This is a genomic window from Arsenophonus sp. PmNCSU2021_1 (assembly GCF_036919435.1).
Lineage (GTDB): Bacteria > Pseudomonadota > Gammaproteobacteria > Enterobacterales > Enterobacteriaceae > Arsenophonus > Arsenophonus nilaparvatae.
Map to the genome: position 1 here is coordinate 113,553 of NZ_JAZHPL010000006.1, position 57,671 is coordinate 171,223.

Annotated in this window: 53 protein-coding genes and 8 pseudogenes (1 of these 61 only partly in view); 37 read left to right on the plus strand and 24 right to left on the minus strand. The window is 38.3% G+C overall.

Features of this window, described 5'->3' with window-relative positions; all coding sequences use genetic code 11:
- Positions 1-260, minus strand: a pseudogene (locus tag V3224_RS13440) (transposase); its annotated part reaches 283 nt to the left of the window's first position; the annotation flags it as partial.
- 70 nt (positions 261-330) lie between these two features.
- Here V3224_RS13440 and V3224_RS29990 point away from each other — a divergent pair.
- Positions 331-704, plus strand: a pseudogene (locus V3224_RS29990) (IS701 family transposase); the annotation flags it as partial.
- 29 nt (positions 705-733) lie between these two features.
- Here V3224_RS29990 and V3224_RS13455 read toward each other — a convergent pair.
- On the minus strand, positions 734-1,606 hold the full coding sequence (locus tag V3224_RS13455) for an IS982 family transposase (RefSeq protein WP_334467716.1): 873 nt from the start codon (positions 1,604-1,606) through the stop codon (positions 734-736).
- Positions 1,607-1,775: 169 nt separating this feature from the next.
- Here V3224_RS13455 and V3224_RS13460 point away from each other — a divergent pair, with 169 nt between their 5' ends.
- Both V3224_RS13460 and V3224_RS13465 read left to right on the plus strand, forming a co-directional pair.
- The gene (locus tag V3224_RS13460; RefSeq protein ID WP_442890371.1) at positions 1,776-1,907 is read left to right on the plus strand and encodes a hypothetical protein; all 132 of its coding nucleotides are present in this window, start codon (positions 1,776-1,778) and stop codon (positions 1,905-1,907) included.
- 161 nt (positions 1,908-2,068) lie between these two features.
- A pseudogene (locus tag V3224_RS13465) lies at positions 2,069-2,523 on the plus strand (transposase); the annotation flags it as partial.
- Positions 2,524-2,536: 13 nt separating this feature from the next.
- Here the strand turns inward: V3224_RS13465 and V3224_RS29995 are convergent.
- A pseudogene (locus V3224_RS29995) lies at positions 2,537-2,976 on the minus strand (IS701 family transposase); the annotation flags it as partial.
- A gap of 167 nt (positions 2,977-3,143) precedes the next feature.
- On the opposite strand from V3224_RS29995, the gene V3224_RS13480 reads away from it, so the two are divergent.
- Together V3224_RS13480 and V3224_RS13485 are read left to right on the plus strand one after the other, a co-directional pair.
- Entirely contained in the window at positions 3,144-3,314 is a 171-nt protein-coding gene (locus V3224_RS13480; protein ID WP_334471083.1) for a hypothetical protein, read from the plus strand.
- Between the two features lie 146 nt (positions 3,315-3,460).
- Positions 3,461-3,682: a hypothetical protein gene (locus V3224_RS13485; protein ID WP_334471085.1), complete on the plus strand. Its 222-nt coding sequence runs from the start codon at positions 3,461-3,463 to the stop codon at positions 3,680-3,682.
- Positions 3,683-3,973: 291 nt separating this feature from the next.
- Here V3224_RS13485 and V3224_RS13490 read toward each other — a convergent pair whose 3' ends face one another.
- Both V3224_RS13490 and V3224_RS13495 read right to left on the minus strand, forming a co-directional pair.
- Entirely contained in the window at positions 3,974-4,429 is a 456-nt protein-coding gene (locus V3224_RS13490) for a hypothetical protein (protein WP_334471086.1), read from the minus strand.
- A gap of 83 nt (positions 4,430-4,512) precedes the next feature.
- Positions 4,513-5,058 carry a hypothetical protein gene (locus tag V3224_RS13495; RefSeq protein ID WP_334471088.1) on the minus strand — a complete coding sequence of 182 codons (546 nt, stop codon included), beginning with the start codon at positions 5,056-5,058 and terminating at the stop codon, positions 4,513-4,515.
- A 261-nt stretch (positions 5,059-5,319) separates the two neighbouring features.
- On the opposite strand from V3224_RS13495, the gene V3224_RS13500 reads away from it, so the two are divergent.
- Entirely contained in the window at positions 5,320-5,577 is a 258-nt protein-coding gene (locus V3224_RS13500; RefSeq protein WP_334471089.1) for a hypothetical protein, read from the plus strand.
- A gap of 16 nt (positions 5,578-5,593) precedes the next feature.
- Here the strand turns inward: V3224_RS13500 and V3224_RS13505 are convergent, their stop codons facing one another.
- Positions 5,594-6,250: a hypothetical protein gene (locus V3224_RS13505; protein WP_334471090.1), complete on the minus strand. Its 657-nt coding sequence runs from the start codon at positions 6,248-6,250 to the stop codon at positions 5,594-5,596.
- Positions 6,251-6,351: 101 nt separating this feature from the next.
- Between V3224_RS13505 and V3224_RS13510 the strand changes: the two genes are divergently transcribed.
- Positions 6,352-6,891, plus strand: a complete 540-nt coding sequence (locus tag V3224_RS13510) for a KilA-N domain-containing protein (protein WP_334471092.1) — start codon at positions 6,352-6,354, stop codon at positions 6,889-6,891.
- Complete coding sequence (locus V3224_RS13515; RefSeq protein WP_334471094.1) at positions 6,872-7,153, plus strand: hypothetical protein; 282 nt, start codon at positions 6,872-6,874, stop codon at positions 7,151-7,153. Before V3224_RS13510 ends, V3224_RS13515 begins: the two co-directional genes overlap by 20 nt.
- Positions 7,154-7,187: 34 nt before the next feature.
- Here the strand turns inward: V3224_RS13515 and V3224_RS13520 are convergent.
- Positions 7,188-8,164: pseudogene (locus tag V3224_RS13520) on the minus strand (IS701 family transposase).
- A 55-nt stretch (positions 8,165-8,219) separates the two neighbouring features.
- Here V3224_RS13520 and V3224_RS13525 point away from each other — a divergent pair.
- From V3224_RS13525 to V3224_RS13560, 8 genes are all read left to right on the plus strand, one after another.
- Positions 8,220-8,345 carry a hypothetical protein gene (locus V3224_RS13525; RefSeq protein ID WP_334471096.1) on the plus strand — a complete coding sequence of 42 codons (126 nt, stop codon included), beginning with the start codon at positions 8,220-8,222 and terminating at the stop codon, positions 8,343-8,345.
- A 103-nt stretch (positions 8,346-8,448) separates the two neighbouring features.
- Positions 8,449-8,913: a Rha family transcriptional regulator gene (locus V3224_RS13530; RefSeq protein WP_334471098.1), complete on the plus strand. Its 465-nt coding sequence runs from the start codon at positions 8,449-8,451 to the stop codon at positions 8,911-8,913.
- A gap of 245 nt (positions 8,914-9,158) precedes the next feature.
- The gene (locus V3224_RS13535) at positions 9,159-9,749 is read left to right on the plus strand and encodes a lambda exonuclease family protein (protein ID WP_334471100.1); all 591 of its coding nucleotides are present in this window, start codon (positions 9,159-9,161) and stop codon (positions 9,747-9,749) included.
- An 18-nt stretch (positions 9,750-9,767) separates the two neighbouring features.
- Entirely contained in the window at positions 9,768-10,208 is a 441-nt protein-coding gene (locus V3224_RS13540; RefSeq protein ID WP_334471102.1) for a single-stranded DNA-binding protein, read from the plus strand.
- Positions 10,209-10,234: 26 nt separating this feature from the next.
- A complete protein-coding gene (locus V3224_RS13545; RefSeq protein ID WP_334471104.1) occupies positions 10,235-10,405 on the plus strand; it encodes a hypothetical protein in 171 nt (56 codons plus the stop codon).
- A gap of 65 nt (positions 10,406-10,470) precedes the next feature.
- A complete protein-coding gene (gene istA / locus V3224_RS13550; protein WP_334471107.1) occupies positions 10,471-11,511 on the plus strand; it encodes an IS21 family transposase in 1,041 nt (346 codons plus the stop codon).
- On the plus strand, positions 11,498-12,259 hold the full coding sequence (gene istB / locus V3224_RS13555; protein WP_334471108.1) for an IS21-like element helper ATPase IstB: 762 nt from the start codon (positions 11,498-11,500) through the stop codon (positions 12,257-12,259). The genes istA and istB overlap by 14 nt, the downstream gene beginning before the upstream one ends.
- A gap of 252 nt (positions 12,260-12,511) precedes the next feature.
- Entirely contained in the window at positions 12,512-12,934 is a 423-nt protein-coding gene (locus V3224_RS13560) for a KilA-N domain-containing protein (protein WP_334471109.1), read from the plus strand.
- 10 nt (positions 12,935-12,944) lie between these two features.
- Here the strand turns inward: V3224_RS13560 and V3224_RS13565 are convergent, their stop codons facing one another.
- On the minus strand, positions 12,945-13,817 hold the full coding sequence (locus tag V3224_RS13565) for an IS982 family transposase (protein ID WP_334467716.1): 873 nt from the start codon (positions 13,815-13,817) through the stop codon (positions 12,945-12,947).
- 137 nt (positions 13,818-13,954) lie between these two features.
- Here V3224_RS13565 and V3224_RS13570 point away from each other — a divergent pair, with 137 nt between their 5' ends.
- Together V3224_RS13570 and V3224_RS13575 are read left to right on the plus strand one after the other, a co-directional pair.
- Positions 13,955-14,263, plus strand: a complete 309-nt coding sequence (locus V3224_RS13570) for a hypothetical protein (RefSeq protein WP_334471111.1) — start codon at positions 13,955-13,957, stop codon at positions 14,261-14,263.
- Between the two features lie 609 nt (positions 14,264-14,872).
- Positions 14,873-15,745, plus strand: coding sequence for an IS982 family transposase (locus tag V3224_RS13575; RefSeq protein ID WP_334467716.1), 873 nt, complete (start codon positions 14,873-14,875; stop codon positions 15,743-15,745).
- A gap of 10 nt (positions 15,746-15,755) precedes the next feature.
- Here the strand turns inward: V3224_RS13575 and V3224_RS30000 are convergent, their stop codons facing one another.
- The 7 genes from V3224_RS30000 to V3224_RS13605 all read right to left on the minus strand — a co-directional run bounded on the left by V3224_RS30000 (position 15,756) and on the right by V3224_RS13605 (position 23,536).
- The gene (locus V3224_RS30000; protein ID WP_442890614.1) at positions 15,756-16,130 is read right to left on the minus strand and encodes an integrase arm-type DNA-binding domain-containing protein; all 375 of its coding nucleotides are present in this window, start codon (positions 16,128-16,130) and stop codon (positions 15,756-15,758) included.
- On the minus strand, positions 16,085-16,225 hold the full coding sequence (locus V3224_RS13580; RefSeq protein WP_334471113.1) for a hypothetical protein: 141 nt from the start codon (positions 16,223-16,225) through the stop codon (positions 16,085-16,087). The genes V3224_RS30000 and V3224_RS13580 overlap by 46 nt, the downstream gene beginning before the upstream one ends.
- A gap of 457 nt (positions 16,226-16,682) precedes the next feature.
- Positions 16,683-16,913 (minus strand): hypothetical protein, encoded by a 231-nt coding sequence (locus tag V3224_RS13585; RefSeq protein ID WP_334471114.1) that lies wholly within the window; start codon positions 16,911-16,913, stop codon positions 16,683-16,685.
- Between the two features lie 134 nt (positions 16,914-17,047).
- Positions 17,048-17,344: a hypothetical protein gene (locus V3224_RS13590; protein WP_334471116.1), complete on the minus strand. Its 297-nt coding sequence runs from the start codon at positions 17,342-17,344 to the stop codon at positions 17,048-17,050.
- A gap of 30 nt (positions 17,345-17,374) precedes the next feature.
- Complete coding sequence (locus tag V3224_RS13595; RefSeq protein ID WP_334471118.1) at positions 17,375-17,917, minus strand: hypothetical protein; 543 nt, start codon at positions 17,915-17,917, stop codon at positions 17,375-17,377.
- Positions 17,918-18,051: 134 nt separating this feature from the next.
- Positions 18,052-20,688: a phosphoenolpyruvate carboxylase gene (gene ppc, locus V3224_RS13600; protein ID WP_334471120.1), complete on the minus strand. Its 2,637-nt coding sequence runs from the start codon at positions 20,686-20,688 to the stop codon at positions 18,052-18,054.
- 406 nt (positions 20,689-21,094) lie between these two features.
- Positions 21,095-23,536: a bifunctional aspartate kinase/homoserine dehydrogenase II gene (locus tag V3224_RS13605; protein WP_334471122.1), complete on the minus strand. Its 2,442-nt coding sequence runs from the start codon at positions 23,534-23,536 to the stop codon at positions 21,095-21,097.
- A 416-nt stretch (positions 23,537-23,952) separates the two neighbouring features.
- On the opposite strand from V3224_RS13605, the gene metJ reads away from it, so the two are divergent.
- On the plus strand, positions 23,953-24,270 hold the full coding sequence (metJ, locus tag V3224_RS13610) for a met regulon transcriptional regulator MetJ (RefSeq protein ID WP_180816830.1): 318 nt from the start codon (positions 23,953-23,955) through the stop codon (positions 24,268-24,270).
- A 175-nt stretch (positions 24,271-24,445) separates the two neighbouring features.
- On the opposite strand, the gene rpmE is transcribed toward metJ, so the two are convergent.
- On the minus strand, positions 24,446-24,661 hold the full coding sequence (gene rpmE, locus V3224_RS13615; protein ID WP_032116035.1) for a 50S ribosomal protein L31: 216 nt from the start codon (positions 24,659-24,661) through the stop codon (positions 24,446-24,448).
- A 221-nt stretch (positions 24,662-24,882) separates the two neighbouring features.
- Between rpmE and priA the strand changes: the two genes are divergently transcribed.
- The 7 genes and pseudogenes from priA (at position 24,883) to rraA (ending at position 33,194) form a co-directional block, all read left to right on the plus strand.
- A complete protein-coding gene (priA, locus tag V3224_RS13620; protein WP_334471128.1) occupies positions 24,883-27,072 on the plus strand; it encodes a primosomal protein N' in 2,190 nt (729 codons plus the stop codon).
- A 646-nt stretch (positions 27,073-27,718) separates the two neighbouring features.
- Positions 27,719-28,739 (plus strand): annotated as a pseudogene (gene cytR, locus V3224_RS13625) (DNA-binding transcriptional regulator CytR).
- Positions 28,740-28,809: 70 nt separating this feature from the next.
- Positions 28,810-29,556, plus strand: a complete 747-nt coding sequence (locus V3224_RS13630; protein WP_334471130.1) for an SPOR domain-containing protein — start codon at positions 28,810-28,812, stop codon at positions 29,554-29,556.
- Between the two features lie 119 nt (positions 29,557-29,675).
- A complete protein-coding gene (gene hslV, locus V3224_RS13635) occupies positions 29,676-30,206 on the plus strand; it encodes an ATP-dependent protease subunit HslV (protein WP_334471132.1) in 531 nt (176 codons plus the stop codon).
- 10 nt (positions 30,207-30,216) lie between these two features.
- Positions 30,217-31,548 carry an HslU--HslV peptidase ATPase subunit gene (gene hslU / locus V3224_RS13640; RefSeq protein WP_334471134.1) on the plus strand — a complete coding sequence of 444 codons (1,332 nt, stop codon included), beginning with the start codon at positions 30,217-30,219 and terminating at the stop codon, positions 31,546-31,548.
- 90 nt (positions 31,549-31,638) lie between these two features.
- Entirely contained in the window at positions 31,639-32,565 is a 927-nt protein-coding gene (locus tag V3224_RS13645) for a 1,4-dihydroxy-2-naphthoate polyprenyltransferase (protein WP_334471136.1), read from the plus strand.
- A gap of 110 nt (positions 32,566-32,675) precedes the next feature.
- Entirely contained in the window at positions 32,676-33,194 is a 519-nt protein-coding gene (gene rraA, locus V3224_RS13650; protein WP_032116029.1) for a ribonuclease E activity regulator RraA, read from the plus strand.
- 122 nt (positions 33,195-33,316) lie between these two features.
- Here rraA and zapB read toward each other — a convergent pair whose 3' ends face one another.
- Complete coding sequence (gene zapB / locus V3224_RS13655; RefSeq protein ID WP_032116028.1) at positions 33,317-33,559, minus strand: cell division protein ZapB; 243 nt, start codon at positions 33,557-33,559, stop codon at positions 33,317-33,319.
- 324 nt (positions 33,560-33,883) lie between these two features.
- Here zapB and V3224_RS13660 point away from each other — a divergent pair, with 324 nt between their 5' ends.
- The 7 genes and pseudogenes from V3224_RS13660 (at position 33,884) to V3224_RS13690 (ending at position 42,659) form a co-directional block, all read left to right on the plus strand.
- A complete protein-coding gene (locus tag V3224_RS13660) occupies positions 33,884-34,696 on the plus strand; it encodes an MIP/aquaporin family protein (RefSeq protein WP_334471140.1) in 813 nt (270 codons plus the stop codon).
- Between the two features lie 49 nt (positions 34,697-34,745).
- A pseudogene (gene glpK, locus V3224_RS13665) lies at positions 34,746-36,228 on the plus strand (glycerol kinase GlpK).
- A gap of 100 nt (positions 36,229-36,328) precedes the next feature.
- A complete protein-coding gene (locus V3224_RS13670; protein ID WP_334467716.1) occupies positions 36,329-37,201 on the plus strand; it encodes an IS982 family transposase in 873 nt (290 codons plus the stop codon).
- Positions 37,202-38,080: 879 nt separating this feature from the next.
- Positions 38,081-40,816 carry a M66 family metalloprotease gene (locus V3224_RS13675; protein ID WP_334471142.1) on the plus strand — a complete coding sequence of 912 codons (2,736 nt, stop codon included), beginning with the start codon at positions 38,081-38,083 and terminating at the stop codon, positions 40,814-40,816.
- Positions 40,817-41,646: 830 nt separating this feature from the next.
- The gene (locus V3224_RS13680) at positions 41,647-41,952 is read left to right on the plus strand and encodes a PA14 domain-containing protein (RefSeq protein ID WP_334471144.1); all 306 of its coding nucleotides are present in this window, start codon (positions 41,647-41,649) and stop codon (positions 41,950-41,952) included.
- A gap of 261 nt (positions 41,953-42,213) precedes the next feature.
- Positions 42,214-42,432 carry a hypothetical protein gene (locus V3224_RS13685; protein WP_334471146.1) on the plus strand — a complete coding sequence of 73 codons (219 nt, stop codon included), beginning with the start codon at positions 42,214-42,216 and terminating at the stop codon, positions 42,430-42,432.
- Positions 42,432-42,659, plus strand: a complete 228-nt coding sequence (locus V3224_RS13690) for a hypothetical protein (RefSeq protein WP_334471147.1) — start codon at positions 42,432-42,434, stop codon at positions 42,657-42,659. The genes V3224_RS13685 and V3224_RS13690 overlap by 1 nt, the downstream gene beginning before the upstream one ends.
- Before the next feature lie 33 nt (positions 42,660-42,692).
- Here V3224_RS13690 and emrD read toward each other — a convergent pair.
- The 3 genes and pseudogenes from emrD to V3224_RS13705 form a co-directional block, all read right to left on the minus strand.
- Positions 42,693-43,127, minus strand: a pseudogene (emrD, locus tag V3224_RS13695) (multidrug efflux MFS transporter EmrD); the annotation flags it as partial.
- Positions 43,128-43,340: 213 nt separating this feature from the next.
- Entirely contained in the window at positions 43,341-43,616 is a 276-nt protein-coding gene (locus tag V3224_RS13700; protein ID WP_442890385.1) for a hypothetical protein, read from the minus strand.
- 179 nt (positions 43,617-43,795) lie between these two features.
- The gene (locus V3224_RS13705) at positions 43,796-44,227 is read right to left on the minus strand and encodes an MFS transporter (RefSeq protein ID WP_442890616.1); all 432 of its coding nucleotides are present in this window, start codon (positions 44,225-44,227) and stop codon (positions 43,796-43,798) included.
- A 346-nt stretch (positions 44,228-44,573) separates the two neighbouring features.
- Between V3224_RS13705 and fpr the strand changes: the two genes are divergently transcribed.
- A complete protein-coding gene (gene fpr / locus V3224_RS13710) occupies positions 44,574-45,320 on the plus strand; it encodes a ferredoxin--NADP(+) reductase (protein WP_334471148.1) in 747 nt (248 codons plus the stop codon).
- A 266-nt stretch (positions 45,321-45,586) separates the two neighbouring features.
- Here the strand turns inward: fpr and V3224_RS30005 are convergent, their stop codons facing one another.
- The gene (locus tag V3224_RS30005; RefSeq protein WP_442890618.1) at positions 45,587-45,814 is read right to left on the minus strand and encodes a hypothetical protein; all 228 of its coding nucleotides are present in this window, start codon (positions 45,812-45,814) and stop codon (positions 45,587-45,589) included.
- A 185-nt stretch (positions 45,815-45,999) separates the two neighbouring features.
- Here V3224_RS30005 and V3224_RS13720 point away from each other — a divergent pair, with 185 nt between their 5' ends.
- Both V3224_RS13720 and tpiA read left to right on the plus strand, forming a co-directional pair.
- The gene (locus V3224_RS13720; RefSeq protein ID WP_334471152.1) at positions 46,000-46,629 is read left to right on the plus strand and encodes a DUF1454 family protein; all 630 of its coding nucleotides are present in this window, start codon (positions 46,000-46,002) and stop codon (positions 46,627-46,629) included.
- 115 nt (positions 46,630-46,744) lie between these two features.
- Positions 46,745-47,515: a triose-phosphate isomerase gene (gene tpiA, locus V3224_RS13725; protein WP_334471154.1), complete on the plus strand. Its 771-nt coding sequence runs from the start codon at positions 46,745-46,747 to the stop codon at positions 47,513-47,515.
- Between the two features lie 253 nt (positions 47,516-47,768).
- Here the strand turns inward: tpiA and V3224_RS13730 are convergent, their stop codons facing one another.
- Both V3224_RS13730 and V3224_RS13735 read right to left on the minus strand, forming a co-directional pair.
- Entirely contained in the window at positions 47,769-48,605 is an 837-nt protein-coding gene (locus tag V3224_RS13730; protein ID WP_334471156.1) for an Ig-like domain-containing protein, read from the minus strand.
- Positions 48,598-52,257, minus strand: a complete 3,660-nt coding sequence (locus V3224_RS13735) for an inverse autotransporter beta domain-containing protein (protein WP_334471158.1) — start codon at positions 52,255-52,257, stop codon at positions 48,598-48,600. The genes V3224_RS13730 and V3224_RS13735 overlap by 8 nt, the downstream gene beginning before the upstream one ends.
- On the opposite strand from V3224_RS13735, the gene V3224_RS13740 reads away from it, so the two are divergent.
- On the plus strand, positions 52,256-52,504 hold the full coding sequence (locus tag V3224_RS13740; protein WP_334471160.1) for a hypothetical protein: 249 nt from the start codon (positions 52,256-52,258) through the stop codon (positions 52,502-52,504). The genes V3224_RS13735 and V3224_RS13740 overlap by 2 nt on opposite strands.
- Positions 52,505-52,816: 312 nt before the next feature.
- On the opposite strand, the gene V3224_RS13745 is transcribed toward V3224_RS13740, so the two are convergent.
- A complete protein-coding gene (locus V3224_RS13745) occupies positions 52,817-57,283 on the minus strand; it encodes an inverse autotransporter beta domain-containing protein (protein WP_334471162.1) in 4,467 nt (1,488 codons plus the stop codon).
- Between the last annotated feature and the right edge of the window lie 388 nt (positions 57,284-57,671).

A 57,671-nucleotide genomic window follows, 5' to 3' on the forward strand; every position in this document is an offset into this window, starting at 1 on the left:
GTTACTATGTAATCAATACGGCCGTTTTTGGCTGTAAATTTGAAAACGGTTACCCAACCATATCCTCGCAAGTGTATTGACGTTCCTTCTTCTGAGATGTCTAACTTGTTCAGTTGTTTGTTATGGTTAACAATCCTATTTTTCCTCAGCGTGTTTACCCAGATCCAACCATGAGAGCGAATTGATTTCAGGTTATCCAGGCTAGAATACCAAGCATCCATCACTACGGCTTCTGGCATGATCCCTCTTTTTTTAGCAAGACACGAGTTTCGCAATCTCCAAAAAAGAAGTATAAATTTAAAAACAAGAAAAAATCAGGGTGTTCATATTTTGTCGGGTTATCCATGTATTAAAGATATCTATAAAACATTCTTACAAGTAAGCAGTTTAAGATACTCTGGTTTAGCGTTATCAGAAGTAAGCCCATCGCCTTTATCTCATGACACTGTTAGCCGATGGCTAAAAAGTAGATGTTTTAGACCTAAAGACCTATGGCGATTAGTTGAACCTTCTATAGACAAAAAAGCCCTTGCGTACTAATTGCCGATGATACATTGATTGCCAAAACACGTAGTAAAAAAATAGTGATGGTCCATTATCAATATTCAGGTAATGAACATGATGTTATTGCTGGCATAGGTTTAGTTAATTTGCTTTGGCATGATCTGACGAAGGTTGAATCAATTCCTATCAATTATCGTATTTAACCTGAGTTCGGGATAAGCATTATCAATTATACTTGAAGATACGTACCTGCAACAGGTATCTTTGGTTTAGATGGCATTAAACAATATGCAACCAGTCCGCCTAATAAATTCACTACAAAGTTAGCCGGAGAGCGATGTCGCGTATGCTCTATTTGACAAAGATTTTTTAACTCATCAAATACCGTTTCAATGACAGAACGATGACGCAAGATGGCTTTGTCGAAACAAGTCTGTTTAATAGGCTTCATTTTCTTCTTGATATTCGTTATAAGGCTAATTCCCATCGTTTTGAGTTGCTGTTTCAGTGAAGCCGATAAATACCCTTTATCTGCGTACAAACAACCAGAAAGATCCTTTGTCAGCTCAGGCAATGGTTTCCGATCATCGGTGTTTCCTGGTGTGAGTCGAAAACTGAGTATTTCCCCCAAATGATTGATAATTACATGAAGCTTGAAACCAAAGAACCAACCTGTTGAATTTTTTCCCCGTTCAGCTATCCCATTGAAGACTTTATGTCTGCGGATCCGTAAGTTATCACACACCGCTATCGGAGTAGAATCGGCAACCGATAGCCCCGTGCATTTTCCCTTAATTGACTCAAACAGTGCCGTTAACGCTAAGGCACTACGCGGAAGTAACTCTACACAGCGTGAATAGGATGGCAAGTTAGGAAATTCCTTCCGGAGATATAAGCGGACATAATAGAGATAAAATACCTTGAATTGCCTGAATCGGAGTTGATGAAACAACACAACCAGTGTCATCATTTCCGCCAACGAAAGCTGAGTAGACCGTCTACGACGCTTAGTACCGTTAGTCAGCAAATATTCATGCATTTTTGGCTCGAAGTCTTTGCAAAAATCATCCATCAGGCAATAAAGTTCAGTAAGATTTTCCATAATTGTTTAACAATGCTCTACTCTTTAACCAGACTGTTAGAGTATTTTAACAAAACAGGCTCATTCAACTATTTGAATATCAAGACTTTCTCTTTATTTCTTATCCCGAACTCAGGTTATTTATGATAAAGATTCTGATGGAAAAACAAAAAACACGCACTTTTCCGAAATGCTCACTCTTGCTAAAAAAAGAGGGATCATGCCAGAAGTCGTAGTGATGGATGCTTGGTATTCTAGCCTGGATAACCTGAAATCAATTCGCTCTCATGCACGAGTTTCGCATAGGCATATAAAGTTCTAGAAATGGCTTAAAAGCAATGGTTAATCTGTAAGTTACTAAAACACATAAATTTTATTAAATTACAATAATTTGTATTTAATTTATAAGGTTTTGTCTATTTATATATCATGCTGAATTAAACTTAAAAATAGCGCGTTTTTTTATTGGTGCGAAACTCGTGTCATGGTTGGATCTGGGTAAACACGCTGAGGAAAAATAGGATTGTTAACCATAACAAACAACTGAACAAGTTAGACATCTCAGAAGAAGGAACGTCAATACACTTGCGAGGATATGGTTGGGTAACCGTTTTCAAATTTACAGCCAAAAACGGCCGTATTGATTACATAGTAACAAACAAAGAGAATCCCACCCGTCAATACCTCAAATCTATCATGGATGCCCGTTGGTCTGTTGAAGTTTATCATCGAGAAGTTAAACAAAACTGTGGTATTGAACGCTGTCAGGCTCGCACGAGCCGAGCGCAAAGAAATCATATTTTCTCGCTATTTCTGCGTGGTTTGAACAACATAAACGTCGTATATCTGAAAAAATAACCCTTTATCAACAAAATTGGGACGTAATCAAAAGTGCTATTACTGAGCAAATCCGTGTTTTATTAGCGTACCCAAATTAGTTTTGTGCGAAACTCGTGCAAGAGTGAGCATTTCGGAAAAGTGCGTGTTTTTTGTTTTTCCATCAGAATCTTTATCATAAATACGATAATTGATAGGAATTGATTCAACCTTCGTCAGATCATGCCAAAGCAAATTAACTAAACCTATGCCAGCAATAACATCATGTTCATTACCTGAATATTGATAATGGACCATCTCTATTTTTTTACTACGTGTTTTGGCAATCAATGTATCATCGGCAATTAGTACGCAAGGGCTTTTTTGTCTATAGAAGGTTCAACTAATCGCCATAGGTCTTTAGGTCTAAAACATCTACTTTTTAGCCATCGGCTAACAGTGTCATGAGATAAAGGCGATGGGCTTACTTCTGATAACGCTAAACCAGAGTATCTTAAACTGCTTACTTGTAAGAATGTTTTATAGATATCTTTAATACATGGATAACCCGACAAAATATGAACACCCTGATTTTTTCTTGTTTTTAAATTTATACTTCTTTTTTGGAGATTGCGAAACTCGTGTAAGTTAAAAACCAACACCAGGGAACTACCAATATGACTGTAAATATAAGCCGGATACCACCGGCACACACCACCAAAACCCATTGTCAGGAGGTAATATGTGTAACTTTCATGGTTATGATAATGCTCGTAGTCGTAGACATGAGCGTAGAAGAGCCAAACAAGCAGCTTACGACTATAACAAAGCGCTTAATATGGCACTGAAAGCAGCCTTAAATCCAAGCAAACCCTCTCAGCCACGAGTTTCGCACAGGCCTATAAAATTCTAGAAATGGCTTAAAAGTAATGATTAATCTGCAAGTTACTGAAATGCATAAATTCACTTAATTTACAATAAGTTATATTTAATTTATAAGGTTTTATCTATTTACATATTATGCTGAATTAAACTTAAAAATAGAGCGTTTTTTTATTGGTGCGAAACTCGTGTCAGCAACAAACACCACCCAACACTAAACGCCCTGTTCTTTCACTAAAAAGAAAGGTGATTAATCGTGTAGAAAAAGCAATATCAATTCGTCCTACTAAAGTGTATGACACATTTAATAACTGCTGTCTTCCTATTGCAGCTTTATACACTTCCAGACGGGTTAACAAAAAACCAAAATCACATTTTGGAGTAACCGCTAACTGTTAAAGGTATTAAAATGATTTTGAAATTCAATAACAAGCACGAGGTCAAACATGGAAAACAACGAACCTGAATTAATGGGGAGTCAAAATACTGACGACCGATTAGATTTTCGTATTTATGCGCTAACTTTTTTCAATAACAAATTGACTTTATCAACCAATGACCGAAAAGATTTTTGGCTAGAAATCGCTCCCACCATTGGCTGGATAAAGTTTGAAAAACACAGCACGGAGGATGAATTTATCCCAAATGGAGCACTGTTTGTAGCCACTGAATTGCGTTCGGCATGTGATTTTACCCCTTACCCAATAATTCAAGCACGATGTGTTTTGTGGCGTCAGCGGGAAGCTGTTTTATCTGCTGTAAAAACAGCTTTTTTTCTTCCGAATCGTTAAGATTTTGATGAATAAATTTTCGAATAACCGCTAGAGATTCATTATGGAGTTTTACGGTAACGATCTTCAAAGAGGCTGAAATACTACCTTCCTCAGTAAGAAGGTTTATAGCGTCTTTGGTTGCTTTAATCAGATGTATTGCAGGTTCTTTTCCTGAAAGGCATTCAATAATTCCTCCCTTAATCATTCCTTCTTCTTGCAAATAGGCGATGTTTTGAAGAAGCTTTTTCTTATCAACTAAACGTAAATGATCAGGAATATTTTCTGTTTTAATAACATCGGGATAATCGTACACCGCTAACTCAAGCAGTTCAAATTGTAAATTTCTATCGAAATTAGCTAATGAATCATTCATTACTCTACCTCTTGGTTGTTGTGGAAAACACCAAGTGTAACACTGCCGCCTGAGGTGGCTAAATAATCAGGTAATCAAATCAATTAAGAGTTAAATTGACTTTTAGCTAATTCAGAAAGAACTTTAGTCACTGTACCAGCATTAGCAAACAAAGTATCAACACATTTGCCTACAACAGATTCTGCGCCTTTTTCTTTCACTAGTTTTAAAAGCGTTTGCTTTTCTGGTTCAGCTAAATTAGCCGATCTGATAATTGTTTCAATTTGCTCAAGAGTATTTTTGTGTATTTTAATTGTAACGACGTTTAGTTCACTACCGATAGTATCGGTATTGGCGTAATCAAAACCTTTAGCAGTTAAAGCCATATGCTCAACATAAAATAATGAATAATTATTATGACCTAAAACAACTGCACCTTTTTTAACAAGACCAATTTCAATCAAATAATTAAGATCTAATGCTAATTGATTAGTGCCTATCTTTTCCTCTAAAAAGTCAAATTTCTCAGTGCTTATTGGCTGCATGGGGCTATCAGGATTATTTAATTCTCGAATTAGCATTAAATGCCTCTCTTTAATTGGTGTCATTGAGCGTGTCATTCCTTTTTCTATGTGTTGTGGTGAGCACATAATAACCTGTTTTGTGTGTTGTGGTAAATACGCAAACCACTGCCGCCTGAGGTGGCTAAATAATCAGGCAATCAAATCAATTTCAGGATGTGTGAATGCGGCTCAGCGCTCGTGGGACAGTCAAGACTATAAATTATCTTTCAAAAATAGCTAAATATAGTTTGATTGCGTTTACCCGTCCGTGATGACTGTAATCGGACACCGAGAGGCACTCGGCACACATCCTACCTTTTCAGTAAATGTTAACAAGGAGTACACATAATGAGATTAGACAATCCACGCATTGTAACAGCAAAGCATCCCAATATGGGTAATCTGGTCGGAGTGACCAATGGCAGTCGTGATTTAAGCGATGCAAAATACTTAAGCAGCATTGATATATGGAATGATGACGACATGGAAACAAGAACTTTCAAAGAAATTATACACTGCTTAACAAAAGAAAATGAGCGTCTTAAAAAAGAGAATTTAAGACTGATGAAGATATATCGTGAGATTGGTGGACTGTGCAGGACTTGAACCTGCAACATAGGGATTAGAAGAATTTAAGTATTGCCGTTGCAGCACTAATAGTCACAACGATTACACCACCAAGTTTTAAAAGCAGTCCATTAGCAATATGTTCAACATCTTTACGAATTAAGGCTATCTGAGCATCAGTTTTTTCAAAACGCGCTTGTATCTGAGCTTCATTCTTCTCAAAACGAGCAGCCATATCTTTGCGGACATCAGCAATCTCAGCCGATAAGTCTTTACGGACATCAGCAATCTCAGCCGATAAGTCTTTACGGACATCAGCAATCTCAGCCGATAAGTCTTTACGGACATCAGCAATCTCAGCCGATAAGTCTTTACGGACATCAGCAATCTCAGCCGATAAGTCTTTACGGACATCAGCAATCTCAGCCGATAAGTCTTTACGGACATCAGCAATCTCAGCCGATAAGTCTTTACGGACATCAGCAATCTCAGCCGATAAGTCTTTACGGACATCAGCAATCTCAGCCGATAAGTCTTTACGGACATCAGCAATATTGCGATTTACCTCAACAATATCCGCTTTTGTCGCAACATCAGCAACCTCATGTGACTTACGTACAGCAATAGAAATTGCTTTTGCCTGCTCTTTTGGCAAACCCGCATTTTCTAATGTTTCGACAAATTCTTGTGTATCAAATGCAACCTGACCCATAGGAAATCCTCCTTTTTAGTAAGTATAACGGGTTTAGGGTTCAATCTGCAAAATCTTTCACGTTAATAGCTTAATTCGTTTAACTACGGAGAAATATTTTTATGTCAAAATTAGTCGTTATCGAAAATACCATTGTACGCCAAGACGCTTTCGGGCGTTATTGTCTAAATGATTTACACCGTGCGGCAGTTGCTCAGGGTAAAGCGACAGAATCTCAGAGACCTTCTGTGTTTCTCAGAAGCGAGGGCATCAGCGCTTTTGCACAAAAAGTAAGCGAAGCATCACAGAGTGCTTCGGTCAATATTATCAAAGGTGGCCTTGAATCTGGCAGCTGGGCAGTTGAAATTATCGCCATTCGATATGCAGCATGGATAGACCCCGCTTTTGAAGTTCAGGTTTACGAGCGGTTTAGGGATTCAATAAAAAGCAATAACGGGGTACTGGTCGAAAAAGTACAAGCTGGCTTGGCCATGATCGCTTTTTACAAGCAGGAGCTACGTATCGCCCCTTCTGGTCTACTTGGCGCGATGAAAAAGCTACAGTCATCGCTTGGTATGCCGGATATATTGCCAGCTTACGCTGTTGATGCGCCAGAGGGGGAGTTTAACAGGTTCAAGCGAAGTGACGCACTCCTTTACTGAACTTTTACTACTGCACGGCAAGCCCTATACGGCACAATCTGGTTATCGACGACTACAACTGCTCGGACTTGCTGAACGTAAATCACGTCCAAGTAGCAAACATCCTGATAAAGAAAAACTATTCTGGTCATTGACAGAGAAAGGGTTGCAGTTTGGTAAAAATCTGACTGACCCTAATAATCCTCGTCAGACTCAACCCCATTTCTATGATAGCCAGTTTCCTAGACTGTTAGGTGTAATGATGAACGGGATTGCAGCATAATAACCATTGACGAAAGCACGAGTTTCGCACAAAACTAATTTGGGTACGCTAATAAAACACGGATTTGCTCAGTAATAGCACTTTTGATTACGTCCCAATTTTGTTGATATAAGGGTTATTTTTTCAGATATACGACGTTTATGTTGTTCAAACCACGCAGAAATAGCGAGAAAAATATGATTTCTTTGCGCTCGGCTCGTGCGAGCCTGACAGCGTTCAATACCACAGTTTTGTTTAACTTCTCGATGATAAACTTCAACAGACCAACGGGCATCCATGATAGATTTGAGGTATTGACGGGTGGGATTCTCTTTGTTTGTTACTATGTAATCAATACGGCCGTTTTTGGCTGTAAATTTGAAAACGGTTACCCAACCATATCCTCGCAAGTGTATTGACGTTCCTTCTTCTGAGATGTCTAACTTGTTCAGTTGTTTGTTATGGTTAACAATCCTATTTTTCCTCAGCCTGGTTACCCAGATCCAACCATGAGAGCGAATTGATTTCAGGTTATCCAGGCTAGAATACCAAGCATCCATCACTACGGCTTCTGGCATGATCCCTCTTTTTTTAGCAAGAATGAGCATTTCGGAAAAGTGCGTGTTTTTTGTTTTTCCATCAGAATCTTTATCATAAATAAGATAATTGATAGGAATTGATTCAACCTTCGTCAGATCATGCCAAAGCAAATTAACTAAACCTATGCCAGCAATAACCTCATGTTCATTACCTGAATATTGATAATGGACCATCTCTATTTTTTTACTACGTGTTTTGGCAATCAATGTATCATCGGCAATTAGTACGCAAGGGCTTTTTTTGTCTATAGAAGGTTCAACTAATCGCCATAGGTCTTTAGGTCTAAAACATCTACTTTTTAGCCATCGGCTAACAGTGTCATGAGATAAAGGCGATGGGCTTACTTCTGATAACGCTAAACCAGAGTATCTTAAACTTGCTTACTTGTAAGAATGTTTTATAGATATCTTTAATACATGGATAACCCGACAAAATATGAACACCCTGATTTTTTCTTGTTTTTAAATTTATACTTCTTTTTTGGAGATTGCGAAACTCGTGGAAAGAAAAAATCATGCGCTATAGTTTATTTACATCTGATAAATCAGATGTCGGGATTGGAAACCCCGATGTGATTATCGCGACATGTACACGCCGCGAGCGTGTTTTTTAGTGTCATAAATCTAGCCACAAATTCTATGGTGGGCTGGATGGGGCAGCTGAAAAGCTGGCCGTCTGATAATCGTGGTAGATTCCGATTATCAATGGAGGTCATTATGACACTTCAACTATCTACTATTAATCCAAAAGTTACTGTTCATAACGGTAAAGCCGTTACCACATCTCAAGACGTTGCAGATTACTTTGGAAAATTGCATAAAAATGTAATTCAAAAAATAGAATCCCTTGATTGTTCAAGAGAATTCATGACGGCTAACTTTTCAGCCATCGTAGTAAAAGTTCAAGCGGGTTTTAATGAACGTGAAACGAAAGCCTACGAAATGACCAAAGATGGCTTCGTATTTCTGGTTATGGGATTCACAGGAAAAAAAGCCGCACAATTCAAGGAAGCCTATATTGCTGAATTTAATCGCATGGAAGCAGAGCTACATTCAATCCCTAAACGTAGACCAGAAGCACCCGAACTCTTAACCGATAACGACACACGCAATCTGGCTCATCTTGTCTGGAGCATGGCGAATGGATTTAGATTTGAGAGAGCATGGACACAAGGTATTTAGTATGCGCTACGTCATGCGACAGGAGTTGCATCCCCTCAACATTTTGAAGTTAGTCAAATATCGATAATCGCAGAAGAAGGCTCGTTACAATCAATTAATCAAGGAATTAGAAATAGTAGCAAAAGGCGGTGTTGAGTCAATGAAATCCCATTGGCTGCAATTAAAACCAGAAGAGACGGATATCATTGGCGAAGAAAATAAAATGGCTATTTATCGCAACATTGCAATGAAAAATGAGGCTAATCATGAAGCAGAAAACGGACGAGTGGTTTCAGGCAAGACTTGGGAAAGTCACCGCCAGCAATTTACACAAGGTGTTATCCAAAGGCAAGGGAACAACACAACGAAATTACCTCATGCAGTTAGTCTGTGAAACACTTACCGGACAAAGAGAAAACATAAAAACTAATCAGGCCATTGAACGAGGCATTGCCCTTGAACCTCAAGCCAGAGCACGATATTGCCTCAATGAGTTTGATGTCATGGTCACCGAAGTGGGCTTTATTCCCCACCCGACTATTGCGCTATTCGGCGCTAGTCCTGACGGTTTGGTGAATGATGATGGACTTATCGAAATAAAATGCCCTAACACCACTACCCACATTGAAACCATTATCACAGGTAAACCCAAATACGAATACCTGTTACAAATGCATGGGCAAATGATGTGTACAGGGAGAAGCTGGTGCGATTTTGTCAGCTATGATGACAGACTCCCCTCTAACCTTGCCTACTATAAAATCCGAATTTTCAAGGATGATGATTTAGTTAACGAAATTGAACAAGCCGTTCAAGTATTTTATCGAAAAACTGAAATCAGAAATCAACAAAATTAATCAATATGTGGAGACCCCATGGCAAACCAGAACCAGTGTAATTTTACCGGACGAATCGGCAAATTAGAAATCCGCTACACCCAGGATAAAAATCCCATATCCGTATTTTCTCTCGCTATCAGCAAATCAAGAAAAGACAACAGCGGTCAATGGATTGATGACACAACATGGATAAACTGCAAGGCATTTAAACAAACAGCCGAATATATCCATAATCATGTACAAAAAGGCACTTTTGTTCGTGTTACCACTGCCTATCAAGAGAATAAATGGACGGATAAATCCGGTCAGCACAGGATATCACCCGAATTTTTAGTCAACGACGTTGAAATATTAGGCAACCGGAAAGAGAAGAAACCGCAGGAAAGCCAAAGTAGAACGGGTATACCAACCACTAACCAGCCGAACAGTAACGCTATTCATCAAGCTGATTTTGAAGACGAAGATATACCTTTCTAGACGCTAATTATACCGGAGGTTAAGTTATGAAACTTAACATCATTAAATTATTAATCACGACATTATTGTTTATCAGCGCGGCATTTGCTTTCGAATTGATAATTGGTCACATTGCTCACGCCGATACCATCATTGACCCACAAATCAGGTTTAAGCGTGGTGAATTAGGCAATATATCACCGATCATGCAAAACTGATCCACTAACGATCATCTAAAACTGATCCACTTGGTATTATTCGCACATTTTTGTACGGATAATTTATGTTAACCAAGGAGATATTTGTGGATATTCATGTTCGCTTTGCACAAGGACAAAGCCTTCGAAAAATTGCCCGTGAATTGGGCATATCCCGTAACACCGTAAAACATCATTTACAACAACAGACAATGCCAACTTATGCTAAAAGAAGTCAACAACCGACTAAATTAGCACCCTTTAAACCTTATTTGCTTCATCGAATTGAACTGGCTAAACCTGATTGGATCCCTGCAACAGTCTTATTTGATGAAGTAGTTGAAAGCGGCTATCAAGGCGGTATTGCTCAATTACGCCGATTTGTTTGTCAATTTAAACCAAGCATCGTTCCCGAAGCTGTCGTCCGTTTTGAAACACAGCCAGGTCAACAAATGCAAATCGACTTCACCAGCATCCGGCGAGGTAAAAAATCACTAAAAGCGTTTGTTGCAACGCTAGGCTATTCGCGTGCGAGTTATGTAAAGTTCTTTGATAATGAACGAGCAGAATCCTGGCAACAAGGTTTACGAGAAGCTTTCGACTATTTTGGTGGTGTACCACAGGAAATATTGTGTGATAACGCAAAATCCCTCATCATCGAACGGGATGCTTATGCAGAAGGTGAACATAAATTACATGTCGAAATGCTTCAAATGTCGAAAGATTACGGGTTTAAATTGTGTGCTTGCAAGCCCTACAGGGCAAAAACTAAAGGGAAAGTAGAGCGCTTTAACCACTATTTAAAAAACAGCTTTATCGTACCATTAAATACCGACCTTCGTGCTCATAATCTTGAACTGGATATTGAGATAGCTAATGCAAGAGTGGGGCCCTGGTTACAACGCGTTGCCCATCAGCGGATTCATGGAACAACGTTAGAGAAGCCAGCAGATAGACTAGCTAAGGAAGTTAAGTATCTTCTACCCTTACCAGCAAGGGTTTGCCAATCTATCCCGCAGACTGATACGCTTAATATCCGTATCGTACCGCCCCTTGAATCTGTCAGTTTGCAACACTCAATCAGCGTATACGAAGCATTGCTGGGAGGTGAACATGTTATTGCATGAACAAATTGAACACCTGTGTGAGTCATTGAAATTAAATTCTATTCCGACTCATTGGTCATCACTTGCCGAACAATGCATTGCCCAAGACAAAAGCTACGGAGAGTTTTTACTGTCCCTATTAAAATGTGAGCAACAACAACGAGATGAACGAACCCGTAATCTTTTGAGTCGGATGGCAGGATTCCCAGCACATAAAGAACTTAATACGTTCGATTTTAAGTTTGCAACGGGGATCCCCAAACAACACATACAGGAATTAAGCGCATTAACGTTTATTGAACGTAATGAAAATGTCGTGTTGCTTGGCCCAAGCGGTGTAGGCAAAACGCATTTAGCTATTGGGTTAGGATTAAAAGCAGTACAGGCCAAGAAGAAAACCCGCTTTACCACGGCAGCTGAACTGATGTTGCAACTCTCAACTGCCAAACGACAAAATAAGCTCAAACAATATCTATCACGTTCGGTGATGGCCCCGAAATTGTTGATTATCGATGAGATTGGATACGTGCCGTTTGGGCGAGAAGAAGCAAACCTGTTTTTCAATGTGATTGCCAAGCGTTATGAGCATGGCAGTGTCATATTGACGAGTAACTTATCATTTGGGCAATGGCCAAATGCTTTTGCTGATGACGCAACATTAACTGCCGCTATGCTTGATCGTTTACTTCATCATTCGCATGTACTGCAATTAAGCGGTGAAAGCTATCGATTGAAAGATAAGCGGCGCTCAGGAGCAATGACTGAGTAAAAGTGGATCAATTTTGATTGATCGGATTTAGCTAAAAAGTGGATCAGTTTTCGGTGATCGTTGACAATATTCATTTAGGCGGACAAGAGCTACTGGTTATCGGCATTATGATAGTCCCTGCGCTCCTGGTCTATTTGGGGGTATTTCTCGACACATTGAAGAAATAGTTACAAAACAAGAAGTCATTACCCACCTAACCTATTCCACTTAATTAATACCCATTCATCAATTTTAATATTGAAGGATAACTATATGCAAAATTTAACAAATGAACATTACCCTATCATTGCGGGCGTAGAAATCACGACAGACTCAGAAGGCCGATTCAACCTTAATGCGTTACATAAAGCCAGTGGTGGCAAAGATGCTAAACGCCCTAAAACATGGCTTGAGACAAAACAAGCCAAAGAGTTAATTGAAGAGCTAAGGCAGAATTCCGCCTTAGGTCAAGAAGTAATCAAAGTTCAAAAAGGCGGCATAAATCCAGGCACTTTTGCTCATGAACTGTTAGCCATTGAATATGCAGGTTGGATTTCGCCAAAATTCAGGTTAATGGTTAATCAAACCTTCCTTGATTACAAAACAGGAAGATTAGCCCCTGTCGCTCCAACAACAGATTGGTTAGATAACCCCTCACAATTACGAAAAATGCTAATTAACCTGAGTTCGGGATAAGCATTATCAATTATACTTGAAGATACGTACCTGCAACAGGTATCTTTGGTTTAGATGGCATTAAACAATATGCAACCAGTCCGCCTAATAAATTCACTACAAAGTTAGCCGGAGAGCGATGTCGCGTATGCTCTATTTGACAAAGATTTTTTAACTCATCAAATACCGTTTCAATGACAGAACGATGACGCAAGATGGCTTTGTCGAAACAAGTCTGTTTAATAGGCTTCATTTTCTTCTTGATATTCGTTATAAGGCTAATTCCCATCGTTTTGAGTTGCTGTTTCAGTGAAGCCGATAAATACCCTTTATCTGCGTACAAACAACCAGAAAGATCCTTTGTCAGCTCAGGCAATGGTTTCCGATCATCGGTGTTTCCTGGTGTGAGTCGAAAACTGAGTATTTCCCCCAAATGATTGATAATTACATGAAGCTTGAAACCAAAGAACCAACCTGTTGAATTTTTTCCCCGTTCAGCTATCCCATTGAAGACTTTATGTCTGCGGATCCGTAAGTTATCACACACCGCTATCGGAGTAGAATCGGCAACCGATAGCCCCGTGCATTTTCCCTTAATTGACTCAAACAGTGCCGTTAACGCTAAGGCACTACGCGGAAGTAACTCTACACAGCGTGAATAGGATGGCAAGTTAGGAAATTCCTTCCGGAGATATAAGCGGACATAATAGAGATAAAATACCTTGAATTGCCTGAATCGGAGTTGATGAAACAACACAACCAGTGTCATCATTTCCGCCAACGAAAGCTGAGTAGACCGTCTACGACGCTTAGTACCGTTAGTCAGCAAATATTCATGCATTTTTGGCTCGAAGTCTTTGCAAAAATCATCCATCAGGCAATAAAGTTCAGTAAGATTTTCCATAATTGTTTAACAATGCTCTACTCTTTAACCAGACTGTTAGAGTATTTTAACAAAACAGGCTCATTCAACTATTTGAATATCAAGACTTTCTCTTTATTTCTTATCCCGAACTCAGGTTAATTAGCTATACCGAGCAAGTGGAAAAAATAAGTAGTGAGCGTGATGAAGCTATTAGAACAAAATCACAAATCAGTCGGACGCGTGAAGCTTCTGCAATGAGTAAACTCAGTGTTGCCACCCGTAAAAATCGGGAACTGACAGAGCGATTAGGAGAAAGCGTGAAACATGCCACCATCACAGCAGTAAAGAACGCCACAGGGAAAGAATATAAATTTGCTCCACTTCGTCGATGGTGCCGTGAGAACCAGGTGGAAGCAAGCGAATTACCGGATATTCGTTATGGTCAGGTTAAATCATGGCCTGCTGAATCATGGCTACAGGTATAAGGTATCAATCTGAAATCGTTATTTGCTAATAGCCAACGTATTCACTAGAAATTGACAACTATTTGGTATTTCCGCATCTCTCAAAAAAAGACCAGCGCAAGGCTGGCCAAAACCAGGGAAAATGTTGCTGTTAAGCAACACCCAACAGTGACAACCCTACCATAAATAACTCATAACCGATCAGTTTTTAATCAAATTTACATTCAGCTAATCATCCCCCTAACCTAACAAAGAGCGAATATAACCATTCGTGCTTAATTTTGTTTTTAGGCACTATACGTGAATGATAACATGCATTCCAAAATAATTTTATTTCACTATCGCTAAGAACACGGTCAACTGTACCCTTCTTAATTCCAAAATCAGAAGAGTTAATACCCATCAAGGGATTACATGACACCATCTGTCTTTTTTCAGCCCACGAGTAACATTTTCTTGCATTAGATAAAACACGTTTAGTTATCTCTGAATATTTTTTAGATAATTTATCTAACCTGAGTTCGGGATAAGAAATAAAGAGAAAGTCTTGATATTCAAATAGTTGAATGAGCCTGTTTTGTTAAAATACTCTAACAGTCTGGTTAAAGAGTAGAGCATTGTTAAACAATTATGGAAAATCTTACTGAACTTTATTGCCTGATGGATGATTTTTGCAAAGACTTCGAGCCAAAAATGCATGAATATTTGCTGACTAACGGTACTAAGCGTCGTAGACGGTCTACTCAGCTTTCGTTGGCGGAAATGATGACACTGGTTGTGTTGTTTCATCAACTCCGATTCAGGCAATTCAAGGTATTTTATCTCTATTATGTCCGCTTATATCTCCGGAAGGAATTTCCTAACTTGCCATCCTATTCACGCTGTGTAGAGTTACTTCCGCGTAGTGCCTTAGCGTTAACGGCACTGTTTGAGTCAATTAAGGGAAAATGCACGGGGCTATCGGTTGCCGATTCTACTCCGATAGCGGTGTGTGATAACTTACGGATCCGCAGACATAAAGTCTTCAATGGGATAGCTGAACGGGGAAAAAATTCAACAGGTTGGTTCTTTGGTTTCAAGCTTCATGTAATTATCAATCATTTGGGGGAAATACTCAGTTTTCGACTCACACCAGGAAACACCGATGATCGGAAACCATTGCCTGAGCTGACAAAGGATCTTTCTGGTTGTTTGTACGCAGATAAAGGGTATTTATCGGCTTCACTGAAACAGCAACTCAAAACGATGGGAATTAGCCTTATAACGAATATCAAGAAGAAAATGAAGCCTATTAAACAGACTTGTTTCGACAAAGCCATCTTGCGTCATCGTTCTGTCATTGAAACGGTATTTGATGAGTTAAAAAATCTTTGTCAAATAGAGCATACGCGACATCGCTCTCCGGCTAACTTTGTAGTGAATTTATTAGGCGGACTGGTTGCATATTGTTTAATGCCATCTAAACCAAAGATACCTGTTGCAGGTACGTATCTTCAAGTATAATTGATAATGCTTATCCCGAACTCAGGTTATCTAGTAAACTGAGGCAATTATGAATAGTTATTGCAGATATTGGATATTTACCAAAATGAGGAAAAACGTGTATCTCGAAAGATCTTAAAATTAATGGGGCGCTTATTTTAGATTCAAAAATAACTGAATACCACTTTCTAAATAACTCTTCAAAAGTTAACTCAGTAATTTTTTCTTTAATAATAAGGTTTTTTACTGTCTTTGGATTATCACCATTAGCTAAAATTACCTGCCATTTAGCAACATCTTCTCGTGCTTTTTTTAGTGTTAAAGTAGGATAATTACCAATAGTTATTTTATCTTGTTTTCCTAAGTATCTATATCTAAAAAAAATGTAACGGTTCCTTTTTTTGATACTCTAACCCATAATCCGTCTCTATCAGATTTTTCAACTATTCGGCTTTGATTTTTCCCCAACATTCTTTTTAGATAGCTATCTGAGATACCCACAAAAATTATCCTCTCTGTCCATTCAAAATAACAAATTTATTAAATAATATATTATGGACACATCTATGGACACATTTATTGTGGCTTAACTTGTCTTTAGTTAAATATCATTGTCTGAAGTGTTTTTTATCTAATTGTTTATTAATTATATTTTATATAAATCTGTCTTAGGTTGACTAAGGATGTCTGCATATAATTATAGACGTGGGCGATGATGGCGATATTTCTTAAATTTTTAATAGACACAAATTGTTACCATATTATCTAACTGGAAAGGATTAAATGACTCTGGCCAAGCAGTAGCTTGCAGGTAGGCATCTACACATATGCTGTTATTTTACACATAATATTGGCGGAGTGAAATAAATGTGAGCTATATCAAGTTAAATAATCCACCTAACCAGGCAGATCATTGTTTGAAAGACATTTTAAACGATTGAAAAAAATTATTCCTCTGTTAGTCTGTAAATGCGTTACTTACATTACATATTAATCTTCCAAACGTGTTTAATTGATATAAACTTTCCTGCCTGAGAAGATGTTTAGTGTAACCTTTTTGACACCAATCATTCTTAAAAATATCAATAGAAGCATTAAGATTTAAGTTGCTAAAATTGGCTTGATAAATATTAAAATAACTTTCTATTGTACGATAAATATCTTGCTGTTGTTGGCTGGTTAAAGACACGAGTTTCGCACGGGCATATAAAATTCTAGAAATGGCTTCAGAACAATAATTAATCTGTAACTTGCTAAGACGTATAAATTTACTTAAATTACAATAAGTTATTTTTAATTTATGAGATTTTTTCTATTTATATATTATGCTGAATTAAACTTAAAAATAGAGCGTTTTTTTATTGGTGCGAAACTCGTGAAAGATTTATTTTTTCTATTTATTACTATATCAATGAAATCTTCAATAATTTTCTTTTTATTATCAACCTGAAAATAAAATTCAGCCAATGGTTTTATACAGTTATCAATGATGTCATCTCTTTCTTGTTTAATAAAATAATCAAGAGGAGAATCATAAAAAGAATATTTTTTTAATTGAATAAATTCATCAGCCGCTTTAGATAAACTATTTGAATATAATATCGATTCGGGTGTAACCATATTTTTCAACACTTGAACTAATAAATTAGATTAACTTTCATTAAGATGCCTACCTAAAAAAATTTTGTCAGCAATTTCTTTTTGCAAAATAGCTTGCTTATCTTCATCTAACTGATGATAAAGATAGGAAAATGTATACATTGCTTTAGAAAAATTTATTTCATTATTGTTAAGCAACAGGAAACCATTATTTTTTAACTCAATCAAATGATTGCTCTTACCTGCTATTTCAGAAAATAAAGTTTCAATTATTCTCGCAGGTGACTCTAATTTAAAATCACGCGGTTTATTTAAATCAATACTTTTTTCTATTTCAGCAAGATTGATAGAGATTTTACTTTTAACATCTATTCTGGCTTTAATAAAATGGCAAAGATGATCAAAATTTTTATTATAAATTTCAGATCTCGTCAGTGTTGCAAAAGGTAGTAATAGGGTATTACGAATATCATTCATTTTCTTTATAATATCGTAGCTTTTTCTTACCGCAAATCTATCGTTGAAACTATCTGTTTTTCCTATAAAAATATCACTACCAATAAGCCTTTGATGATAATCTCCAATATTTGGCATAGCAAATTCCTTTTGCTGCTAAGTATAGTTATTGCAATAATGATAATGACTTTTGTATGCTAAATAATCTTAAAAAACTTCCTATCGCAAAAAATAGCTGCTATCGCAGCTAATTTGGCTGTTTTTGACAAAATTTAGCCGGTATTACGCATACCAGCGGCAATGCCGGCAATGGTCACCATTAACGCTTGTTCAATATAGGGATCCGGTTGTTGCTGTTGCCTAGAACGATGCAATAACTCCGCCTGTAAGACATTTAAAGGATCGGTATAAACATTTCTTAAGGCAATGGATTCAGCAATCCACGGTAAATCAGCCATTAATGTTTTATCCTTCGAGATAGCAAGTACACTGTTAATATCTTGCGCCAGCTGTTTGCGTAGTTCTTCGCCTAATGGCCACAGCCGTTTTTCAACCAATCGCTGATCATAATATTCAGCTAACCACAAATCAGCTTTAGCAAATACCATCTCTAACATCGCAATACGAGTCTTAAAGAAAGGCCAGTCATGCAACATATCATCAAGAACTGATTTCATGCCATTATCAATAACATGCTGCAATGCCGCCCCTGCACCTAACCAGGCGGGTAACATTAAGCGATTTTGCGACCAGGCAAAAATCCAGGGAATAGCTCGCAGAGTTTCTACACCACCATCCTGACGACGTTTTGTCGGCCTGGAACCCAATGGTAATTTAGCTAACTCAAGCTCTGGGGTGGCAGCGCGAAAATAGGGAACAAAATCCGGTTGTTGGCAAACATAATCACGATACATATTACATGAGATATCAGATAATATTTCCATTACCGCACGCCATTCTGGTTTTGGTTCCGGTGGTGGCAATAAATTAGCTTCCAATATTGCGCCAGTATAAATAAATAAACTGCTCATCGTCACTTGCGGTAAACCATATTTAAAGCGGATCATTTCCCCTTGTTCAGTAGCTCTTAATCCGCCTTTTAAACTACCAGGCGGTTGCGAAAGCAGCGCCGAATGCGCTGGCGCTCCACCGCGACCGATGGTACCACCACGACCATGAAATAGGGTTAACTTAACTTTTTCTTTGTCACAAAGTTTAACTAGCGCTTCCTGAGCGCAATACTGAGCCCACGAGGCCGCCATCACTCCAGCGTCTTTGGCTGAATCGGAGTAACCGATCATGACCATCTGTTTATTATCAATAATCTCACGATACCAGGGGATGGTGAGCAATTTTTGCATCACGCTTTCAGCATTATTTAAATCATCTAAGGTTTCAAACAGTGGCACCACCGGTAATTTTAGTGAACAGCCACTTTCTTTAAGCAGCAATTTTACCGCTAATACATCACATGGTACTTTTGCCATGGAAATAACATAAGCAGCAATGGCGTCTGTCGGTGAATCGGCAATAACCTGGCAAGTAGCCAATACTTCTTGCGTTTCTGCACTAGGTTGCCAATTTTTTGGCCAAAGTGGCCGTTTAGAACTTAGTTCAGCCAATAGAAAAGTCTGTTTTTCTTCCTCTGACCAATTTTTATAATCACCTAACTCAAGGTAATTAAGTAGCTCTGCTAATGCATCAGTATGGCGGCTACTTTCCTGACGGATGTCAATGCGTACTAATTGCAAACCAAAACAACGAATGCGGCGTAAGGTATCGAGTAATTGTCCATTGGCGATAATCGGCATACCACAGGCAATAAGTGATTGATAACAAGTATAAAGTGGTTGCCAAAGTTGTTGATTATCATAAAGATAGTCTTCAGGTGGCAATACCTTTTCACCTTTAATACAACTGTCCAGATAATCGAGTGTATTGCGTAAACGGCTACGTAAATCTTTAGCAATCTGGCGATAAGGCTCATCAATATCATCACCACCGGCTAATTGTCGAAGTTCAGCCGTTGCTTCTGACATCGATAACTCAGAGACCAAGATTTGAATATCAGCTAAAAAAAGTTCAGCCGCTTTCCAGCGACTTAGTAAAAGCGCTTCTCGGGTGACTTCGGCAGTAACAAAGGGATTACCGTCACGATCTCCTCCCATCCAGGAAGTGAATCGGATCAAATTAGTGTCAACAGGCAAATTAATCGTCAAATTGGTTTCAAGCTGCTCATTCAGTTCACGTAAAAAAGCAGGAACCCCTTCCCATAATGAGTTTTCAACTACCGTAAATCCCCACTTAGCTTCATCAATCGGTGTAGGGCGATTTTTACGGATTTCATCGGTATGCCAGCACTGTGCAATTAATTGACCTAAACGTCGCATAATATTATTACGTTCATAATCCACTAAATCATCATGATCTAACTGTGCCAGACAGGTATTCACTTCAATCAATTTGTGAATTAAAGTGCGGCGCGCAATTTCTGTTGGATGGGCAGTTAATACTAATTCAATTGATAATTCATCGATCGCTTTTGTTATCACCTTATTAGTAAATTTTTTTTCCTTTAAGCGAGTAAAAAGCTTGGCTAATACCTCAGGATTACTAGATGCCTCACCATGAGGAGAAATGCTATAGTATTGCTCTGCGACATTGTCTAGATTAAGAAATTGATTAAATGCCCTGGCAACAGGAAGAAGTTCATCATTAGAGAGATTTTGTAATGTTTTCAATAAAGCTTGACGTTGTGCTTTATTTCCTGCCCGAGAAGATTTTGATAATTTACGGATAGATTCTACTTTATTTAAAATATCCTCACCCAAAGCATTTTTAATTGTATCACCTAATAATTTACCTAACATGCTGACATTACTGCGCATCGCGGAATATTGTTGATCCATTAAGACTCCCTAACTTTCACTGGCTAAAAGCTTACTTATGCATTATTTAAGTTGAGACTGTTTTATCAGTCGATAATTACCTTTTCTCATTCTCACGCTAAAAATAGAATCGCCAAATAATAACACTCTCTGATCATATAACGGATATCTGCTTTATCATCAAATCTAAATCTAGATCAAAAAGTATGACATCTTTATAAAATTTTATAATTGACTTATTGCCACTATAAAGATTATTTCAGTGCAAGGTAGGGTGCAATTTCAGGAAATTGTTGAATGAAGGACTAGCTAGCCAATATTGTTAACCATCGAAAAGACTTCACCAACAAACAGAGGAATAACTCCTCTGCTTTTGTTGACTATCAATGAATGTAGAAGCAAAGAGATTATGCTGTTATTATGGCGATCAAAGCAATTGTGATAAGCGATTAAGATCAGACTGAATTGCGCCCGCCGTCACATCACGTCCAGCACCAGGCCCCCTAATTATTAACGGATTATCACGATACCAACGACTTTTTAGGGCAAAAACATTATCACCGGGTAATAAGGCGGCCAATGGATGATCAGGCAGAACAGCTTCAACACCGACTTTGGCGCGTTTCTTAGTGGCATCAAAGCGAGCAACATAACGCAACACCATGCCCATTTCCTGAGCAGCCTGGAAACGTTGTGCCATTTGTTCATTAATGACCATACTATTTTCAAAAAACGCATCCAGATCACCGGCTGCAGCTTCGGTGGGAACTAATGACTCAACTCGTACCTGTTCAGGTTCAATTTCATAGCCCGCTTCACGTGCCAAAATGATCAATTTATGCATCACATCTTGCCCAGAAAGATCAATTCGTGGATCTGGCTCGGTTAAGCCTTGCTGCCAAGCTTGCTCAACCAATTGATTAAACGGTACCGTGCCATCGAATTGTAAAAATAACCAAGATAAGGTACCAGAAAAAACACCACTAATAGAAAGGATATTATCACCACTCTCTTTTAAATCACGGACAGTATAATTTATTGGTAATCCCGCCCCGACTGTCGCGTTATACAGCCAGTATCGACCTGTTTTTGCAAAAGCATCACGGATCTGACGGTAGTCATCGCTCGCTAGAGCGCCGGTTATCTTATTAGCACTGATTAGATGAAAACCGTAACTCGCAAAATCAAGATAACTTTTGGCTAATAAGTCACTGGCTGTTATATCCAATACAACCAGATCATCAAACGGATGATCTCGCATCCAAAGAAAAAGCGCTTCATCTTGATGGATTGTGGCTTCATGATCAAAAAAAGCTAATACTCTACTTGGATCGATGCCCTCATAATTTAACAAGCTACGGCAACTATCGACTACACCTGCCAGAATAAATTCAAAATCACTACGAGCGGAAATCGTTTTTTGCTCGGTAGCAAATAATTCCAGCCAGCGAGAACCAATACTACCTTTACCAAACAGAACCAAGCCAATACATTTTTCCGCCCGAAATAAGCTCTGGTGTAATCCCTGAACCAAATGTGATGTTTGAGTCGCGCGCAAAACAGCAACCAGGCTTATTTCTTCTTCAGAATGCCAAATAAATTCAACCGGTTGATCTTTTAATTGTTGATAGAAACGATGACTATGTAGGGGATTTTTACCAACGCCCGCCCCGACAATTGCCACTAAAGAAAAATGATCACGTAATGATAATTTTTCTACTACCACCATCTCCTTTAATAGCGCTAGAGCACTAGCAGCAACTTCAGAGGTATAACATAACTGGATCAATTTTCGATCTGGATGTAAACCAATCGCTAATGGCCGCAATTGATTTCGCTTTAGTAATAAATCGATATCTTTATAGATTTGGCTAAAATTTTGCTGGGTTGCCACGATTAATTCTACCAGACAAACATCATCATGGCTGGTAACAATTTTGACACCCGTACCTGATGCCAAAACACGCTCTATTTTTGTCGAACCCTGCTCAGGCTGATAACTACATCTAAGTTGTAAATCAATATTAGTGACTGAAATTGGCTGTAAGGTGCGAGTATGAAGCACTGGTGCCGCTAAACGCGCTAATTCACTAGCTTCATCAAGGCGTAATAGTGGCAGTAAACAAGCATCTTTGACTTTGCGTGGATCAGCGCTGTATACACCCGCAACATCACTCCAGATAGTTACTTTATTAACCTCTGCTAACGCCCCCACTTGGGTTGCTGAATAATCACTACCATTACGCCCTAGTAATACCGTTTTACCTTGTTTACTTTGGGCAATAAAACCCGTTACTACCAACCGTTTATTGGCATGTTGTTGCAAAAGCTGTTGTAATAATGGGCGTGATAGGGTTTCATCTACTTGAGGTTGAGCTGCAAACTCTGCACGCAAGAAAAGCCGTGCATCTAACCAATGACTAGCCAAACCGAATTCTTCTAATACCGCGGACATCAAACGCGCAGACCAAATTTCTCCATGGCCAACAATTTCTGCATAAACATCAGCATGAATTGGTTTATCTACTAACGTGCTTAAACGATCAAGCTCAGCTAAAAAAGCCGACTTTACTATCTGTGCTTTTTTGTCAGGTAATAGCCCAATTATAAGATCTTGTTGATAACGGCGAATTGCCTGCTGTACCTGATTGGCTAAAACACTATCTGTTTGACTTAATTTCAGCCAATCAATTAACTGATTGGTTGTTGTTCCTGCCGCAGATACCACCATTAAATCACCTGGCTGGCTATAATTTGCCATGATATTAGCGACTCGCTGATAACATTTCACATCATCCAAACTACTACCACCAAATTTATGTAATTGACGATGGTGATATTTTACTGCTCCCGCTGTCACTGCATTCATGATAAAAAGTTACCTCTTCGCTACTAGCTGAAACGCATTACCTAAATCTTCAATAGCTACTGAAAAACTTAATAAATTTTTATTGGTAGTTGCTAGCTTACATCAAATAATACGCTGCTAATATAGCACTTAACCAATGACATATGGTTAACATTATTGGTTCAACTAACATAATATCGATTCACTAAAAAAATTAAAAAGATAATCAAATATAACTAAATGGACATGAAGATGTTAATACATCTGGAAATCCAAAATACTTTACGTTTAAATCAAGTAATGGGATAATTATCAATATTAAACCCGACAATAAACGATAGAATATTAGAAACTTATTAAACAAATTTTTGCCAATTAAGGCTATATTTATACAGCAACTAAATTCTTCTATTGATTGACTTAACTTAAGGTATCCCATGGCTGAGTGGAATGGTGATTATGTTAGCCCTTATGCTGAACATGGTAAAAAAAGCGAGCAAGTAAAAAAGATCACAGTATCTATCCCATTAAAAGTACTTAAAATTTTGACAGACGAGCGCACTCGTAGACAAATTAATAATTTACGCCATGCAACAAACAGTGAATTGCTATGTGAAGCGTTTTTACACGCCTTCACTGGGCAACCGTTGCCAAATGACGATGATTTACGTAAAGAACGTGATGATGAGATTCCAGAAGCAGCAAAAATCGTTATGCGCCAAAAAGGTATTGATCCAGATACATGGGAATATTAATTATTTGTCTTATTCTTTAAAGATCAAATAACTAAAGTTTTTTGTAAAAATAGTCTTAGTTTAATTGTTTTTAATTCAACAAATTTGGTTTTATATAACAGTAGCACCCCGATATTAAGCGAAGTGTTACTCCTATATTATAAGCATGATTTTGGCTTGTATCATTGAGCCATTATTATTTTTTCATGCCTGGAATATTGAATCGCTGCTTGAAGCGATCAACACGGCCGCCGGCAGCCACATCACGCTGTTTACCTGTATAGAATGGATGACATTTACCACAAACATCCAAATTCAGATCATGATTAACAGTTGATTTAATTTTCATTACATTACCGCAAGAACAAGTCGCAGTAACTTCTTCATATTTAGGGTGAATATCTTTTTTCATAGAAAACCTCTGCTTAGGCCGCATCGCTATCTAACCCTAACGCTAGACACCATACGTCAAATCGATTAAGAATAGTGTTAGTAATCAAAATTACTAACAAAGGTGGCGGATCATACAGAAAATCTGTTTATAGCGCAATGAAATCTATTCAAATAATGTGATATTCTATCTTTATGTGTCTTATAAATAAGCTGTATGACAATGATTAGGAACATTTAATAATGGCTATTGTTCAAGTGGCGCTCCCTGTTCCGCTAATGCGCGTTTTTGATTACCAATCCAATCTTCCTTTACCAGCTAAAGGTTGCCGGGTATTGGTGCCATTTGGCAAGCGTACTACCTTAGGTATTGTATTATCGCATAATCAAAATCGTGAGCTCAGTAGTAGACAATTAAAAACCATTGAACAAGTGTTAGATCAAGAATCGTTATTTTCTGACAGTTTATGGTCATTGCTACTTTGGGCATCTCAGTATTACCATCACCCGATTGGTGAAGTACTATTTCATGCACTACCAGTGTTACTGCGGCAAGGCAAAGCGGCAACATTTTCTCCGCTATGGCAATGGCAAATCACCCAGCAAGGTAAAATTTTTGCCCCAAACCAGCTTAAAAGAGCGCCAAAACAACAACAGGCGCTCGCATTACTACAGCAACAGCCCTTTTATCGTCATCAAATAACAGAATACGAATTGAGTGAAAGTGCACTACAAGCATTAAAAAAGAGCGCCTTGATTCAACTATTACCCATCCAACCAAAAATGGAAAACTGGCATACTGATTTTCATCTTTGTGGTGAAAAACCAAAACTTAACCTAGAACAGTCAACAGCAGTAGCGGCAATAAGTTCTCTGTCAACATTTATGCCTTGGTTATTAGTGGGGATCACTGGTTCTGGTAAAACAGAAGTCTATCTCAGTGTGATTGAAAATGTTTTAGCACAAGGTAAACAAGCATTAGTCCTGGTACCTGAAATTAGTCTTACTCCCCAAACTATCCAACGATTTAGTGAGCGATTTAATGCGCCTGTTGATGTGCTGCATTCCGCATTAAATGATAGTGAACGACTGACGGTCTGGTTGCGGGCACAAAAGGGACACAGTGCTATTGTAATTGGCACGCGCTCCGCATTATTCACTGCCTTTGCCAATCTTGGCTTGATCATTATTGATGAAGAACACGACAACTCTTACAAACAACAAGACGGATGGCGTTATCATGCCCGTGATCTGGCTGTTTTTCGTGCCAAAAAAGAGAACATTCCAATTATTATGGGTACTGCAACACCTTCGTTAGAAAGTCTTTATAATATTGAACAAGTAAAATATCACCGTCTAGATCTAACCCAACGAGCTGGAAACGCCAAACCGGCAAGTCAACATTTACTTGATTTAAAAGGCCAGCCATTAAAATATGGTATGTCAAGACCATTAATACAGCGTATTGAAGATCATCTGGCAGCAAATAATCAAGTGATGCTATTTTTAAATCGCCGCGGTTACTCACCAACATTAATTTGCCATGATTGTGGTTGGATTGCCGAGTGTTCACGTTGTGATCATTATTACACACTACACCATCATCAACGTCAGCTACGTTGCCACCACTGTGATAGTCAACTGCCAATCCCAATACAATGCTCGCACTGCGGCTCAACGCATCTGCTCCCTGTCGGTTTAGGAACTGAACAGTTAGAAGAAGCTATTAACCAGCTTTTTCCTAATATACCGGTTACCCGCGTTGACAGAGATACCACTCGGCGGAAAGGCGCATTAGAAAAACAGCTAGCAACTGTCTATACAGGTGGTGCTCGAATTTTGATCGGCACCCAAATGCTAGCGAAAGGACACCATTTTCCTGATGTTACTCTGGTCGCCCTACTGAATGTAGATGGCGCACTTTTTTCCAGTGATTATCGGGCAACCGAAAGATTTGCTCAGCTTTATATCCAAGTATCTGGACGGGCTGGGCGGGCCGGTAAACATGGTGAAGTGATCCTACAAACCTACCACCCTGAACATCCATTATTAGCGACATTATTAGAAAAAGGATATAACGCGTTCGCGACAGAAACTCTAGCGGAACGACGTGATGTTTTTTTGCCACCACATAGCAGTCATATCATGATCCGTTCAGAAGATCATCATAACCAATCGGCACCTGATTTTTTAAACAAGTTCCGCCAATATATAGAACAACATACCATGCGCGACTCACAACTTTGGTTAATGGGTCCTACACCGGCGATCCAAGCTAAGCGGGCAGGCCGTTTCCGTTGGCAATTACTACTCCAGCATCCTTCGCGCTCCTATTTACAACAATTCCTTTCGCATATTTTACCTGAAATTATGGCATACCCTGAAAGTCGAAAAGTAAAATGGAATATCGATGTTGATCCAACTGAAAATTAGTCGCTGCTATTAATCATCTACTTACACCTATTGAAGCAAATAAAATTAGTTTTGTGCGAAGCTATTCTATAAATAAATCTAATTGAACGATTCAGACAAATTTATTTACAAATTTTGCTAGCAAAGTGATTAAGATAAGTAAATGCATTGATTAAATAACCTGAGTTCGGGATAAGGAATATAAACTTTTTCATTATATATTCAAGTAGTTAACTTAAAATAATTACATAAAGTAGTGCTTAATCTTAGTTTTTTTCATGATTTTAGCAGAGAAAATAGCTTATTTTTTAACCTGCGATCACTGAAGAACTTTCCGTTTTTCCTCATTTTATTGATTTTAAAAAGGTTTTATTGATAAGTAAGTTATTTTTATTTTCTCATAACTACCGCTTATCCCGAACTCAGGTTAAATAGACTTCACGAGTTTCGCACAGGCCTATAAAATTCTAGAAATGGCTTAAAAGTAATGATTAATCTGCAAGTTACTGAAATGCATAAATTCACTTAATTTACAATAAGTTATATTTAATTTATAAGGTTTTATCTATTTACATATTATGCTGAATTAAACTTAAAAATAGAGCGTTTTTTTATTGGTGCGAAACTCGTGGACTTAATTAGTCATTGAAGTATGCAAGGTGGAGATATGGAACAAAAGATAAATCACCACAACGCAACGATGAAGGATGTTGCTAACACAGCAGGCGTGTCTACTGCAACCGTTTCACGAGCACTCACTAGGCCAGATCAAGTTTCTGTCAAGACGCGCCAGAAGGTTGAACAAGCTGCGTTGAAAACGGGTTATGATACCTATTGTCTGACAAAAAATACCAAATCAAGCAAAGCTAAAACTATTTTTGTTACTATACCCGATATTACCAGTCCTATTTGTCCTGATATTATTAGTGGTATTGAACAAGTGGCTGCTGAACAAGGATATATGGTACTGATTGGTGATTGTAAACATTATAAAAAACAACAATACACTCTTATTGATATATTTATTAGCCAACAAATTGATGGCATTGTGTTACTCAATTCTGATATTCCGTTTTCACTCGCCAATAGAAAACTAAAAAATTTACCGCCAATAGTTGTTGCAAATGAATTTGTACCTGAATTCAATTTTGCTACTATAAATATTGATAATCTAACCTACTCTTTTAATGCAATTAACTATTTACAAAAACTGGGTCATAAATATATTGCTTGCATAACAGGCCCAGAAACCATTCTGTCTTGCCAATATCGTTTGCAAGGTTACACTCAAGCGATACAGCGGGCTGGTAATAAGGTGCAACAGGAATATATTATTAATAGTGATTTTAGTTACCAAGGTGGAGCTGAAGGCATAAAAAAACTTTTTGCATTAACTAAGCCACCTAGCGCAATTTTTTGCCATAATGATATTATGGCTATTGGTGCTATATGGCAGGCCAAACGTATGGGGCTAACATTACCAAGAGATTTATCTATTATTGGATTTGGCAATCTCAATTTTGCACAATATAGTGAACCCGCTCTCACCACAATCGAGCAACCTCGCTTTGAAATTGGTCGCCAGGCAATGTTACTACTTTTAGCGAAAATCGAAGGCCACGGAATAGATAAAAATGCAAAACTGCCATTTAATTATCCGTGATAGTGTTTGTCCACCTAAAAACTAGTCAAAAGTGATTAGGTTAAGTAACATATAACGAATTAATGTAACTTTTTTATTAATTAGCGAATTGAAAAGTGGCACAAAAAGATTACGTAAGACGAGGGCGCACAACGCCCCGTAAAAATAAGCATGCAGGCAAAAAAAAGTCAAATCAAGGATTGCCGAAAACAACCCTTGCTGTCGCTATTGCCATCGTAATTGTCTTTATTGGTGGCTTATATTACATTACGCAAAATAAACGCGTTCCTGTGCTTAACAAAACAACTTCACCTAACAGCAATCAGCCAGTCAACAGTCTACCTCCTAAACCAGAAGAACGGTGGCGTTACATAAAAGAGCTGGAAAAGCGGGGCTCTGATCTACCAAACTTTAACCACTCAACCAAATCAAATATTAATAACACCACCGAGTTAACCAATGAACAGCGTCAATTTCTTGAGCAGATTGATGCGGATAGACGCAATCCCACCACAAATCTATCCGAGGTGCCTAATAATGATAATGTTCCCCGCTCACACGTGATCATTAATGGCCCATCAATAGAATCACCTCTGCGATTAAAACCCGCACCACAGCCCCAACAACCAACAAATAACGAACAAAAAATAGTGGTACAATGCGGCTCATTTAAGAACCTGGAGCAAGCAGAATCAGTTAAAGCTAACCTGGCCTTTTCAGGTTTAGAGAGTAGGATTAGCTCGACTGAAGGTTGGCATCGCGTCGTTCTTGGGCCTTACAATCCAGAAGCAGCAGAAAAAATACGTGACCGAGCTAAATCTGTCGGCGTATCCGGCTGTATTCTTCGTACAAGTAAGGGTTGAAAAATAATTATTATCCCCCATTTACATTCCTAATAGCGTAAATACTGACTTTTTACGTCATAAAAAACCTAAAAAGTATGTTTACATACTCCCCTAATAAAATAGCCAAGGGCTGACTCATGACTACAATCGTAAGTGTTCGCCGTAATCGCCAAGTTGTAATTGGTGGTGATGGACAGGCGACGATGGGTAATACCGTCATGAAAGGCAACGTCCGTAAAGTGCGCAGCCTTTATAATGATAAAGTTATTGCGGGCTTCGCAGGCGGTACTGCTGATGCATTTACCCTGTTTGACCTTTTTGAACGAAAACTAGAACTTCACCAAGGACACCTAACGAAAGCCGCTGTTGGATTGGCTAAAGATTGGCGTACTGATCGTATGCTGAGAAAACTCGAAGCGCTTTTAGCTGTTGCAGATGAAAACAGCTCATTGATCATTACAGGTAATGGCGATGTTATTCAACCAGAAAATGATTTGATCGCTATTGGTTCTGGTGGTGCCTATGCACAAGCCGCTGCGCGTGCATTGTTAGAAAATACAACAATGAGCGCACGTGATATTACAGAAAAAGCGTTAAATATAGCGAGTGATATCTGTATTTATACCAACCATAATTTTAACTTTGAAGAGCTCTCTTCAAAATCTTAAGGATTTAAACATGTCTGAAATGACGCCTCGTGAAATTGTCAGTGAATTGGACAATCATATTATTGGTCAAGACAAAGCAAAACGGTCTGTCGCTATTGCGCTACGTAATCGTTGGCGTCGTATGCAACTTGATGAAGCACTACGTCAGGAAGTAACACCGAAAAATATTTTGATGATTGGCCCAACTGGTGTGGGTAAAACTGAAATTGCCCGTCGTTTGGCAAAACTGGCTAATGCTCCCTTTATCAAGGTAGAAGCAACAAAGTTTACTGAAGTCGGTTATGTGGGTAAAGAGGTCGATTCTATTATTCGTGATTTGACTGACGCTGCTGTAAAAATGGTACGCCTGCAATCTATAAAAAAAAACCGTTACCGAGCAGAAGAACTGGCAGAAGAACGTATTCTTGATGTTTTATTACCTCCGGCTAAAAATAATTGGGTACAACCTGATCCTAATGTAGAACCTTCTACCGCACGTCAATCTTTCCGTAAAAAACTAAGAGAAGGTAAGCTGGACGATAAAGAAATTGAAATTGAGGTTACTACTACACCGGTAGGCGTTGAAATTATGGCTCCTCCTGGTATGGAAGAAATGACCAGTCAATTGCAATCTATGTTTCAAAATCTGGCAGGGCAAAAACATAAACCCCGTAAGATGAAGATCAAAGAAGCCTTCAAAATATTGATCGAAGAAGAAGCAGCAAAACTGGTCAATCCAGAAGAACTAAAACAGCAAGCCATTGATGCAGTTGAACAACACGGCATTGTTTTTATCGATGAAATCGACAAAATTTGTAAACATGGTGAAACGTCTGGCCCTGATGTCTCTCGAGAAGGTGTACAACGTGATTTGCTACCTTTAGTTGAAGGCTGCACCGTTTCTACTAAACATGGGATGGTAAAAACTGATCATATTCTGTTTATCGCTTCTGGTGCATTCCAGGTTGCCAGCCCATCGGATTTGATCCCGGAGCTACAAGGCCGATTACCCATCAGAGTCGAGCTACAAGCGTTGACGGCAGAAGACTTTAACCGTATTTTAACTGAACCAAATGCCTCTTTAACTATACAATATAAAGCATTGATGGCAACCGAAGGTTTAAACATTGAATTTACGCCAGAAGGTATTAATAAAATTGCTCAAGCAGCATCGCAAGTAAATGAAAAAACAGAAAATATTGGTGCTCGTCGATTACATACCGTTCTTGAGCGATTGATGGAAGACATCTCTTTCGATGCTAGTGAACGCAATGGTCAAGACATTATAATTGACGCTGATTACGTAGCTAAGCATCTAGATGAACTAGTTGCTGATGAAGATCTGAGTCGATTTATTTTATAATCTGGCGTCGTTAACTTTGCTGATTATAATCTTGGATGGGAGGCTAAGCCTCCCATTATTTTTATAACAACAAACTTGTGGATTAATTACATGAATTTAATCACATCAAGAAAGCCTATACAAATACAGGCGTGGCTAGAAAGTTTACGCCCCAAAACACTTCCGTTGGGTATTGCGCCAATTATAATGGGTTCTACATTAGCTTATTGGTCTGGCACTTTTACCCTCTCTATTGCATTATTAGCTTTACTCACTGCTGCTGCACTACAAATTCTATCCAATCTGGCGAATGATTATGGCGATGCGATTAAGGGCAGTGATACCGAGCAACGATTGGGGCCATTACGAGGTATACAAAAAGGAATTATTAGCCTGGCAGAAATGGAAGTTGCCCTAAAAATCACTATCTTTATTTGTTGTTTATGTGGCTTAACTCTGATCATAGTCGCTTGTCGAATGCCAAAGGATATTATTGGCTTTCTGATACTCGGCGTTATCGCTATAATAGCAGCCATCACCTACACCGTGGGGAAAAAACCCTATGGATATCTGGGGCTTGGCGACATCTCAGTGTTGATCTTTTTTGGGTGGTTAAGTGTGATCGGAACTTACTATCTGCATACTAACCACTTTAATTTGATGATATTATTACCAGCAACCGCTTGTGGATTGCTGTCAGTAGCAGTACTAAACGTTAACAATATGCGTGATATAGAAAATGATATTAAAGCCGGTAAAAATACCTTGGCTGTTAGATTAGGCACTAAAGGCGCTCGAAAGTATCATGCGGCACTCATCTTAATTGCCATTTTTTGTTTAATTCTGTTTAGCTTGTTATATCTTCATCACTGGACGGGTTGGTTATTTTTGCTCGCTATACCGATGTTACTAAACCACATAAAGAGAGTTATCCATGATACCACCACCCCGCTGGGTATGAAACCTTTATTGGAAAATATGGTAAAAGCGGCATTGCTGACTAATATTCTATTTTCTGTTGGACTTATTTTAAATTAATTATTGTAATTTTGATTTTTCTCAGTATTTTTATCAGCTATGTTTTTGCAAAAAATAACCAGATAAGGATATACTGAACTTCCCTTGTACTTAAAATAGACCGAAATCCTATGAAATATGATACTTCCGAGCTTTGTGATATCTACCAAGAAGAGGTGAATGTTGTAGAACCTTTATTCTCTAACTTTGGCGGGCGTACTTCATTTAGTGGTCAAATCGTAACAGTGAAATGTTTTGAAGACAACGGCATCATCTACGATTTACTGGAAGAACAGGGGGAGGGTCGGATCCTATTAGTTGATGGTGGCGGCTCTGTACGTAAGGCGCTAATTGATGCTGAATTGGCAAAATTTGCCATGAAAAACCAATGGGAAGGCATTGTTATTTACGGTGCAGTACGTCAGGTTGATGAATTGGCAGAATTAGATATCGGTATTCAAGCAATCGCTGCCATTCCGGTAGGTTGTACCAGTGAGGGTATCGGAGAAAGTGATGTGCGAGTCAATTTTGGTGGCGTCACATTCTTTACAGAAGATTATTTGTACGCAGATAATACCGGTATTATCCTTTCCGAGCATCCATTACTTTTAGATGATGAGTCAAACAACGATCAAGATATTGAAGACTAATACTCTTTCAGCTAAAAACAAACATTGTTGTATTATTCAATATCTATCGATTAAGTAGCAATAAGGGCAACAAATTTTGCCCTTATTTCTATTTTTTGCTAATGTAATGAAATATCGGACGATTACTGAACATCTTCCATTCGACCTAATAGACCGCGTAAACGCTCTTGCCAAGCATGCTGTTCTTGTTTTAAATTCTCATTTTCATGAGCCAGCGTTCCATGTTTCTCTTTAGCACTCGCTACTTCTTGATACAAAATATTATTTTTCTCTTTAAGTTCATTAACTTCCATCTGCAAAAGCTCAATTGTTTCAATAGCTTGTTGAACTTTAGTTTCTAACTTTTCAAAAACTTCAAATGACATTCTTTCGTCCCCTTTTTTAGCAATGCTACGATTGTAAGTAGCCTTCTTACGCCTGTCTAGTTGAAAGCTCTCGATAAATGTCGATTTAACCTTAATTATTTCTATTTATCCAACTAATTGCAAAAAAATACATCAACTAGAATGTCAGTTCGATCACTTTATCAGAGCGATTTCGCTCATTTTTTTGAAGTGATCCAACATATTTGATCCCATTATTTCCGTTTACGTTCATTTAACGATAAATTCCTTCAGAGTTTCCTTAGGAAATAACAAATAAAAAACCAATTTTATTGCTTAGTATGCATACTTTTGTAGGATAAACATATGAGTAAAATTACTTCACCAACGCTGACAGGTCAATGTATCTCTGAATTTTTAGGTACTGCCTTACTGGTCTTCTTTGGCCTGGGCTGTGTTGCTGCTACGCGTATTGCAGGCGCACAACTAGGTTTATGGGAAATCAGTATGATTTGGGGATTTGGCGTGGCTCTAGCCGTTTACCTTACGGCAGGTATTTCAGGAGCGCACTTAAATCCGGCGATTACCGTTACTTTTTGGTTATTTGCCCATTTTGATAGAAAAAAAGTACTGCCTTATATTATTGCACAAATGCTGGGAGGCTTCGTCGCTGCCACACTCGTTTATGGGTTGTACTTCGAACTATTTCTAGATTATGAAAAATTACACCATATAGTACGTGGTTCACCAGCAAGCTTATTTACTGCCGGCGTTTTTTCTACTTATCCAGCAGGCCAAATTAGCGTCCTACAGGCATTTCTGGTTGAAGTTGTTATTGCTATTATCTTGGTTTGTATGATATTAAGTTTAACAGATCATAACAATGGCATACCCCGTGGCCCACTAGCACCACTACTTATTGGTATTCTGATTGCAGTTATTGGTGGTTCATTTGGCCCACTTACCGGTTTCGCATTAAATCCTGCTCGCGATTTCGGCCCCAAACTAATAGCTGATCTGGCTGGTTGGGGTGATATTGCCTTAACCGGTGGACGAGATTTCCCTTATTACATAATTCCCCTAACTGCACCTTTTGTTGGCGCTATTCTCGATGCTTTTGCTTATCGCAAACTGATTGGCTACCATTTACCTACTATGGCAAATCAAAACAAAAAATAAACGCAAAAATAATTCAAAAAAATAATATGAAGTAAATTGGACAATTATTATGACAACTGAAACACCAACAACAAAAAAATATATTATCGCACTTGATCAAGGTACCGCTAGTTCGCGAACCATTATTTTTGATCATGATGCTAATATTATTAATATTTCTCAACGTGAATTTCCTCAAATTTACCCAAAGCCAGGTTGGGTAGAACATGATCCAATAAAAATTTGGGCACCCCAAAGTGCTACTTTAGCTGAAGCATTAGCCATTTCTGATATTCGCAGTGATCAAATTGCCGGAATTGGTATAACCAATCAACGCGAAACTACTATAGTTTGGGAAAAGAAAACCGGTAAACCCATTTATAATGCGATTGTTTGGCAATGTCGTCGTACTGCTGATTTCTGTACCGAACTAAAGCGTAATAACTCAGAATTGGAGAAATATATCTGTGAAAATACCGGTTTAGTAGTTGACCCTTATTTCTCCGGTACCAAACTTAAATGGATCCTGGAGAATGTTGACGGAGCCTATGAACGAGCAAAAAATGGCGAGTTACTCTTTGGGACTATTGATACTTTGCTAGTATGGAAAATGACACAAGGGCGTATCCATGTTACTGACTATACTAACGCATCTCGTACTATGCTGTTTAACATTCATGAGCTGGAGTGGGATCAAAAAATCCTCGATGCCTTTAATATTCCACGCGCCATATTACCAACAGTACGTCCATCATCAGAAATTTATGGGAAAACCAATATTGGTGGTAAAGGTGGAACACGCATACCAATAGCCGGAATGACCGGCGATCAACAAGCCGCCCTTTTTGGGCAGTTATGTGTCCAACCCGGAATGGCTAAAAACACCTATGGAACCGGCTGTTTCCTATTAATGAATACCGGCAAAAAAGCCAAAATTTCCGATCATGGCTTACTAACTACTATTGCCTGTGGCCCACAAGGTGAAGTGAATTATGCCCTAGAAGGTGCCGTTTTCATGGCAGGTGCTTCTATACAATGGCTGCGTGATGAACTGAAATTAATTGATGATGCTAACGATTCTGAATATTTCGCTAATAAAGTCAAAAATAATAACGGCGTCTATGTCGTTCCAGCTCTAACAGGTTTAGGCGCGCCTTATTGGGATCCTTACGCCCGCGGTGCGATTTTTGGCTTAACACGCGGCGCCAATCGTAACCATATTATTCGTGCAACATTAGAATCTATTGCCTACCAAACGCGTGATGTTCTGGAAGCGATGCAAAAAGATGCAGATATGCGCCTGAGTTCATTGCGTGTTGATGGCGGTGCTGTCGCCAATAATTTCTTGATGCAATTCCAATCTGACATCCTAGGAGCCTACGTAGAGCGTCCTATTATTCGTGAAAGTACCATTAGGTGCAGCTTTACTTGCTGGGCTAGCTATTGGTTTCTGGCAAGATTTGGATGAAATTAAAGAAAAAATGCGTATTGAAAAAAAATTCACTCCTGGAATTGAAACCACTGAACGTAACTATAACCTGAGTTCGGGATAAGAAATAAAGAGAAAGTCTTGATATTCAAATAGTTGAATGAGCCTGTTTTGTTAAAATACTCTAACAGTCTGGTTAAAGAGTAGAGCATTGTTAAACAATTATGGAAAATCTTACTGAACTTTATTGCCTGATGGATGATTTTTGCAAAGACTTCGAGCCAAAAATGCATGAATATTTGCTGACTAACGGTACTAAGCGTCGTAGACGGTCTACTCAGCTTTCGTTGGCGGAAATGATGACACTGGTTGTGTTGTTTCATCAACTCCGATTCAGGCAATTCAAGGTATTTTATCTCTATTATGTCCGCTTATATCTCCGGAAGGAATTTCCTAACTTGCCATCCTATTCACGCTGTGTAGAGTTACTTCCGCGTAGTGCCTTAGCGTTAACGGCACTGTTTGAGTCAATTAAGGGAAAATGCACGGGGCTATCGGTTGCCGATTCTACTCCGATAGCGGTGTGTGATAACTTACGGATCCGCAGACATAAAGTCTTCAATGGGATAGCTGAACGGGGAAAAAATTCAACAGGTTGGTTCTTTGGTTTCAAGCTTCATGTAATTATCAATCATTTGGGGGAAATACTCAGTTTTCGACTCACACCAGGAAACACCGATGATCGGAAACCATTGCCTGAGCTGACAAAGGATCTTTCTGGTTGTTTGTACGCAGATAAAGGGTATTTATCGGCTTCACTGAAACAGCAACTCAAAACGATGGGAATTAGCCTTATAACGAATATCAAGAAGAAAATGAAGCCTATTAAACAGACTTGTTTCGACAAAGCCATCTTGCGTCATCGTTCTGTCATTGAAACGGTATTTGATGAGTTAAAAAATCTTTGTCAAATAGAGCATACGCGACATCGCTCTCCGGCTAACTTTGTAGTGAATTTATTAGGCGGACTGGTTGCATATTGTTTAATGCCATCTAAACCAAAGATACCTGTTGCAGGTACGTATCTTCAAGTATAATTGATAATGCTTATCCCGAACTCAGGTTAACTATAAATATAACGGGTGGAAAAAAGCCGTTTCCCGCACCAGAGATTGGGAAGAACACACTTAATCTCAATTAAAATCGATAAATAATAAAATAGCAGTAAATAATTACTGCTATTTTTATATAAAAAATATAATTAATTCAATACAAATAATTAATAAAAAATAAAAATATATAACTCCTCACTAAGGTTAGCAAAAACGAATTATTTTAATTGTCATTTTTATGCCTATAATATAAAAAACATCAAATAATCATTATGTTATTTATATGAGGTGTTTGTCATGAAAAGAAAATAGATTAGCCATTCACTATCATTTAGTCTGCAAATATTTCATCGAATATCAATTTTCGATGTGTCAGATTGATTATTAATTAAATAACACAAAAAAATAAATTATGAATAACAATTCTTTTATTACTTCAAAAAACCATAATAAATTACATGTAAATATAAAAAACTTATTATTGTATAAAAAAAATCAATATATAAATTTGTCGGGTAATATTTTAGTTTGCCAGACTTCATTTGAAAAATTTAATAACAATCACAATCAATGTAAAAATATAACTTCCACTACATTAGAAAGTGAAATATCCACCGATCGAGCATTACCTATAAACACACAAACTAATCTAGTTTTTATTCAGATCAAATATGGCACGAGTTTCGCTCCAATAAAAAAACGCTCTATTTTTAAGTTTAATTCAGCATAATATATAAATAGAAAAAATCTCATAAATTAAAAATAACTTATTGTAATTTAAGTAAATTTATACGTCTTAGCAAGTTACAGATTAATTATTGTTCTGAAGCCATTTCTAGAATTTTATATGCCCGTGCGAAACTCGTGTATGGTAATCAATATTATCACGCCAAATATGATGAGCAAGGTAATTGGCAATTAAATCTGCCTATCACAAACGAAATTAATCCATATAATCCAATTGAAATAACGATATATGGTGAAGGAGATGATCCTCTATGGCAGCAGAAGCTCACTGTAGCTGAGCTCATTGACAAGCAAAATCTGGTTAAAAAACATCAAACAACATCTTCTGCTACTCCATCTGAAGAGCCACCAATATCATTAAATAATCTTACTAACCAAAAGTGGCATTTTGGCCAACAAAAAATAATTTTTGCTTATCAAATGCTCAATTTTACCGATCAAGTAGCAAGTCAAGCCACGGTCTTTTCTATCCGCATGCGAGATAGTGCTGGTAATCTGGTCTTAGATCTTGCCTATATGCCACTGGAAAATATCACCTCAGGTACTACACTTGCTGCTGCAATGGAGGAGCACATCAATCGTAATTTACCTGAACACAAGGGTGTGCAAGTGATTTACTATGATCGCCAGCTGATTATTACCGATCCACACAAAAGAACAGTCGAAACACTAGTGCTAGGTAAAACCGCCGCTATCACGCCAATTATTTTATCGCAAAAGCTATCACCCTTTGGCCACACTGATTATCGCCTTTCTTACGATGCTTCACAACGCCATCGCATAACCCATTTTTCTTTTGCCTTAAATGGAACAATGAAAAATGCACCTCTTTTTTATACCGATATTAACTTAGCACTCCCTTCTAAATTTGATAATCAACAGTTAGCAAAAATATTAGAAAATAGACTTAATAAATTAATGGGTAATGATGATATCCAGATTAAATGGGATAGCGACTATCAACAGCTGGTAATCAATGATCATCAAGGTCGCCCGATAACTGAGTTTGTGTTACAAACCCATCGCAGTTATGATCAGTTAATAAAAATGTCAGGCATTGCCACACCTAATAACTATGCTACCCAAGCCAAACTTGGCGTTATCCGTGGTCAATTACCACAGTCAATAGCACATCAAGGATGGTCATGGCAATTACTGGCAGCCCCGCATTTCGGCACAGCACAAATAGATAGCACAACTGGGCAATGGGAATATCAGCCAGCCTACGATGATAGTTTTCGAGGTTATGATCAATTTCATCTTCAAGCAATCGATCGGGCTGGTAATATCAGTCGTCCTATTGCCGTCATTTTGCAACATGATCAGGCACCCATTCCTTTTTTTCCAACCGTTAAAACCTTCACGCTCAAAACACCTGATTATCAGGAACCTATTGCTAATCACCAGCCTATCCCTGCTGATTTTAAGTTACATGATGTTTTTATTGCTCAAACCCATGTATTTCGTCCTCAAGATCCTTATTTACAACTTGTCCAGAATCGCTGGGCATTAATTAAACTTAATGCCAGTAGCATCTCTGGCGCGCCGGCACCAAATTTTACCGCAATCGTTCATGATGGTGATGGTTATGAATTAGGTCGTATTCTATTAACCGGTGATAAAAAGCTACCCACATCACTTGATTTACCCAGTCAGGATAATCTTGCTAGCCAAAGGAGTCATAACGATCAAGATAGTTATATAGCACCACTCAAAGAAGAATGGATAAAACCGGGGATTTCGATTACTCTGACAGCCAATGGCCAACCGCTTGATTTACCTCATTATCAAGAAAAAACATTTGCATTTCGACCTAAAGTTGGAGCTGATCTAAATTTAACTCTGCGTATCATGCGAATAGCTCATCCTAACGGCAATGATGGGGTTATTAACGACAACATAGATCAATGGGGTAATGAAATAGTGGCTAAATTGCCCATTAAAAAACTCACTCTTTATTCTTACCCTAGTGTCGCATTTGAACAGTTTTCTTCTTTTGAAGATGGATTTCCTGCTGTTTATACTGGCAACAAAAACGAGCCAGGCAGTGATCCTCACGCCGATAATGGCGGATTTAAAGGTGCTATTCCAACCAGCTATAATTCAGCTCAACATTTACGGCAAGCTAATATCGGTGATAACGAAATAAGCTATGTCGCCTTTTTTCCTAATCCCTATGGTGGTCTAGGTGGCGGACAGCAAGGTGGTGGCCGCGCGAGCGCTGGTATTTTTATTCATGAAATCGGCCACGCTATAGGCCGCCCTCATAGCATAAACGATCCCAACTATCCTTATAAATCAGGCTATCAGGCAAGTTGGGGTTATGATCAAGTTACTCAACAATATTTGCCAAACTTTTCTATTGATAATAACAATAATTACTATCCTAATACCGATCCGATGCACGGTGGTAACGATTCACTATTACCTGGACAGGTGTTTTCATTTTTTTCTGATCATAATACTGCGAAAAATTATCAATTTGTCGAACAGCAATATCAATGGTATCCCAATCAGATAACGGGTGTAGATAGCGAAGATGGTGGCTTTGCCGGAGAAGGTTTCTATCAAGTATGGGATAAAACTCTTCAGCAGTGGGTTACAGTGACAAAGAATAATCATCAACAGTATAATATCGAAGAAGAAAGCCTCGCTTACCAGCATAATAAACCTGTTTACTGGATCACCGGCCATCTGGTACAACATAACGGCCAAACACTGAAACCGAATACCGAACCCCATCCACAGAATCAGCTAAAGGTTTTTACAACCCAGGGTAACTCCCTCAGCCTTACCACAATTTTCTCACTGCAAAAGGGCGCCCATTACAGAAACATTACCCATATGCATTGAAAATAACTTACGCCACAGAGCAAGGATTTTTGACCGAGTTGCTGCAAATACCGGCAACCTCAGTACAATCGCTAAGTTTGCATATTGCTAACAAAGGTGAACTGGTACGTTTCGAGATCCTTGAAGCCCCCTAAGGTCAATTAAGTAATCGTTCTGTTTATCGTTATACTAATCCTGATGCGCTTGCTAACACACTATTTGATCAGCGTAGCGAATTTAGCATTTCACACCCACTACGTTTAGTTAACTACTGGCAAGGTAAAGCAATTCGCTGGTCAATTACAGAAGGGGACTCATTAATTTATGCAAATGGCACAGCCACACTGACAAAATATCACCCAGCCAGTGCATTAAAAGCCGAATGGTTAGACGGAAAAGTACTCAAAAAGCAAATTTTTCCGCTGTCTCTTCCCCAAGAAGATATTGCCTATTCACACCTATTTACTACCCCTTATCAACAGAAAAAAACCATTGCAACAGAATCATTAGCACTACCTCAATCTTTTCAACAAGGGACGATTAACTGGCATTCATCTGATCCGAAAGTTATTAATCATCGCGGCCAATTAATCGGCCATGGAGCAACAATCTTTTCCGCAACCATAAATTACCCATCAGGATCAAGCCAAACTTTTAAACACCATTATCAGGTTCCCGATCGGTCGCAACATGGTGGATTAAATTTAAGCATTTATGATCTCAGTCAGCTAGATTTAGGCAACAGAAGTCTGACGCAATCTCAATTTAATACACTACTAAATAAAAAACAGTGGTTAAATAACGCTCCTCTTTATGCCAAACGGTGGCAAGGAGATTCTCCTAATTATTGGATGGGAAAAGAAAAATTTGGCAAATTTGATGCTGATTTTAAGTCTAACGTGTTAAACGGCAAAAAATTGAAACCCACGTTGTGGATTTTTTCTGGCTTTCTGGCACCAACTGAAACCAATCATTATCAGTTAAAATTTAAAGCCGATGATATGGGACGGGTTTATATCCAACACAAAAACCGATTTCACACGCTAGACTATCGTGATAATCAAACAATCTATCTGGAAGCAGGTAAACATTATCCTATTTGGCTGTTCTGGAGCACCAATAGCCACCGGTTGGTGATCAATATTGGGACACTATAGACACGAGTTTCGCACAGGCCTATAAAATTCTAGAAATGGCTTGAAAGTAATGATTAATCTGCAAGTTACTGAAATGCATAAATTCACTTAATTTACAATAAGTTATATTTAATTTATAAGGTTTTATCTATTTACATATTATGCTGAATTAAACTTAAAAATAGAGCGTTTTTTTATTGGTGCGAAACTCGTGTAGAATTAACCTGGCGCCCAGTAGGGCAAGAAAATTATCAGCCGATAGCAAAAGAAAATTTAATTGCCATGCCGATTAATTCGTCAGAAAGCTACCCCATCGCATGGTTACCTAAGCCCTTACAGTTAACAAAGGATCCAGCAGCAACTGTAACCAAACCATCCGACAGTTTTACGCCAATCCAATTAATCAATCCCAATCATTTGATTGTAGATATCGAAGAACAGATCCTTTATAACGGTGAAAATAGTGAAACAGAGCTGGCAAATATGACCAAGAGCCTATAATGGTCACACCATCAATTAGGGAACAAGTCGCTGACAACAGAAATAACAAAGCAGCAAAATCAAGCGACATAGCAGAAAAGGGCAACCTTATATTAGCTGAATTACTGACAGATCAGCGTTTTTCTCACAGTATAGAAGAAATAATCACCTCTAGATTGCTTGAAGAGCGCTTGTCTCACCAACAAAAATCATATAGCGATTGCGTGACAAAACCCATATTCAGCTAATTTTATTATCTAAATATATTTATTAAATAGGTGTTAATTTTTATCCATTTTATATGCCAGAGGTAACCAGCATAATAAAATAAGGATAGACATAGCAAACATCAACATCCCCAAACTGAATTGTCCAGTTTGGGGTAAATGGGCTGACAACCAAGCCGCCACACCTGAACCTACATTTTGCAAACCGCCAACCAGTGCACCGGCGGCACCCGCTAAATAAGGGAAAGGCTCCATTGCTCCGGTGGTAGCTAATGGAAATAACATACCTGCCCCAAAGAAAAAAAGTCCGGCAGGGATCAACAGTGACCACACATTCATAAATCCAAACCAACCTGGTAACCACATGATAATAGCCGCAGAAACACAACAAAAAACGGCATGCCACATTAACTGATAAAAAGTTTTTCCTTCGCGCCCGGCATACCAAGCACCCAAAAATGCCGCAGGAATAGGCAAAATAAATAGAACACGAGTTTCGCACCAATAAAAAAGCGCTCTATTTTTAAGTTTAATTCAGCATAATATATAAATAGAAAAAATCTCATAAATTAAAAATAACTTATTGTAATTTAAGTAAATTTATACGTCTTAGCAAGTTACAGATTAATTATTGTTCTGAAGCCATTTCTAGAATTTTATATGCCCGTGCGAAACTCGTGTAGAATACTGACGGTAATACTATTATAAACCTAATACTCCCCCCAACAATACACCACTACTTGATTCAAATACCACAACACCCGCCAGTCCACCAATTAATATGACTAGGTAAGCATCAAAGGTAGGATTTGATAGCAACGAATAATAAGCAGAAAGCATATTTCTTTTTTCAGATGCGGGCGGGCAAGTTTCAGGCAACCATTTCCACATACTGATCAAGACAAAACTACCCAATAAAAACAGGAAAATATAAGTTGCATGCCAGCCCAAAAAATAGGCAATACCACCGCCAATCATCGGTGCCAGTAACGGACTAACTAATACACGAGTTTCGCACAGGCATATAAAGTTCTAGAAATGGCTTAAAAGCAATGGTTAATCTGCAAGTTACTAAAACACATAAATTTTATTAAATTACAATAAGTTGTATTTAATTTATAAGGTTTTGTCTATTTATATATCATGCTGAATTAAACTTAAAAATAGCGCGTTTTTTTATTGGTGCGAAACTCGTGTAATATTCCCATATTCAATATGCTATTGGCATAACGCAATGCGGTTCCGATACAAAGATCACGCGGCATAGTTCTTGCCATCACGCCGGCAACACCGACACCTAAACCTTGCAGTGCACTGGCAATAATCAAGATCTTTAATGAAGGTGCGGAAATTGCGATTATGGTTGCGATCAAATAAATAATTAAACCGACTAAAATAACCGGGCGACGACCGACGTGATCGGATATAGGTCCATAAAATAGTTGTGAAAAACCATAAAATAGCAGATACGCTCCCATTACGCTTTGCACCGCACCATCAGGTTCAGCGAAATAGGCAGCAATTTCTGCAATAACGGGGACATAAATTGTCTGCGTCATCTGCCCGACAGCAATTAAAACAATGAGCATTAATAGCAAATTGAAGTGTTCTAATTTTCTCTAATAATCAATGTATTAAAAAAGGTTACAATATCTTAGGCTTAAAGAAAAACAGCCCCATCAAATCTGTATGTTAATATCAATTAATCTAACAAATTATAAAAAAAATTCGAGTTAACCAATTAAATTATTTTTTCCACCTAACCGAATCTAATTGACTTATTTTGTAAACATAACTGTACAATTTTATATCATAATGAAAGAGTCATAATTTAACTGAATAGTTAAAACACATTATCGATAATGGTTTTGCCTAGATTTGACATAATATGACCAAACATTAACGCTTTATTTGACACATTGGGAGGCCACTAGTATGGCGAATTGGGTAACAGGAAAAATTATTAAAAACCATAAATGGGCAGATGCCTTATTTAGTTTGATCCTCGAAGCGCCAATTAAACCGTTTATTGCGGGGCAATATGCTAAACTTGCGCTAGAAATCAATGGCCAGCGTATCCAACGCGCCTATTCTTATGTTAACGCACCCAATGATAATCAATTAGAATTCTATCTCGTCACCGTACCGGAAGGAAAACTCAGCCCACACCTTGAAGCATTGAAACCCGGTGATCCTATCTATGTCACTGAAGAGGCAGCAGGTTTTTTTGTGTTAGAAGAACTACCTGATTGTGAAACGCTTTGGATGCTATCAACAGGTACCGCAATTGGGCCTTTTTTATCCATTTTGCAATTTGACGAAAATTTAGCCCGATTTAACCAAATTATCCTGGTACATGCGGTACGTTACGCGGAAGATCTGAGTTACTTACCATTAATGAAAGCTCTTGAGAAAAAATATCAGGGAAAATTGAAGATCCAAACTACTGTCAGTCGCGAAAACAAAACTGGCTCACTCACCGGCCGTATTCCAGCACTAATTGAAAGCGGACAGCTAGAACAAGCAGTAAAGGCAAAAATTGATCCCACAACCAGCCATGTTATGCTTTGCGGTAATCCACAAATGGTTAAAGATACCCAACAACTACTAAAAATACAAAGAGGGATGGATAAACACTTACGCCGTAAAGCGGGGCACATTACCAGTGAACAATATTGGTAAGCCGAGGTAAATAAAAATTAATCAGCTGAGATAGTCAACTTGTTCAGTTTTTTTACCATAACGATTTGCTTTATACTGACCTTTAAAACTACCACAATCTAAAAATAATATGGTAACAATAAATAAAGGCACGAGTTTCGCACAGGCATATAAAGTTCTAGAAATGGCTTAAAAGCAATGGTTAATCTGTAAGTTACTAAAACACATAAATTTTATTAAATTACAATAATTTGTATTTAATTTATAAGGTTTTGTCTATTTATATATCATGCTGAATTAAACTTAAAAATAGCGCGTTTTTTTATTGGTGCGAAACTCGTGAAAGGTAGAAATCGTCCAATCCCCCACTGCCAAAAAGGGGTGAATAAACTAACGTCAATAGAAAATAGCACAAAAGCCAACAATAACAACAACAACCAGCCACCAGATTTACCACGATCATGTAATTGTCGCCAATGGGTAGAGCAACAAAATGACCAATAACAGTAAAATATAAGGAGAAAATAACAAAAAAGTTTGCAAACTAAATATCATGACCATTAATAAAAACCAAATAACCATACCAAGCCAAAATGGTTTTCGACCAATTCGTCCTTTAAATGAGAGAGCCCATTGTTGTAATGTCATTTATCTTATCCTAATGGATCCTTCATGAAAAAATTCATACTGACGAGTAACGATGATGAAAATTTACAATCGCAAATTTGAGTTAGTATTACTATTTATTGCATTATTGCCACTGTTGCCGGTGCTGGCAAAAGAATTACCAATTATGCCTGAAACAGAGGTTTCGGTTGCTTATTTATCGCCCGATGCAGCCTTATTCAATGAAACTATTCCCGTATTTCGGCAAAAATATAATCAAGATAATCCCAGCTATCCAATACATGAATTTAAAGTGATCAAAAGCAAGGATATTAGCTTACCTTATATTCGTGCAGCCAGTCGAATTAACAGCAAAATTTACTCCTCCGCTGTACTTGAACGAGGAAGTGAAAAAATTAAAAGTTTACAGCTAACATTACTGCCACCAAAAGAAGCAAACAGCTATAAAATTAATCGACAATTATTCGAACGTTATATTATGGCAATTATTAATCACTTCGAAAAAACCACTTCAATTAATAACACACATCAATTAACCGCGGTATTAGATCGTATGTTAGAACAACATAACCAAGTGCAGAGTGATGAAACGATAGTAGGCGCTATCCGTTATATTTTAGTAAAAAGTAAAGATAACATGATTACTTTCGCTATTGAACCGGTTAAGCTTTCACTAAATGATGATAACATCACACATGAATAACGAAAAACAAAGTGATTTAGTCATAGCATCTTTATACTATCCTTTTGCATAAACTGAATAATGATCAATTGTCTTTATCTCATTTATTAATAAATATTTTTAGTTGGAGGAAAACATGCGGCATCCATTAGTCATGGGGAACTGGAAACTCAATGGCAGTACAAAAATGGTTGAAGAACTGATTGGAAATTTGCGTAACGAATTAAATAATGTCACAGGCTGTGATGTCGCAATTGCCCCACCAGCGCTTTACCTGGCGCAAGTAAAACAAGCTTTAACCGGTAGCAAGATAGCACTTGGCGCACAAGATGTTGATGTCAATCTGTCTGGCGCTTTTACCGGTGATAACTCAGCGGAAATGCTAAAAGATATTGGCGCAAAATATATTATTATCGGTCACTCTGAACGTAGAACTTATCATCAAGAAAGCGATGAATTTATCGCTCGCAAATTTGCCGTGTTAAAATCGCAAGGACTAACACCAGTACTTTGTATTGGTGAATCTGAAGAAGAAAATAGCGCCGGCAAAACTGAACAAGTCTGCGCCCGTCAAATCGATGCGGTATTAAATAGCTTAGGTGCCAGCGCATTTGAAAATAGTGTTATCGCTTATGAACCGATTTGGGCAATTGGCACCGGTAAATCAGCCACTCCCGCCCAGGCGCAAGCGGTACATAAATTTATTCGTGACCATATTGCCAAACAAGATCCGGCCATTGCCGAACAAGTGATTATTCAGTATGGCGGCTCAGTGAATGCCAGCAATGCTGCCGAGCTTTTCAGTCAACCAGATATTGATGGCGCATTAGTTGGCGGCGCATCGCTGAAAGCCGATGCTTTTGCTACTATTGTCAACGCCGCTGCGGCAGCGAAAAAAGCCAGCTAATTTTTACTTGCCGTAATTCAAACCCGGTTCTAGCTAGTCATCAGCAGGATCGGGTCAGTCATTGATGATGACGAATTAAAGTCCCTTTCAATCGACTTATCAAAAACCCACTCGCTTAAATTTATCTTGTCTGGCCAACACCATGATGGTTCTAACAATTAAGAGGTTTATGTACCAATACACTCAGCACATAAACCTCTATTAGCAGTAACTTAATATTCGCTAAATGGGATAAGCGTTTAATTAACGTTCATCAAAGATCGCGAACACAGGTAAAAAAGAATCGATTGTTCTTACCTTCACCACTGTTATTTATATAACCACTGACCATACCAGCAGCTTTAACATTGTTACCTGATGTTTCAGATGTCCAGTACATATGATAATTCCAATTATATAAACGTACGTCACCCCATTCACTCCAAAGTGAATCAATACCTCGTACAAACTGACCAGCACTCAGTTGTGCAACAGTTGGCAGTGTCAATCCCTTATTAGCACACCAGTCTTTAGCATCATTCCAATTCATCTCTTGTTGGCTATATAAATGCCATTTTTTAAGTGTAAATTCATATTTAACTGGCTCACCACCAGAACTATGAGTTGCCGTGATAATGACTGTTTTTGAATTATTGCTAGCATCGCCACTAAAAGTTATTTTTCCATTTTTAACGGAAACCCAACTTTCACTACTCTGCCAATTGAATTCATTAACAGGTGCACCATTAGTAATGATGTCAAATGTCGCACCCTGGAAGCCAATAGTCGGAATTCCTGCATTCAGGTCAAAATATGTGCCATTAATTTTAAGCTGTTTAAAAGAAACCTGGATAAAATTAACTAGCTTATCGGCATCTTTTTTCTCACTGGAATCATACCGTGCACTGACTGTAATATTATTTACTGCCGTCTTGGTACTTTTTAGTTCTATCGTTGCTTGCCCATCACTATTAGTTTTACTGCTAGCCGGTAAGATAACATCATTACCATTCATGTCCTGCTGCCAGTTAACATCTAAATTTGGCACTTTAACCGGGTTTTCATGTTGATCAACCAGCTGCGCCTTAAAGGTAAAATGGTTTTTACCCATCGGCAACCTTACGAACGATATCATCGACTAATGTCACACTACCAACTCTAGCCGTAGCAAGATCGGCTATAAAGTTAACGGGTGTGTTTGCATTTATTTTAGCCGCAGTACCATATTGGGCGCTGACGACCACATTATCCACTCCTTTAGTAGTGCTTTTGAGTTTTATACTGGCAAAGCCGTTTTTATCTGTTTGACTTGATGCTGCCGATAAATGAGCATCTTCAGCTTTATCATCATCCAGCAACCAGCTGATATCCAGATCCGCCACCTTAATAGGATTATCAAATTCATCAACCAGTTGGGCCTTAAAGGTAAAATCATTGAGGCCATCAGCCACTTTATCAATTACCTTGTCATCTAATATGACTGCTTTTATTTTAGCGGTGTTAATATTAGCAATAAAATTCACCGCTTCGGATTTTTCTTCACCACTTGTTGCATATTGCGCATAGATCACCACATCATTCACTGCTTTTTGGCTACTTTTAAGCGTAATAGTCGCACGCCCATCACTATCTGTTTCACTGCTTGCAGGCAAGCTAACGATAGTACCCTTTTCTTGTCGCCATTTAATGACTAATCCTGCTTGCTTAACCGGGTTACCATTATGGTCAACTAGTTGAGTTCTAAACTCAAAGCCATTCTTACCATCAGCGATCTTATTATTGTCAGCATCATTTAATATGATCTTGCCCACTTTAGCGGTTTTAATATCACCAACAAAATTCACTTTCTTATCAGCTGGTTTTAATGGAGGTACCCTATATTTGGCATAAACTATGATATCATCTACCGCAATCTTACTACTTTTCAAAGTAACCGAGGCAATTCCACTATAATTGGTCGTGGTTGATGCAGCGGATAAAGTGATTTGTTGCTCTTTACTGTGTGACCATTCGATATTCAGACCCGCTTTTTTAAGCGGATGACCATATTTGTCGACTAATTGAGCATCAAAGGTAAAGTAATTGTTGCCATCAGCGACTTTGTTAACTTCACTATCGACTAATGTGACACTACCCACTTGAGCGGTATTGGTATCAGCATAAAACTCAACTGGTTGCGCATTTATTGGTGCAGAAGTGCCATAGCTTGCATTGACAATAACATTATTCACAGCAGTGTTGGTGCTGTGTAACATAATCGTCGTGCGACCATTTTCATCGGTTTCACTGGTTGTTGCCGACAGTGTTACTTCGTCATTCTTATTATGCGCCCATTTCACCGTCCGTTGTCTAGCTGGATTATCATTGCCGTCTAATACCAAAGCAGTAAATGTGAATTTGTTATGACCATTAGCTAATTTACTATCGCTTTGATCATTGAGTGTCACACTCTTTACTCTGATTGAATTTTCATCAGCAATAAAGGCCACTTCCCGATCAGCATCGACTCTTTTGGTTGAACCAAATCTTGCACTAACAACTACGCCTTTTATTGCTGCTGTCGTACTATACAACACAACAGAAGCTCGCCCGTTTTCATCGGTTTGACTTTTTGCCGCTAATTTAACTTCATTATCTTTATTATGTGACCAATTAACATCTAAACCTTTTTGCTTAATCGGATTATCGTTACCATGAATCAATTGAGCGGTAAAGGTAAAGAAGCTATTATTATCAGCTATTTTTTGTGTTTCACTACCTTCTAAGGTAACGCTACCGACCTTAGCGGTATCCAAAATGTAAATAAAGTTTACCGCTTTATTCGCCGCTATTTTGTTAGCGGGATTATTATAATGAGCACTAACCGTAACATTATCCACCACAACCCTACTGGTCATAGTAATCATCGCTCGTCCATTCTCATTAGTTTGGCTCTGCTCTGCCGATAAGATAGCGGTATTACCTCTATCATGTGACCAATTAACATTAACATTGGGTACCGGATTATTGAATTGATCGGTCACTAATGCCTCGAAAGTAAACCGACTTATACCATCAGCCGCTTTATTCGTTTCATTACCAATTAATGTAACACTTTCAACTTTGGCGGTGGCGATATCAGGCGCAAAACTAACAGGAATAGTATTTCTATTGCCATTTTTCATCGCCGCCGTTAATGTTCCGGTGCCAACCACCTTACTCTTAATATTAACATTAGCCTCACCTTTGCTATCAGTTATCACCGTCAAACTATTACCTTGATTGCCATCCATATCAAACAGTGTTACCCCACTAGATTTGAATCCATCAATCGTAAAAGTAATGGCTCTACCGGGGAGTGCTTGATGTTTTTTATTCTGTACTAATGCAGTGGCAACATAAGTATCACTATTATTGGCTACCTGGGTATTATTTGGCGTTAATGTCATTTCTCGAATGGTATCTTGTGATGGCGAGACATTGATCATCATAACTGCGGTATTAGATTGATTACCTTCATTATCAACAGCCACTGCTGAGACGCGGTAAGATTGAGCGACTTTTGCCTGTTTTTGGAAAATATAAGCTGGCAAGGTTAAGTTAATTGAAGTCGGTGACACAATTTGAATGTTACCTCCTTTAGCAACTAATTCTGGCGCTTGCCAACTAACTTGTTTTAAGCCATATTTGGCTTTATTAACCGTGATCGTGACCGGCATGGTCTGCGCTGCTTCGCCATCAGTACTTTCTGGCAAAGAAATGGATAACAGTTCTTGCTTGCGATATTGCATGACAATATTGTAATTACGATCGACAAAATCGTAACGGTTACCCGCCAAACTACGCATTAAATCAACATTATCGGGATCAAGCTGTTCAGCCAGCAATACACCGAACCGATAGGCCAATTCCATCCCAATGCTACTTTGCTTAGTATCGCCCCGCGAAATTTGGGTTTTAAAGGTCAATAAGGGGAAAGGGGTATAACTCAAGCCAAAAGTGGTAGCAGAAGGATTATCGATCAAATCACTACTTGAGAGACCATTATTATTAAGGCTAATACCATCACCATAATACTTTTCATATTTAGCATAAGCCCCTAAATGTGGATAGCTGGGTAAAAATCCTTCAGCACGAAGGTCGAACCCATTGGCTGGACGCTCATCATAATCTCGCATCTCATGCAGACGTGATTGATGCCAGTCGGTTAAACGAAAATAACCATTAACCGCCAGTTTAAGGTAATCGGCCCATAATTCACCACCAACACCGAAACGAGAGTTACTGCCAGTAATATCATAATCATAAAAACTATTAATGCCCCACATCCAGGCATCCTGATATTGGCGATAACCTACACCTAAGTTAGTGGTGTTGCGATGCTCATTCGCTCTAATACCAATTTGGCTAAACAACAGACTGTTCGGTTTATCAAGTACCGGTACCAATAAATCTACATCACCGGTTTTATTGGAATTAATTTGCACCCGGGCATTACCAAACTGACTCAACCAATCATGGATTTTTTGATTTACCAGATTTTCACCTATACTGCGGGCATACCCCATATAAGCCTTGATGGCATCATCGGTTGACAATGTCTGTGCTAATTGAGAAATATTTTGCGCCATTTGTTGTTCGCTGGAAACAGCCGTTTGCGAATTAGGCTCACTATCGTTGATGCCTAGGGTTGGCAAGCTATTAAAAATAATATCCTGCTCGACATTTTTAGGTCGTTGAATGGCAGTTGCCGGTTGTTGGGAAGAGAAGTGTGCCTCTAACATGGATAATGCTGAATCCGATGACGAAAGCGAGATCGATGATGTTACCGCGGCATTATTTTTATCCGACTTTGCAGGCTCTTTATCGAGAACGGGCATATCTTTCTCTGGGGGACTTTGCAGTAAATTATTTAAGCCGTTGATGGTGTCCATCATCGGGTTATTTTGTTCACTCGTTTGCGCCGCTTTTGCAATTGAAGAGGAAGCAACGAAAACAGGCAAAAAAAATTGTATAAACAGTAAAATATAGGCGATTATCCGTTTCGTTTTTGTAAAATAACAATCAGCTTTACGTTGCATGGATCTCTTCCCTAATAATATATAAATCCTATTACTAATAAACAAAAAAATTATTTCGCTAAAACAATCAGTTATTATAAATATTTTGCTTCATAATCGGTTGCTAAGAAATTTTGTGGGTAATATAAGTAAAACTTGTTGCCACCAAGCTGACAACTGACGTATTTCCTTCATTAATCACGCAAATTTTCCTGATTACTTTTTTATTAATAAATTTTTACATTTTATATTCCCGCCTCATCATGTGAGGCGGGAATATGAATTACAGCGTCTTAGAACAAACCACTGCCTCTGTGTCATGGGTATAACTATCTTTCTCAGAAAAACCATCGTCTAATTTAACGACTATATAGCGACCACCTATTCCCTGAGTTAAAGTCCAATAATAGCCATCCTCTATACCGTAATGACTGAATTTACCCCATTCACTCCATAATGAACCGACGGCACGTTTCCCTTTACCTTGGCTAAGTTGCTCCACTTTTGGCATCGTCCCGTTATTACTTACACACCAGTTTTTAGCGTCATTCCAGTTTTTCTCACCAGAGAAGGCAAACCAGTTATTTAGAGTAAAGCTATACTCAATCGGGTTACCACCCGTTTCATGTGTTGCTGTGATAGTGACAGTTTTACTTGCACTGCTCGCATCACCATTAAACGTTACCTTGCCATCATCAACCAAAACCCAACTTTGATTGCTTTTCCATGCAAATTCTGACGCCGGCGCGCCTTGCGTCACGATGGTAAATTTAGCTTTTTGAAAGCCAGTAGTTGGGAATTTATCCCCGGTTGGGAAATCATGACCATTAACACTTAAATGGTTAAAAGAGACAGTTATAAAACTAACTGGCTTATCAGCGGGTTGTAGAACTGAACTCTCGTACTGGGCACTGACGAGCACATTCTTTGCTTCATCGCCTGTACTTTCTAAAGTGATAGAGGTATGGCCGCTTGCATCAGTTTGACTGATGTTGCCACCCTTAAAGCGAACTTTGCTAGCTGGATCCGCCGACCAATTAATCGGTAAATTTCCTTCCTTGATCGGGTTGTTATTGCCATCAACCAATTGAGCGGTAAAAACAAAGTTATTACTACTATGAGCAACTTTACGGTCTATCTTACCGTCTAACTTGACATTTTTGACCACTGCTGTGGCCTTATTAGCAATAAAACTTACTTTTTCTTTTGCCGTCTTTTTATCGTCGTTGCCAAATTTGGCGAAAACTTCAATATCATCAACAGCCATGGTTGTACTTTGCAATTCAGCGGTAGCAACACCATCTTGATTCGTTTCACTGGTTGGGTTTAATTGGGCTTTCCCTACTCCATCATGTCCCCAATAGACGATTATGCCCGCTTGTTTAATTGGGTTATCATTTTTATCAAACAACTGGACATCAAAAGTAAATTTTTGCTTGCCATCTGCAATTTTATGGATCGTCGGTTTATCTAATAACCTAATTTCACCTAACTTAGCCGTACCTTTATTGGCTGTAAAACTAACCTTTCTATCAGCCGATTTGCTTGCTGTACCAGCGTAACTAGCACTAACTTCTACATTATTGACCGCTGTTGTTGTGCTATACAGCTTAACTGCTGTAATACCGTTTTCGTCAGTGTGGCTACTATTAGTTAATTTAACTTTATCGCCGCTATTTTGTGACCAATCGACTTGTAATCCTTTTTCCCTGATCGGGTTATTATTATTGTCCACCAGTTGGGCAGTAAAACTAAAGTAAGTGATACCATCCGCGATTTTCTCGACTTCTGAACCATCTAACAGCACACTACCGATGTGAGCCTGATTTTTATCAGCAATAAAACTCACTTTCTTATTGGCATTTATTTCATCTAAATTGCCCGAACTGGCGCTGATCTGTACCTCATCGACGGCCTTAATTGTACTTTGCAGTGTAATGGTAGCAATTCCGTGTTCATTCGTTTTGCTAGTATTGTCTGATAACTTAACGTCATCTTTATCACGGAACCAATCAACATCGATGCCGGCCTGGTTAACGGGTTGCCCCTTGTTATCAACAAGCTGTGCGCTAAAAGTAAAGCTGGATTGACCATCAGCTACTTTAGTAACGATATTAGGATCCTTTAACTCAACAGTCCCAACGGTAATTATCCCTTCTTCAGCGATAAAATTGACCTCTTTATCCGCTTCTACACTTGCTGTAGCTGCATAGTTTGCACTAACTCGTATCTGATTGATGGGGTTAGTGGTACTTATTAATTCAACGGAGGCAATACCATTGCTGTCTGTTGGGGTGGTTGCAGCCGACAATAGAACCTTTTGTGGGTCTCTATTATGAGTCCAATTAACAACTAATCCACTTTTCTTAATCGGGTTACCATTGCCATCAACCAGTTGGGCACTAAAACTAAAATAACTCTTTCCATCAGCAACTTTATTTGTTGCCCAGCCATTCAATGAAACATCACTAACCTTGGCAGTGCGTTCATCAGCAACAAAACTGACCACTCTATCTGCAGTCATTTCAAGCGTATTGTCATATTTGGCACTGACTTCCACATTATCGACAGCAAAAAGAGTACTACGCAGGGTAATAATCGCCCGTCCCTTAGCATCCGTTTTACTAAGACTATCTGATAAAATGACCTTATCTTGCTGATTATGTGACCAAGCAACATCAACATTTGGTAATGGATTATTAAATTGATCGACAACAAAGGCTTCGTAGCTAAAGCTATCGACGCCATTAGCTACCTTACTATTTTTCTTATCAATCAGGTTAACATTTCTAACTTTGGCGGTAGTGACATCAGGGGTAAATTGGATAGCAACCGCTTTTTTCTTACCATTTGCCATGGTAGCAATCAATTCTCCCTGACCGGCCAAGTCACTTCTAACTTTTATATTGATCTTACCTTCAGCATCCGTAGTCTCAGTTAAAGGATTACCCATTCTTTGACCATCTTCACTAAGCATGACGACCCCAGCATTGCCGCCATTATTTTTTGCTGCCAAGGTGCTAGCACTTTTGCTAAAACTGGTAACGGAAAATGTCACTTGTTTGTCCGCTAGTGGTACCCCTTTGTCATTTTGTAGTTGCACCTTAGCTAAATACGTTTGGTTACCATCTGCCGGTATTGGCGCCGAATTTTCTAACGTAAAATAAGCAAAACCATCCTTTGATTGAGTAACATTGATCATCATTACGGCAGCTTTAGATTTATTACCTTCATTATCAACACCAACAGCGGATAAGGTATAAGCTTTACTACCTTGGTTATCTTCATCGTAGGCAGGTAACACTAGGTCAATGGTATTGGTTGATGTTTCGTGGATCTTGCCACCTTTAGCTAATAACTCCGGGGCACTCCATAAAATTTTATTGAGCTCATATTTAGCTTTTTGTACCGTCGCTTTTATGGCTATGGTTTGAGCAGCTTCAGCCATCGCACTGTCTGGCAGAGAAATGGCTAATATCTCCTGTTTTCGGTACTGCATAACGATATTGTAATTACGATCAACAAAATCATAACGATTGCCAACTAAACTACGCATTAAATCAACATTATCTGGATTTAACTGAGCAGCCAGTGGTATGGCAAACCGATAGGCAAATTCCACGCCAATCAGACTATCGTTGGAATCTCCCTGAGAGACTTGAGTTTTCAATGTTAATAATGGAAAAGGGGTATAACTTAAGCCAAAAGTTGTGGCAGAAGGATTATTTTTCAAATCTTTAGCTGATGGATTATGACTAAGGCTAACCCCTTCACCAAAGTATTGTTCATATTTAGCATAAGCCCCTAAATGAGGATAATTGGGTAAATAACCTTCAGCTCGGATATCAAATCCATTGGCCGGCCGTTCATCATAATCGCGCATCTCATGCAGGAATGACTGATGCCAGTCAGTTAAACGGAAATAACCATTTACCGCTAATTTCAAATAATAGGCCCACAACTCACCACCAACACCAAAACGGGCATTACCGCCGCTAATATCATAATCATAGAAGCTGTTAAGGCCCCACATCCAATTTTGCTGATATTGACGATAACCTAATCCTAAGTTGGTAGTACTCCGTTGTTCATTAGCTCTAATACCAATTTGGCTAAACAATAAGCTGTTTGGTTTATCAATTAGTGGTAAAAGTAAATCAGCATCACCGGTTTTATTTGAACTAATTTGCACGCGTGCTTTACCATACTGATTCAACCAATCACTAATTTTCTGATTTATTAGGCCTTCACCTCGATTACGCGCATAACCGATGGCCGCCTCTGTGGCATTATTATTGGCAAAAACTTGCGCTACCTGGGTTGCTCCTTGCGCAAATTGTTTTTCTGATGAGACAATTTGTTTAGCTTGCGGCGTCTCTTTTATATCTAATGTCGGTAATACCGGATGATGAGCGACTGACGGTTTGTTGTTATTTGCTGTTGACGCCGATATAAATGATCGATTATCAGGCAAAGTCTGAATATTCCAGTTTGATGCCGTTGCTGCTGCTGATGGAAGCGATGATGAGAACTGCGGAGCAGAGTTTTTTGAGGTAGAGTTATTATTTATTAACGCATCTATACCGTTGATTGTTTCCAGCATCTGATTGCTAGCTACATCATCATCCTGCGCCGCTTTAGCGACAGACGAAAAAGTAACAAAAATAGGTAACAACAATTGTATAAATAACAATATATAGGCAGTTATCCTTTTTGTTTTCGAATAGTAACGATTAGCAATGCATTGCATAAATAATTTCCCTATCTAAATAATATAAAAATATTGCTACTATTTTTTGTGTAAAATAAAAACAAATACTAAATAATAACTTCAATCTATTATTGAAATTAATAAAGACATTGATATGTAGCTATTCTTATTTTCACTACCTTAATCAATAAATTTTTATTACTCTTATCCCTGCTTATTTTGTCTGGATAATTACCAATTAATAAACTTTGGATCGCGTTAAATTAAGGCTAACGAAGGAGATAAAATGCACAATGAAGGGTAAAAAAACGTTTTTTTTGATAATATTCCATTTGCAATTACTCCTTTTACTTACTTATATCGATTACAAAGATATAGATAAGTATTATTTAAAAACGTATAAATTTGTTTCCATTTATGAATTAAT

Coding starts and splice junctions, on each gene's coding strand:
- V3224_RS13455 (WP_334467716.1), bottom strand. CDS start 1,606: ATGGAAAATCTTACTGAACTTTATTGCCTGATGGATGATTTTTGCAAA.
- V3224_RS13460 (WP_442890371.1), top strand. CDS start 1,776: ATGCTCACTCTTGCTAAAAAAAGAGGGATCATGCCAGAAGTCGTAGTG.
- V3224_RS13480 (WP_334471083.1), top strand. CDS start 3,144: ATGTGTAACTTTCATGGTTATGATAATGCTCGTAGTCGTAGACATGAG.
- V3224_RS13490 (WP_334471086.1), bottom strand. CDS start 4,429: ATGAATGATTCATTAGCTAATTTCGATAGAAATTTACAATTTGAACTG.
- V3224_RS13495 (WP_334471088.1), bottom strand. CDS start 5,058: ATGTGCTCACCACAACACATAGAAAAAGGAATGACACGCTCAATGACA.
- V3224_RS13500 (WP_334471089.1), top strand. CDS start 5,320: ATGAGATTAGACAATCCACGCATTGTAACAGCAAAGCATCCCAATATG.
- V3224_RS13505 (WP_334471090.1), bottom strand. CDS start 6,250: ATGGGTCAGGTTGCATTTGATACACAAGAATTTGTCGAAACATTAGAA.
- V3224_RS13510 (WP_334471092.1), top strand. CDS start 6,352: ATGTCAAAATTAGTCGTTATCGAAAATACCATTGTACGCCAAGACGCT.
- V3224_RS13530 (WP_334471098.1), top strand. CDS start 8,449: ATGACACTTCAACTATCTACTATTAATCCAAAAGTTACTGTTCATAAC.
- V3224_RS13535 (WP_334471100.1), top strand. CDS start 9,159: ATGAAGCAGAAAACGGACGAGTGGTTTCAGGCAAGACTTGGGAAAGTC.
- V3224_RS13540 (WP_334471102.1), top strand. CDS start 9,768: ATGGCAAACCAGAACCAGTGTAATTTTACCGGACGAATCGGCAAATTA.
- V3224_RS13545 (WP_334471104.1), top strand. CDS start 10,235: ATGAAACTTAACATCATTAAATTATTAATCACGACATTATTGTTTATC.
- istA (WP_334471107.1), top strand. CDS start 10,471: ATGTTAACCAAGGAGATATTTGTGGATATTCATGTTCGCTTTGCACAA.
- istB (WP_334471108.1), top strand. CDS start 11,498: ATGTTATTGCATGAACAAATTGAACACCTGTGTGAGTCATTGAAATTA.
- V3224_RS13560 (WP_334471109.1), top strand. CDS start 12,512: ATGCAAAATTTAACAAATGAACATTACCCTATCATTGCGGGCGTAGAA.
- V3224_RS13565 (WP_334467716.1), bottom strand. CDS start 13,817: ATGGAAAATCTTACTGAACTTTATTGCCTGATGGATGATTTTTGCAAA.
- V3224_RS13575 (WP_334467716.1), top strand. CDS start 14,873: ATGGAAAATCTTACTGAACTTTATTGCCTGATGGATGATTTTTGCAAA.
- V3224_RS13590 (WP_334471116.1), bottom strand. CDS start 17,344: ATGGTTACACCCGAATCGATATTATATTCAAATAGTTTATCTAAAGCG.
- V3224_RS13595 (WP_334471118.1), bottom strand. CDS start 17,917: ATGCCAAATATTGGAGATTATCATCAAAGGCTTATTGGTAGTGATATT.
- ppc (WP_334471120.1), bottom strand. CDS start 20,688: ATGGATCAACAATATTCCGCGATGCGCAGTAATGTCAGCATGTTAGGT.
- V3224_RS13605 (WP_334471122.1), bottom strand. CDS start 23,536: ATGAATGCAGTGACAGCGGGAGCAGTAAAATATCACCATCGTCAATTA.
- metJ (WP_180816830.1), top strand. CDS start 23,953: ATGGCTGAGTGGAATGGTGATTATGTTAGCCCTTATGCTGAACATGGT.
- rpmE (WP_032116035.1), bottom strand. CDS start 24,661: ATGAAAAAAGATATTCACCCTAAATATGAAGAAGTTACTGCGACTTGT.
- priA (WP_334471128.1), top strand. CDS start 24,883: ATGGCTATTGTTCAAGTGGCGCTCCCTGTTCCGCTAATGCGCGTTTTT.
- hslV (WP_334471132.1), top strand. CDS start 29,676: ATGACTACAATCGTAAGTGTTCGCCGTAATCGCCAAGTTGTAATTGGT.
- hslU (WP_334471134.1), top strand. CDS start 30,217: ATGTCTGAAATGACGCCTCGTGAAATTGTCAGTGAATTGGACAATCAT.
- V3224_RS13645 (WP_334471136.1), top strand. CDS start 31,639: ATGAATTTAATCACATCAAGAAAGCCTATACAAATACAGGCGTGGCTA.
- rraA (WP_032116029.1), top strand. CDS start 32,676: ATGAAATATGATACTTCCGAGCTTTGTGATATCTACCAAGAAGAGGTG.
- zapB (WP_032116028.1), bottom strand. CDS start 33,559: ATGTCATTTGAAGTTTTTGAAAAGTTAGAAACTAAAGTTCAACAAGCT.
- V3224_RS13660 (WP_334471140.1), top strand. CDS start 33,884: ATGAGTAAAATTACTTCACCAACGCTGACAGGTCAATGTATCTCTGAA.
- V3224_RS13670 (WP_334467716.1), top strand. CDS start 36,329: ATGGAAAATCTTACTGAACTTTATTGCCTGATGGATGATTTTTGCAAA.
- V3224_RS13680 (WP_334471144.1), top strand. CDS start 41,647: ATGGGAAAAGAAAAATTTGGCAAATTTGATGCTGATTTTAAGTCTAAC.
- V3224_RS13685 (WP_334471146.1), top strand. CDS start 42,214: ATGCCGATTAATTCGTCAGAAAGCTACCCCATCGCATGGTTACCTAAG.
- V3224_RS13690 (WP_334471147.1), top strand. CDS start 42,432: ATGGTCACACCATCAATTAGGGAACAAGTCGCTGACAACAGAAATAAC.
- V3224_RS13700 (WP_442890385.1), bottom strand. CDS start 43,616: ATGATTGGCGGTGGTATTGCCTATTTTTTGGGCTGGCATGCAACTTAT.
- V3224_RS13705 (WP_442890616.1), bottom strand. CDS start 44,227: ATGCTCATTGTTTTAATTGCTGTCGGGCAGATGACGCAGACAATTTAT.
- fpr (WP_334471148.1), top strand. CDS start 44,574: ATGGCGAATTGGGTAACAGGAAAAATTATTAAAAACCATAAATGGGCA.
- V3224_RS13720 (WP_334471152.1), top strand. CDS start 46,000: ATGATGAAAATTTACAATCGCAAATTTGAGTTAGTATTACTATTTATT.
- tpiA (WP_334471154.1), top strand. CDS start 46,745: ATGCGGCATCCATTAGTCATGGGGAACTGGAAACTCAATGGCAGTACA.
- V3224_RS13730 (WP_334471156.1), bottom strand. CDS start 48,605: ATGGGTAAAAACCATTTTACCTTTAAGGCGCAGCTGGTTGATCAACAT.
- V3224_RS13740 (WP_334471160.1), top strand. CDS start 52,256: ATGGATAATGCTGAATCCGATGACGAAAGCGAGATCGATGATGTTACC.
- V3224_RS13735 (WP_334471158.1), bottom strand. CDS start 52,257: ATGTTAGAGGCACACTTCTCTTCCCAACAACCGGCAACTGCCATTCAA.
- V3224_RS13745 (WP_334471162.1), bottom strand. CDS start 57,283: ATGCAATGCATTGCTAATCGTTACTATTCGAAAACAAAAAGGATAACT.